32 protein-coding genes (1 of these 32 only partly in view) are annotated in these 43,639 nt (G+C 45.0%); 21 read left to right on the top strand and 11 right to left on the bottom strand.

The annotated features are described in order from the left end of the window. Nucleotides 1-451 (bottom strand): hypothetical protein (locus tag B0H50_RS05910; protein WP_146193693.1); only part of this gene is annotated, 451 nt, incomplete at its 3' end. 447 nt (nucleotides 452-898) lie between these two features. On the opposite strand from B0H50_RS05910, the gene B0H50_RS05905 reads away from it, so the two are divergent. Genes B0H50_RS05905 through trmFO form a run of 3 tightly spaced genes read left to right on the top strand, consistent with a single transcriptional unit; the run spans nucleotide 899 to nucleotide 3,742 of the window. Continuing rightward, complete coding sequence (locus B0H50_RS05905; RefSeq protein WP_106197778.1) at nucleotides 899-1,951, top strand: IMP cyclohydrolase; 1,053 nt, start codon at nucleotides 899-901, stop codon at nucleotides 1,949-1,951. A gap of 13 nt (nucleotides 1,952-1,964) precedes the next feature. Then, nucleotides 1,965-2,411 carry a hypothetical protein gene (locus tag B0H50_RS05900; RefSeq protein WP_106197777.1) on the top strand — a complete coding sequence of 149 codons (447 nt, stop codon included), beginning with the start codon at nucleotides 1,965-1,967 and terminating at the stop codon, nucleotides 2,409-2,411. Beyond that, complete coding sequence (gene trmFO / locus B0H50_RS05895; RefSeq protein ID WP_109587411.1) at nucleotides 2,411-3,742, top strand: methylenetetrahydrofolate--tRNA-(uracil(54)-C(5))-methyltransferase (FADH(2)-oxidizing) TrmFO; 1,332 nt, start codon at nucleotides 2,411-2,413, stop codon at nucleotides 3,740-3,742. The genes B0H50_RS05900 and trmFO overlap by 1 nt, the downstream gene beginning before the upstream one ends. Here trmFO and tgt read toward each other — a convergent pair. The 7 genes from tgt to B0H50_RS05860 form a co-directional block, all read right to left on the bottom strand. Then, nucleotides 3,717-4,859: a tRNA guanosine(34) transglycosylase Tgt gene (gene tgt, locus B0H50_RS05890; protein WP_106197775.1), complete on the bottom strand. Its 1,143-nt coding sequence runs from the start codon at nucleotides 4,857-4,859 to the stop codon at nucleotides 3,717-3,719. The genes trmFO and tgt overlap by 26 nt on opposite strands. Nucleotides 4,860-4,928: 69 nt before the next feature. Next, a complete protein-coding gene (locus B0H50_RS05885; protein WP_233244539.1) occupies nucleotides 4,929-6,023 on the bottom strand; it encodes a polyamine ABC transporter substrate-binding protein in 1,095 nt (364 codons plus the stop codon). 3 nt (nucleotides 6,024-6,026) lie between these two features. Continuing rightward, on the bottom strand, nucleotides 6,027-6,857 hold the full coding sequence (locus B0H50_RS05880; protein WP_199191851.1) for an ABC transporter permease: 831 nt from the start codon (nucleotides 6,855-6,857) through the stop codon (nucleotides 6,027-6,029). Further along, on the bottom strand, nucleotides 6,850-7,752 hold the full coding sequence (locus tag B0H50_RS05875) for an ABC transporter permease (RefSeq protein WP_109587410.1): 903 nt from the start codon (nucleotides 7,750-7,752) through the stop codon (nucleotides 6,850-6,852). The genes B0H50_RS05880 and B0H50_RS05875 overlap by 8 nt, the downstream gene beginning before the upstream one ends. 1 nt (nucleotide 7,753) lies before the next feature. After that, nucleotides 7,754-8,851 carry an ABC transporter ATP-binding protein gene (locus B0H50_RS05870; RefSeq protein ID WP_109587409.1) on the bottom strand — a complete coding sequence of 366 codons (1,098 nt, stop codon included), beginning with the start codon at nucleotides 8,849-8,851 and terminating at the stop codon, nucleotides 7,754-7,756. Nucleotides 8,852-8,890: 39 nt separating this feature from the next. After that, a complete protein-coding gene (locus B0H50_RS05865; RefSeq protein ID WP_106197772.1) occupies nucleotides 8,891-9,598 on the bottom strand; it encodes an acyl-[acyl-carrier-protein] thioesterase in 708 nt (235 codons plus the stop codon). Between the two features lie 68 nt (nucleotides 9,599-9,666). Continuing rightward, complete coding sequence (locus B0H50_RS05860) at nucleotides 9,667-9,915, bottom strand: DUF1653 domain-containing protein (RefSeq protein WP_146193692.1); 249 nt, start codon at nucleotides 9,913-9,915, stop codon at nucleotides 9,667-9,669. Between the two features lie 240 nt (nucleotides 9,916-10,155). Here B0H50_RS05860 and B0H50_RS05855 point away from each other — a divergent pair, with 240 nt between their 5' ends. Further along, nucleotides 10,156-10,884: a hypothetical protein gene (locus B0H50_RS05855; protein ID WP_106197770.1), complete on the top strand. Its 729-nt coding sequence runs from the start codon at nucleotides 10,156-10,158 to the stop codon at nucleotides 10,882-10,884. Nucleotides 10,885-11,027: 143 nt separating this feature from the next. On the opposite strand, the gene B0H50_RS05850 is transcribed toward B0H50_RS05855, so the two are convergent. After that, on the bottom strand, nucleotides 11,028-11,987 hold the full coding sequence (locus B0H50_RS05850; RefSeq protein ID WP_158256425.1) for an HsdM family class I SAM-dependent methyltransferase: 960 nt from the start codon (nucleotides 11,985-11,987) through the stop codon (nucleotides 11,028-11,030). A 459-nt stretch (nucleotides 11,988-12,446) separates the two neighbouring features. On the opposite strand from B0H50_RS05850, the gene B0H50_RS05845 reads away from it, so the two are divergent. From B0H50_RS05845 to B0H50_RS05820, 6 genes are all read left to right on the top strand, one after another. Continuing rightward, nucleotides 12,447-13,109 carry a JAB domain-containing protein gene (locus B0H50_RS05845; protein ID WP_106197768.1) on the top strand — a complete coding sequence of 221 codons (663 nt, stop codon included), beginning with the start codon at nucleotides 12,447-12,449 and terminating at the stop codon, nucleotides 13,107-13,109. 74 nt (nucleotides 13,110-13,183) lie between these two features. After that, a complete protein-coding gene (gene uvrA, locus B0H50_RS05840; protein ID WP_106197767.1) occupies nucleotides 13,184-18,502 on the top strand; it encodes an excinuclease ABC subunit UvrA in 5,319 nt (1,772 codons plus the stop codon). Nucleotides 18,503-18,563: 61 nt separating this feature from the next. Next, entirely contained in the window at nucleotides 18,564-20,660 is a 2,097-nt protein-coding gene (locus B0H50_RS05835) for an SUMF1/EgtB/PvdO family nonheme iron enzyme (protein WP_109587407.1), read from the top strand. Then, nucleotides 20,657-21,190: a hypothetical protein gene (locus B0H50_RS05830; RefSeq protein WP_106197765.1), complete on the top strand. Its 534-nt coding sequence runs from the start codon at nucleotides 20,657-20,659 to the stop codon at nucleotides 21,188-21,190. The genes B0H50_RS05835 and B0H50_RS05830 overlap by 4 nt, the downstream gene beginning before the upstream one ends. A gap of 66 nt (nucleotides 21,191-21,256) precedes the next feature. Continuing rightward, nucleotides 21,257-22,936, top strand: coding sequence for an energy-dependent translational throttle protein EttA (ettA, locus tag B0H50_RS05825; RefSeq protein WP_106197764.1), 1,680 nt, complete (start codon nucleotides 21,257-21,259; stop codon nucleotides 22,934-22,936). 260 nt (nucleotides 22,937-23,196) lie between these two features. After that, nucleotides 23,197-24,852 carry an alpha-glucosidase gene (locus B0H50_RS05820; RefSeq protein ID WP_109587414.1) on the top strand — a complete coding sequence of 552 codons (1,656 nt, stop codon included), beginning with the start codon at nucleotides 23,197-23,199 and terminating at the stop codon, nucleotides 24,850-24,852. Here B0H50_RS05820 and B0H50_RS05815 read toward each other — a convergent pair. Both B0H50_RS05815 and B0H50_RS05810 read right to left on the bottom strand, forming a co-directional pair. Further along, nucleotides 24,849-26,756 carry a BamA/TamA family outer membrane protein gene (locus B0H50_RS05815; RefSeq protein WP_158275887.1) on the bottom strand — a complete coding sequence of 636 codons (1,908 nt, stop codon included), beginning with the start codon at nucleotides 26,754-26,756 and terminating at the stop codon, nucleotides 24,849-24,851. The genes B0H50_RS05820 and B0H50_RS05815 overlap by 4 nt on opposite strands. Beyond that, a complete protein-coding gene (locus tag B0H50_RS05810) occupies nucleotides 26,756-30,619 on the bottom strand; it encodes a translocation/assembly module TamB domain-containing protein (protein ID WP_106197762.1) in 3,864 nt (1,287 codons plus the stop codon). Before B0H50_RS05810 ends, B0H50_RS05815 begins: the two co-directional genes overlap by 1 nt. A gap of 39 nt (nucleotides 30,620-30,658) precedes the next feature. On the opposite strand from B0H50_RS05810, the gene B0H50_RS05805 reads away from it, so the two are divergent. From B0H50_RS05805 to B0H50_RS05755, 11 genes are all read left to right on the top strand, one after another. After that, a complete protein-coding gene (locus B0H50_RS05805) occupies nucleotides 30,659-30,895 on the top strand; it encodes a hypothetical protein (RefSeq protein WP_106197761.1) in 237 nt (78 codons plus the stop codon). Further along, nucleotides 30,892-31,677 carry an ATP-binding protein gene (locus tag B0H50_RS05800; RefSeq protein WP_106197760.1) on the top strand — a complete coding sequence of 262 codons (786 nt, stop codon included), beginning with the start codon at nucleotides 30,892-30,894 and terminating at the stop codon, nucleotides 31,675-31,677. Before B0H50_RS05805 ends, B0H50_RS05800 begins: the two co-directional genes overlap by 4 nt. Continuing rightward, nucleotides 31,674-32,030: an STAS domain-containing protein gene (locus tag B0H50_RS05795; protein WP_106197759.1), complete on the top strand. Its 357-nt coding sequence runs from the start codon at nucleotides 31,674-31,676 to the stop codon at nucleotides 32,028-32,030. The genes B0H50_RS05800 and B0H50_RS05795 overlap by 4 nt, the downstream gene beginning before the upstream one ends. A gap of 16 nt (nucleotides 32,031-32,046) precedes the next feature. Further along, nucleotides 32,047-34,095 carry a tetratricopeptide repeat protein gene (locus B0H50_RS05790; protein ID WP_106197758.1) on the top strand — a complete coding sequence of 683 codons (2,049 nt, stop codon included), beginning with the start codon at nucleotides 32,047-32,049 and terminating at the stop codon, nucleotides 34,093-34,095. Nucleotides 34,096-34,219: 124 nt separating this feature from the next. After that, nucleotides 34,220-36,436 (top strand): NADP-dependent isocitrate dehydrogenase, encoded by a 2,217-nt coding sequence (locus B0H50_RS05785; RefSeq protein WP_109587405.1) that lies wholly within the window; start codon nucleotides 34,220-34,222, stop codon nucleotides 36,434-36,436. Between the two features lie 47 nt (nucleotides 36,437-36,483). Then, nucleotides 36,484-37,185, top strand: coding sequence for an SMC-Scp complex subunit ScpB (gene scpB, locus B0H50_RS05780; RefSeq protein ID WP_106197756.1), 702 nt, complete (start codon nucleotides 36,484-36,486; stop codon nucleotides 37,183-37,185). Next, on the top strand, nucleotides 37,182-39,782 hold the full coding sequence (mutS, locus tag B0H50_RS05775) for a DNA mismatch repair protein MutS (protein WP_109587404.1): 2,601 nt from the start codon (nucleotides 37,182-37,184) through the stop codon (nucleotides 39,780-39,782). The genes scpB and mutS overlap by 4 nt, the downstream gene beginning before the upstream one ends. A 6-nt stretch (nucleotides 39,783-39,788) precedes the next feature. Beyond that, on the top strand, nucleotides 39,789-40,316 hold the full coding sequence (locus B0H50_RS05770; RefSeq protein WP_173315534.1) for an HD domain-containing protein: 528 nt from the start codon (nucleotides 39,789-39,791) through the stop codon (nucleotides 40,314-40,316). Between the two features lie 16 nt (nucleotides 40,317-40,332). Beyond that, nucleotides 40,333-42,234: a PP2C family protein-serine/threonine phosphatase gene (locus B0H50_RS05765; RefSeq protein ID WP_109587403.1), complete on the top strand. Its 1,902-nt coding sequence runs from the start codon at nucleotides 40,333-40,335 to the stop codon at nucleotides 42,232-42,234. A 5-nt stretch (nucleotides 42,235-42,239) separates the two neighbouring features. Continuing rightward, a complete protein-coding gene (locus B0H50_RS05760; protein WP_269843926.1) occupies nucleotides 42,240-43,319 on the top strand; it encodes a family 16 glycosylhydrolase in 1,080 nt (359 codons plus the stop codon). Continuing rightward, nucleotides 43,316-43,639, top strand: partial view of a GntR family transcriptional regulator gene (locus B0H50_RS05755; RefSeq protein ID WP_106197752.1) — the 5' portion only. It continues 1,026 nt past the right edge of the window; the window shows 324 of its 1,350 coding nt (coding positions 1-324); it begins with the start codon at nucleotides 43,316-43,318; its stop codon lies beyond the right edge, outside the window. Before B0H50_RS05760 ends, B0H50_RS05755 begins: the two co-directional genes overlap by 4 nt.

The following is a 43,639-nucleotide window of genomic DNA, read 5'->3' as shown; positions in this document are numbered from 1 at the left end:
ACATATTTCCCCTGGGAAATGTCATTTCCAAAAATCCGGTGAACATATTTCCCCTGGGAAATGTCATTTCCAAAAATCCGGTGAACATATTTCCCCTGGGAAATTTCATCTCCAGAAATCCGGCGAACAAATTTCCCTGGGGATATCTCATCTCCAGAAATTCAGCGGACATATTTCCCCTGGGAAATGTCATTTCCAAAAATCCGGCGAACATATTTCCCCTGGGAATTGTCATATCCAGAAATTCGGCGAACTTATTTCCCCCGGGAAATGTCATTTCCCGAAATCCGGTGAACATATTTCCCCTGGGAAATGTCATTTCCAAAAATCCGGCGAACATATTTCCCCGGGGAAGTGTCATTTCCCGAAATCCGGTGAACATATTTCCCCTGGGAAATGTCATTTCCAGAAATCCAGCGAACATATTTCCCCCGGGAAATGTCATTGCCAAATTCTAGCGGACAAATTTCCTCCAGGAAATGTTATCACTGAAATCCCAGCGGGTTCATCGCCTGGGGGAAATGTTAGCACTGGAAATCTAGTAGTGTCATTCTGAGCGTAATGTAATGGAGCGAAGAATCTAGCACTTGGTTTGTGAATTAGAAGAAGTCCTTTTTTGGACTCAATAGAAAATGCTAGATCCTATCCCAAAGGGCTTAATTCAACTAAGGAACTAAAGTTCCAAGTTTCATATATCGCTTCGCCTACGGCTCCACTCAGGATGACACGCAGTTTCCAACAACTGACAACTAATCACTGATCACTATTTCGCGCTCCCCCGCGCGGCGAAGCCGCGCCATTCCATTCCTAACTCGCCGAAGGCGGAGCACCGCTTTGCGGTGCGCACTCACTTCTCATTCCTAATTTTCTAAATTTGCATTACCATTTAGAGGTATTTATGTCTGAAGAATTGAATCTTAAATTTGTGGATCCGCAGCCTCTTCGCTACGGTGAAAATTCTCACCAGTCTGCGGTTTTCTATCGCGACCCGACCTGCAATGAAGCAAGCCTTGCAACAGCAAAGCAACTTCATGGGAAGGAACTTTCGTATAACAACATCGTCGATGCGGATGCTGCGCTCGAAATGGCTCGCGAATTTAGCGATTCAAATGCAATCGTCATCGTGAAGCACATGAATCCGTGCGGACTTGCGACAGGCGAAACTCTTTTAGAAGCGATGGAAGCGGCTTGGGCGGGCGATCCGGTCTCGGCTTTCGGTTCGGTTATCGCTTCGACTCGCAAAGTGGATTTGAAGACGGCAGAATTTTTGAAGGGAAAATTTGTCGAAATTCTTCTCGCTCCGGCTTTTGACGATGACGCTTTGGAATTTTTGAAGAACAAGTCCAAAGATATTCGTTTGCTCGAAGTCGGCAAAATTGAAAAGGCGAAGACTTGCAAAGTTTATAAGCACGTCATCGGCGGAATGCTCGTTCAAGACCGCGATGTGGGCACTTACGAAAAATTCGAATGCGTTACCAAGGCGCAATTCCCGAAGAACAAAGAAGAATTGGCTCGCTTTACTTGGCTCGTGACAAAGCACACCAAGTCGAACGCTATCGTGATGGGTTACGAATACAAGCCGGGATATTTCCAAGTTCTCGGTCTTGGACCGGGACAGCCGAACCGCATCGATAGTAACTTGCGCCTTTGCCAGCCGCGCGTTCGCGATAACGTTGCCCGCATGCCCGAAGCCAAGAAGTTCTTTGACGAAAACGGCAAACTCGTGGATGCAAACGGTTTGAAGGCTCTCGAAACGAAAATTTTCGGCGAAGTCGTCATGGGTTCCGATGCATTCTTCCCGTTCCCCGATAACGTCGAAGCGGCTCACGATGCTGGCGTTCGCTATATCGTTCAACCGGGCGGTTCGAAGAAAGATGATCTTTCGATTGAATCCGCAGATAAATTCGGCATTGCGATGGTCTTCACCGGAATGCGTCACTTCCGTCACTAAAAAAGAAAATTCCATGCGCGCACAAGAATCCACAAATCGCGAAGCTTATTTGGCTGTTTTGAATTTTTTAAAACTGGCTTATCATAAAGGCTGCGAAAATTTAAAGCCTCAAGAATGGGAAGATTTCTGCGGGAAACTGAAAGAAATTTCCCTTTCCGAGGACGATGTGAAAACGGTGAGTTTTTGGACGATGGACAATTTAGCGAGCCATGAACCATCTCGCGTTCAACCTCGTGCGTTGCAGGAATTTGAAGCGCAGATTTTTCCGGGAGAATCTCACAGCGAATTTGTGGAAGCAGTTCTCTTCGGAATGATCAGCGAAATTCAAGGCGAATGCATTTTGGATGAATTTATGGATACTCCTGTCCCGACGACAGTGGAACCCGACAGAATGCTTTCGTCTCTTACTCGGGTATGGGGAAAAAATATCAACGGTTACCAAGTGAGTAAGGTGAACTAATGCAAGTGCGTGTGATTGGCGGCGGTCTTGCGGGCTGTGAAGCAGCTTTGCAATTAGCATCCCGCGGGTTTGAAGTCGAACTTTACGAGATGCGTCCGAATCGCATGACGCCAGCGCACCGCGACGGAAGCCTTGCGCAGTTGGTTTGCTCGAATAGTTTAAAAGGCATGGAACCGACATCGGCTCACGGCCTTTTGAAACGGGAACTTCGGATGCTCGGCAGTTTTCTTTTGCAATCTGCAGACGAAGCCCGCGTCCCGGCAGGCGAATCGCTGACGGTAAACCGTGAAATTTTTAGCCGTTCTGTGGAAAAAGCAATCGCGTCCGCAGAACGTATTCATTTACATCGCGAAGAAGTCACTTCTTTAGACGGAGATTTGCCGACGATAGTTGCGGCGGGTCCACTCGCAAGTGATGCTTTAGCCGATGATATTTTTGCAAAGCTCGGCGGCGAACGTCTCCATTTTTTTGATGCAATTGCTCCGGTCATCGAAACCGATTCCATCGATATGGATCACGCGTTTTACATGAACCGTTGGGAAAAGGGCGATTCCGCAGACTTTATTAACTGCCCGCTCGACAAAGAAACTTACGATGAATTTGTGTGTCGCCTTCGCGAAGCGGAATCGGTAGAACCGCGTCCGTTCGAAAAGAAGGAATTATTCGAAGGCTGCCTTCCCGTCGAAGAGATGGCGCGCCGCGGCGAAAATACGCTGCGTTTCGGGCCGATGCGTCCGGTGGGACTCGGACTCGGGAACAATGGGCACAAATGGTATGCGGTCATTCAACTGCGCGCAGAAAACAAAGAAAAGACTTTGTTCAATATGGTCGGATTCCAGACGCGTTTGCATTACGGCACCCAAAAAGAAATTTTCACACTCGTTCCTGCGTTGAAGAATGCGCGCTTTGCGCGGTTGGGAGCAATGCACCGCAACACTTTCATCGAAAGCCCAAAACTTTTGGACGAAACTCTCCGGCTCAAATCCGAAGTGGAAACGGCGCATCATTTGCCGCCGACTTGGTTTGCGGGGCAAATTACCGGTGCCGAGGGCTATACCGAAGCGATTGCGACCGGATGGTATGCGGCGTGGAATTTGGCGAATACGCTTTTACACGGAAAGACCGACGAACTTCCGCCCGAAAGCTGTATCCGTTCTTTGCTTCATCAGTTGGTGAGCCCGAACGAAGATTTTCAGCCGATGAATTTTAACTTCGGCCTTTTGCCGCATAAACAAGATTACAAGAAGAAAGAAAAGAAAAAGCTCCTCGCAGAACAGGAGGAGCTTGCCGTTAGGGAATGGATTGCTAGTCGCAGACCTTTTGCAACTTAACGATTTGTTCCGTTGCCCAATCTTCGAAGGTATCGTCTGCGATGTGCGCTTTGGCGTCGCGCATGAGCTTTAAGTAAAAGTGCACATTGTGAATGCTCGCAAGAGTCATCGCAAGAATTTCGCCCGAATGGAAAAGGTGACGCAAATAAGCGCGGCTAAAATTGCGACAGCAATAACAATCGCAATTCGGATCGGGAGCCATATCTAAGCATTTCGCATAACGGCCCGCTTTATAATGAAGCACGCCTTCGCTGGTGAATAGCATTCCGTTGCGAGCGTTTCGCGTCGGCATCACGCAATCGCACATATCGACACCGCGGAAAATCAGTTCTAACAAATTCCAAGGCGTGCCGACTCCCATCACATAACGCGGCTTGTCTACGGGCATTAAATTGGTGCAGAAATCAGCGATTTCATACATCGTTTCGGCGGGTTCACCGACAGAAAGTCCGCCGAGAGCGTAGCCGTCGGGGTCGATTTTTTTGATTTCTTCAATCGCTTTGGCGCGGAGTTCTTTGTGCATGCCGCCTTGAATAATTCCGAAGAAACTTTGATCGTAGCCGAAGAGCGGGGGATTTTTTTCGAGATATTCTTTGGCGAGGCGCGTCCAATGCAATGTGTAATTGAGGGATTTGAGCGCTTCTGCTTCGGTGCTCGGATACGGCGTACATTCATCCAAAGCCATGATGATGTCGGCGCCGATATTGCGTTCGGCAATCATAACGCTTTCGGGAGAAAAGAAATGTTTTGAACCATCTAAATTGCTTCGAAATTCAATGCCGTCTTTGCGAATTTTCCGCAAATCTTTTAAGCTCCAAACTTGGAATCCGCCGCTGTCTGTTAAAATCGGTCCGTGCCAATGCATAAATTTGTGCAGGCCGCCGGCATCGCGAATGAGTTCGGTTCCCGGACGCAGATAAAGATGATAAGTGTTTCCGAGAATAATTTCCGCTTTGGCTTCGTCGAGATCGCGGGGCGTTAAACCTTTGACAGTTGCTTGGGTGCCGACGGGCATAAAAATCGGCGTGGTAATTTCGCCGTGGCCGGTTATAATTTTCCCTAAGCGGGCTTTTGACCGCGAAGATGTTTTGAGAAGTTCAAAGCGATTTTTTTGCATAAAATAAAGGGGATAAATTTGAAAAGGAAACCCATCACGCGTGCGTGATGGGTTAACAAAATGAAAAGGTTAACGCGTTTTGACGATGGTCCACGCTTCGTCGAAAAGACGTGCAGCGTCGCCCGGATCTTTGAGGAATACCATCCGCTTAATTTCGTCTGCGGTCGGATTGATGACGCGGTTTCCGGTAAATTCTTTATCCAACGCTTCAAGAGATGCGTTGTTCGGCGTAGCATAATTGATATACTTCGCAAGTTGTGCGCCGATGTTTGCATCCAAAATGTAATTCATAAATTGGTAAGCGCCATCGACATTCGGAGCTTTGCTGCTGAGGGTCATCGCATCGACCCACATAAACGAACCTTCTTCAGGAATTGCAAATTGCAAACTCGGATCTTCGTCGATTGCGGCCATCGCTTCGCCGTTAAAGACGATAGCTGCCCAATCCATTTTTGAAAGCACTTTGTCTTTGCCGCCGACGGAACCGTCGAAGCCTAAGAAATGAGGATCTTTCTTCGCTTGCAAAATATATTCGACCGCTTGATTGATTTCGTCTTTGTTGGTGCTGTTTGCGTCAAAGCCTTTTGCTTGAAGCGCCATCGAAAGCATCGAACGGCTTTCTTCTAAGAGACTGAATTTTCCCTTTGTCTGCTTGGCATCGAAGAGCATGCTGTAACTTACGTGCAGCGGATCAATTGTCGAATCGCGGTAAAGAATTCCGGTCGTTCCCCAGAGATACGGAATCGTGTATTCGTTCGTCGGATCGTAACTCGGATTGCGGAATTGATCAGCGATGTTTACGCGGTTCGGAATTTTATTCATATCAATTTTTCCGATGAGTCCGAGATGAATCATTTGCTGAATCACGACATCGCTTGCGATAATCACATCGTATTGTGCGGTGCCGACGGTTTGCAATTTGCTAATCATTTCTTCTTGCGCTTCGTAAAGTTCGAGCTGCAATTTGTAACCGGTCTTGCTTTCGAAATCGGTAAGCATTGCCGGATCAATGTATTCGCTGTAAATCATCACCGTGACTTTTGTCGGCTTTTCTGCGGATTTATCTTTCCCTTTGCAGCCCGCCAAAAATGCGACGGCTAAAACCAAAAGAGCGAGAAGAAGTTTTTTCAATTTGTTTCCTTTGAAGAGGGTGAACTTTTTCAAAATTTAGGAAATTACTTTTTTCTTTTCGGCTTTGCGTTCGCTTCGAATTCCTTTGAGAACGCCGAGAAGCATAAGGAAAAGAGTTAAGCTAAAAATGATTGTCGAAAGCGCATGAATCTGCGGGGAAATTCCGCGTTTTAATGAACCGTAAATGTAGAGCGGTAAAGTCTGCGATTCGGGACCGCTTGTGAAAAAACTCAAAATAAAATCGTCGAGAGAAAGGGTGAATGCGAGAAGCGCACCCGAAATAATCGCCGTCGAAAGTTGCGGCAAAATGACGCGAATCCAAGCGCCGGCAGTTGTCGCATAAAGATCGCGGGCGGCTTCGATTTGTTCTTTTCCGATGTTCACCAGGCGACTTTGCACTACCAAAACGACGAAGCTGATTTCGAGAGTGACGTGGGCGATAATCATCGTGAGCATTCCCGGTTCAAAAATCGTTGTCCAAGAACGGAAAAGCGCAAAGACAACTGCAAGAGCGATCGCCATCAAAATATCCGGAGTGACGACGGGAACATTGATGGACAGTTCAAAAAAGGTCTGCATTTTTTTGCCCCAAGGCGTGCGATGCAAACCGATGGCGAGAAGAGTTCCCAAAATGGTTGCGACGAGTGTACTTACAACGGCGAGAATAATCGTGTTGAAAGTTGTCGTTTGTACCATCGCATTTTCAAAAAGTCCGAAATACCAATCGAGAGTAAAACCGCTCCAACTAAATCCGTGTTTGCTCGCGTTAAAACTTTGTTCGACGACGAGAAACATCGGCAGATAAAGCAGAATAAAACCGATGATAGTAATGATGGTAACGATGAACGGAAGTTTGCGCTTAGACAAAATTTTTCCCTCCGACTCGTTGGAAGATGATAAGGCTAATGACGCTTGTCAAAATGAGAACGACACCGAGCATAGCTCCGAAAGGCCAATCGCTTGCTGAACCGAATTGCTGCTGAATCAAGTTGCCGATGAGCATATACTTGCCGCCGCCGAGAAGATCGCTAATCACATACATGCCGAGACTCGGAACGAGAGTGAGAATTACGCTAGCGATAATTCCGGGCATCATCTGCGAAAGAATGCCGTGATAAAATGTGCGGACTGGACCCGCATACAAATCGCGGGAAGCTTCGACGATTCCCCAATCCAAACGTTCGACGCTCGTGTAAAGTGGGAGCACCGAAAACGGAAGCATCGAACTCACCATTCCGATGTAAACCGCAAAACTTCCGGGATAAAGCGATTCCCCTTCGGCGATAACGCCGAGGATGCGGGCAATGCTTGCAGGGAACATATCGGGTCCAAGGAGAATCATCCACGCCGAAGTGCGAATTACCAAATTGGTGCAACTCGGAACCATAATTAGCGCAAACCAAAAAGCGCGTAGACTTTTCCCATGATTTGCAATCCAGAACGCCATCGGCAGCCCAAAAACCAAACAGAGAAATGTGGTGAAAACCGCAATCTTTAAACTGCGCCACAAGATGAGCAAATTATCGGGCGACCATCCGAAAGAACTGAATCCGAAAAGTCGCGTTAAATTGGCGAAAGAAAAATTCCAGTTAATGCTTCCGTAACTGCCGCGTTCTGCAAAAGCTAAAACCATTAAAAAAATAGTCGGCAAAAGCAGAAAAATGAGAAGCCATAAAATTCCTGGGCCCGTTAAAAGAGCGCCGAATTTTCGCATGCGGCTGCGGGTTGTGAGTTTCCCTTCAAAGACTTCGGTCGCTTGCATCTTAATCGCTCAACACTTGCAAATATTGCGGTTCCATGTACAATTTCACTTGATCGCCCGGATTGTAAATTTCATCGGGGTCGGTCATCACGCGGAGTTTTAAACTTTCGAAATTAGAAACTCCCGGAAGTTCCGCAATCAGTTCCCAGTAATCGCCGCGGAAAATGCGCTGCAAAATTTTTGCCGGAAAAACATTTTCGGAAAAATTTTCATCGGGAGTGCAAACGTGAATATCTTCCATGCGAATTGCGATGCCGCCGTGGCATTTGCCGCTTTCGTTTATTTTCCACGCCGGATCTTTTTCCAATTTCAAATTGCCAAAATTCGTCTGCGCTAAATTTTCGGCAACGCGGTCGCATTCGAGAATATTCGCTTCGCCGATGAATGTTGCGACAAAACGATTTGCGGGATGTTCGTAAACATCTTCGGGAGAACCGTCTTGAATAATTTGACCTTGATACATGACCAAAATGCGGTCGCTCACCGCAATCGCTTCATCTTGGTCGTGAGTGACTAAAATAAAAGTAGTATCGGTTTTCTTTTGCAGTTCGCGAAGTTCCACTTGGAGTTTTTTGCGGAGGTTTGCATCGAGAGCAGAAAGCGGTTCATCGAGCAAAAGAATTTCGGGCTCGTTGACGAGAGCGCGGGCGAGGGCAACGCGTTGCTTTTGGCCGCCAGAAAGTGTCGCGGGCATTTCTCGTGCGAGGTCGGTAATGTTTACGAGTTCGAGCATCTCGTTTACGCGGCGTTCAATTTCTTCTTTCGGACGCTTTTGACTTTTGAGTCCGAAGGCGACATTGTTGAAAATATTCAAATGCGGAAAGAGCGCGTAATTTTGAAAAACCGTATTGATCGGACGCTTTGCCGGAGAACGATTCGAAATGACATTGCCGTTTAACAAAACTTCGCCAGAATCTGCTTTTTCAAAACCGCCGATAATGCGAAGCAAAGTTGTTTTGCCGCATCCCGAAGGCCCGAGAAGAGTGACAAATTCACCGTGACGAATGTCAACGTCAATTCCTTTGAGAACGGCTTTGCTGCCAAAATTTTTGAAAACGTTTCGGATTTGCAAATCCGTACTGGGCGAAGGCTTGTCCATCGGTTTCTCCAAAAAATGTTAACCGAAAAATAGAAATCGTTAAACGGTGATAAATTCAATGAGAGTGAAAACATCGCCGTCAGGAGCACGCAAACGGAAAAATTCTCCGTTTTCTGTTTTGGCGGATTCGACAAGAATTGTATCGCCAAATTGTGCGCTTTTCTTGTACGAAACCCGCAGCCGCTTCACTTGATTTTCGTCGATAAATTCAAGCGCCTTTTCCATGTAGCGGCTATTGTTCATATGACCGTAAAAATCGATGTCGCTTTTTTTCACGAGAATCGTATCGCGCAATTCAAACGGAACTTTCGGAATTCGCAATTTTCGATCGGAGTAATCCATTTCTTCTTTTTCAGTGAATTGCACTTTTGCCGCAACATCGTCGGGAATCACCGTGAGTTCGCCATTTTGCATATTCACGAAAGCGCCGATGCTCCACGTTTTTACAATCGCATTTCCTTCGGCGTCATAGATGAAAGTATTGCGGTAACCAAAAGTTTTTTTGCAATCAAAAACTCCCGTGACCACGCGCAAATCTTCTTTGTATTTCGGAAAGCGGATGATGTCCACTTGCCGATAAGCGAGAAGCATTCCGAGTCCATTTTTATTCAAAAATTCATGAAACGCGGGGAAGGTATCGAGCCACAAAAGCGATGTGTCTTGTAACGCATCCAAAATTCCCGTAATGCGCATCACGCGGTTTGCGTTCACGTGACTCGGGAGCACTTTTAAAGGAAGAGTAAACATGCGTTAAAAGTAGAAAAATAACGAAAAATTTAATGAGCAAAAATTTTGATTTTCAAAAAACGGGCGCATTATTTTTCAAAATCTTCGACGACTTCAAATCGATAAAATTGCTTCGCCGTTGGATATTTTATTTTATCCACTTCGGTTAAAAAATTATTCACCGTTCGCACATACAATTTGCCTTCGCCATAAAGCGCTTTGTAAAGCTCCATCGGCTCATCGTTTTCGGCATTCACAATCAGCGCAAGCGTCGCATAATATTTTCCTTTAAAGTGTCGATAAATCCGATGAAGTTGAACGCTTCGATTATTTTCCATAAAAACTCCGAATTGAATTTTCAAAAAGAATAGAAAATTTTTTCGGTAAATTGCTCGGAAAATTTTTTGTTTTTTGAAAAAGAAAAGTCTGAACGTGTCAAAAAATGGCAAAATTTCTTTGCATTAAGTGAGTAAAAATAGACAAAAATTGACTAAGTTTTAGAAAAAGTTTTGGTGTATTTTGGTGATTTCTTTATGTATCACGGGATGCCGGGAACAGATTTTCAATGCCGTTGTTCTATGGTGATGTGGGATCCAGAAATCGACGGCAAGTATGAAGTCAAAGAAGCGGAAACACAAAAGCAGATAGAGAATTCTGGAAACGGCGGGAAAGAACCGCCGAAGAATAAGCCTACGGCGCAAGGTGGCGAAGATGATGCGAACCGAAAGCGAATAAATGCGAAAGTCGAACGATTAAAGCAAAGTTACACGGAACCAAGCAAGAAGCGAAACCGACTTGACGAAACTCTTTGTGCTGCACGTATTTTGACAACATTGAACGCAGCCAAACAACGGCAACCAAACGAAGATTTTGTAGAAATAAACAAGCAGTTATACGTCGCACGGAATCGAATTGTTGAAAGCGAGAAAAGTTCAAACGCCCGTGAAATTTTCGAAAAGGAACTTAAAACGGCGCAAGCTTTGGTAAATGCGAATAATGCGGTTGCTATGTTATCGGAAGCTTGGAATGGAAATGGAAATAAAAGACCAGATGCTTATGTAAATGGAATTTCTTGTGATTTCAAAAAAGTAGAAAGTTTAAAAAAATTGGGACGTAATTTTAGAAACGGGCTTAAACAAGCTGACTCAGTTGCAATAGATTTTTATAACAAAGAATATAGATTGATTGATGTTTTGAAAGAGTTTAGATTGTCGATCAAAAGAATTGATAAGAATTTAAACAAAACTAATCTTTATTTGATATTTAATGGAGTTTATTATTGCTTTGCGCTAAGCGAAATAAAATAAAAAATAGACACTCGCTAACGCAAATGCCTATTTTTCATCTTTCTGGCAGCAGATGTAACCCAACTTGCCTATGGCGCAAGGGCGAACCTTGTAAACGACTTAGGCTTTAATAATATACAAAATTTTTCCCAAAATTCCAAATCCTATCCGAACAAATCCACTTGATTTAATTCCACTTTTTGAAATTTATTTTCATCCGTCAAAAATTCTTTTTCAAATTTTTTGATTTCATCTTTGATTTTTTCAACGAAACTTTTCACATCAATCGGATTCAATCCGCTTGAATTTGCAAAATATGTAAATCTAAGTTCTGCTCTCAATTTTTTCAAGAAACCATTTTCCGCCGAAAGCTCCAAATCAACGATGTCTATTTTTTCTTTTCTATCTTCGATTGGAAAATACATTGACGGACTAAGCGACGACTCTAAATTTCCTTTTTCGACTTCAATTTCTTTTCCGTTTCGCTCAAAAATGATAGACGTTTTTTGACGATTCTTTTTTAGAATGATTAAAACGGTTGAAATGTTCGTGTCTTCGAAATATCCGCCTGGAATTTCAATAATTCTTTCGATGAAATTATTTTCAACGAACCATTTCCGAATTTTTTCTTCGGAGTTTCCACGATACAAAATTCCGGGGAATTCAAGGACGAAAGCCATTCCATCATCCGAAAGATGATGCAAAATGTGGAGCATAAACGCCCAATCCGCTTTTGATTTCGGAGCAATCGCCGGAGCAATTTTAAAACGCTCGTCGTCTTTCAATTCTTCTGGAGTCCATTCAATCGAAAATGGCGGATTTGCGACGATGCAATCAAACTTTTCGTCTTTGAATTTATCATCTTTAAGAGTATCGCCGGAATATCCCGTAAAATTTGGAATGTCAATTTTTGCCAATTCATTTTTGTCTAGTTCTTGACCGAATTTTAACACATCATCGTCAAAAACTCGCAGCAATTTTCCGCATCCACAAGTCGGGTCGTAAACTTTTTTCGGTTTGAATGGAACTCTCGATTTAATCATTTCAGCAAGCTTGGAACTTGTATAAAAAACTCCAAGCTTCCGAAATTCTTTGCGAATGTTTTTGATGCTCTTTTCAGCCATTGACAAAAATTCCAAATCTATCCGAACAGTTCCATTTGTCCGAATTTCTTTTCGGCGAATCGCTCGTGGACAAAGACGCATTCGTGGATTAAATTATTTTTCGTTGAAGATAAAATCGAGCGATGATTTTTACGAGAAAAATTTTTTCAAAAATTCCAGATAAAACCGAAAAGGGCGATTCCCGTAAAAATCGTGATGTACGCAGAAAGAATGGCGATTAAAAGTTTTCAGTCGCTTTCAGAATTGATGCACAGGATAATCTCCTTGTTTCGAATGGAATAGAATCAAAAGATTTGACAAAAATTGAGAATTGAAATTTTCATCTCGCGGGCAAAAATGCGTTGAAAAATGCGATGAATTGTAAAATTTTAAAAATATTTCGCAAAAAGGAAACATTTTTCGGCTGAAATCCGTCTTTAAAGGAGAACGTTTTCGAAAAAATGAAAAAGGAATAAAAAAATGGATGTGAATGAAAAGAAAAATCTTCCGCGTGAACGGTTAGAAAAAAACGGGCCCGAAGCGCTTTCGACGGCGGATTTGCTTGCGCTTGTGCTCGGGCGAGGAACGGCGGCGAAAAATGTTTTTGATTTGGCGGCAGAATTGACGACATTTTTATCGGCGGCGGCGAGGCGGCCTACGTTAGAAGAATTGGAAGAAATTCGCGGGCTCGGGAGAGCGAAGGCGGCGCAAATTCTCGCATGCTTAGAACTTTCGAGTCGATTCTTTATCGGAACGCAGATGACGCGCGTTTCAACGCCGCGGGCATTGGTTGCGCATTTGGCTTTTCTCAAATTTAAAAGGCAAGAATGTTTTGTCGAAATTTCGCTCAGCAGTTGCAACGGCATTTTGGGAATTCATCCGATTACGGAAGGACTTGCGGATCGCACACCGATTCATGCCCGAGAAATTTTTGTGGAAGCGATTCGCGATCGGGCGAGCGGAATTATCATTGCGCACAATCATCCTTCGGGCTCGTTAATTCCGAGCGAAGAAGACAAGAATGCAACGCGGATTTTATATCAAGCGGGAAAATTATTAGAAATTCCCGTGTATGATCATCTCATCATTTCATTTCAAGGTTATGTGAGTTTGAATGCAAAATTTCCCGAATTATTTCAATAAATGCGAAAAGAATTTGCGGGAAAATCGGAGGCTTTCATAAACTAAACTGCACAAGTGTTTACTATATTTAACGCATGACACGTTCTCTTGTCGTTCGTGATGCTTGCGAACATAATTTAAAGCATGTGGATGTTACGATTCCCCGCGATTCTATCGTCGTTGTGACGGGAGTTTCGGGATCTGGAAAATCGAGCCTTGCCTTTGATACGATTTTTGAAGAAGGGCAGCGCCGTTATGTGGATTCGCTTTCGGCGTATGCGCGGCAATTTATCGGGGTGATGAAACGTCCCGATGTGCAATCGGTGACAGGAATTTCGCCGACGATTTCCATTGATCAAAAAACGGTGAATCGAAATCCGCGTTCGACGGTGGGAACGACGGTTGAAATTTTGGACTTTTTCCGATTGCTTTTTGCGCGGTTGGGAACGCCGCATTGTCCGAAATGCGGCAAGGTAATTCAAGCGCAAACGGTGGATCAAATCGTCGATAATTTGTACGCAGAAAATGCGGGAAGAAGCTTTTCGGTTTTGGCGCCGATTGTGCAAGAACGTAAAGGCGAATACCGCAAAGAACTTGCGGATTTAGCGGAAAAAGGTTTTAGCCGCGTCCGCGTAGACGGAAAAATTTTACGCACAAATGAAGTTCCGCTGCTCGTGCGCTATGAGAAGCATTCGATTGAAGCGGTCGTCGATCGATTGGTCATCGAGAACAAAAATATTTCGCGAATTCGAGAAGCGTTAGAAGAAGCGTTGCGTTTAACCGATGGAAAACTCGTCGCCTTTTTGTTTGACGATGGCGAATATCGTTTGCAGGGAACAGAGCTCGCTTGCGTAGACTGCGGCATTTCTATTCCCGAATTAGAACCGCGTCTGTTTTCGTTTAACGATCCGCACGGACAATGTCCGCATTGTAAAGGACTTGGCCGCGATTTTGCGTTTGCGCCCGAGTTAATTGTTCCCGACGAAAATCTTTCGATTAAAGAAGGCGCGCTCAAATGCCAAAAAGCCGACGGAAAAATCATCTTTACCGATTTCGGTTGGCGCGATTTTGAGCGGTTGGCGAAAGCCGAAGGATTTTTGTTAACGACGCCGTGGAATCAACTGCCCGAAAATGCAAAACAAGCGATTTTCTTTGGCAGCGAAAAGGCGGGAATAGCGGGCATTATTCCGCAGATGCAAGAATTGTGGGAACGTTGGCACATTGCGCATTTCCGAAAATTTATGCACGAAAGCGATTGCCCCGTTTGTCATGGGACGAGGCTTTCTCCGGTGGCGAATGCCGTGACTTTCCGCGGACTTTCCATCGATCAAATGTGTCGGATGCCGGTGAACAAACTCGAAAAATTCTTTTCGGATTTGACGCTTACCGCAAAAGAAGAACATATCGGCCACGAACTGTTCAAAGAAATTCGCAGTCGTCTTGGTTTTTTGGTGCATGTCGGGCTCGGTTACCTAACCCTTTCTCGCGGGGCGAAAACTCTTTCGGGCGGCGAAGCGCAGCGGATTCGTTTAGCGAGTGCGGTCGGCGCAGGACTTCAAGGTGTGCTTTATGTTCTCGATGAACCGAGCATTGGATTGCATGCCCGCGATAATGAAATGCTTCTCGGCATTTTGGAACGTTTGCGTTCGCAAGGGAACAGTTTAATCGTCGTAGAGCACGATGAAGAAACGATGCGTTATGCGGATTACGTCATCGATGTCGGTCCCGATGCCGGCGTGAATGGCGGTCGCATTGTCGCCGCAGGCACTGTCGAAGATTTGGAAAAAAATCCGAATTCTCTCACGGGAAAATATTTGTCGGGAAAATTGAAAATTGAAATTCCCGCAAAGCGAAAACCCGTTACCGCAGAAACGCATTTCCTTGAAATTTTTGGCGCCGCAGAAAATAATCTGAAGCAAGTGCATGCAAAAATTCCGCTCGATGGAATTCTCACCGTCGTCACCGGCGTTTCGGGTTCTGGAAAAAGTTCCCTCATCAATACGATTCTCAAAAAAGAACTCGCCCGCATTTTTCACGGTGCAACGGAAGCGCCCGGAAAATTTGAAAAAATTACCGGCACCGAATTTATCGACAAAGTCATCGAAATTGATCAGACGCCGATCGGACGCACGCCGCGTTCAAATCCTGCGACTTATACGGGAGTTTTTGACGACATTCGCGATTTGTTTGCAAAACTTCCCGAAAGTAAAGTCCGCGGTTATACGAAGAGCCGCTTCAGTTTTAATGTTCCCGGCGGACGCTGCGAAGCGTGTGAAGGCGCAGGCGTTAAAATGGTGCAAATGCAAATTCTCCCCGATGTGGCGGTGCCTTGCGATGTCTGTGGCGGAAAGCGTTTTAACGATCCCACTTTAGAGGTGCATTACAAAGGCAAAACGATTACGGATGTGCTCGAAATGAGCGTCGACGACGCTGTAAAATTTTTTGCGGGTCTTCCGAAAATTGCGGAACCGTTAAAACTTTTACAAGAAGTCGGGCTCGGTTATTTGACTCTCGGGCAGCCTTCGACAACCCTTTCGGGCGGCGAAGCGCAGCGGGTGAAAATCGCCACGGAATTGCGTCGACCGGGAACGGGAAAAACTCTTTATCTTTTGGATGAACCGACGACGGGTTTACACTTCGAAGATATTCGCCGTTTGTTGGATTGCTTAAAACGCTTACGCGATCTCGGCAATAGCATGGTCATCATCGAACACAATATGGATGTGATAAAATGCGCCGATTGGATTATCGATTTAGGACCTGACGCCGGTGAATTTGGCGGAGAAATTATTGCGACGGGAACTCCGGAAGAAGTGGCGAAAAATACAGCATCGCTCACGGGAAAATTTCTGGCAAAAGTTTTGGAAAATGTGCATGCGCCGACTGCGATTTTGAAACGCAAAAAAGATGCCGTCGATAGTTTAGATATTCAAGTTGTCGGTGCGCGAAAACACAATCTCAAAAATTTCTCGGTGACAATTCCGCGACATCAATTGACTGTCATCTCGGGAGTTTCGGGCTCAGGAAAATCGAGTCTCGCATTTCACACTTTATTTGCCGAAGGCCAACGCCGATTTGTTGAAACTCTCAGCACTTATGCGCGGCGTTTTCTCGGGCGCCCTGACCGCGGAAGCGTTGACCTTATCCGCGGACTTTCTCCGGCGATTGCAATCGATCAAGGTTCTGCATCGAAGAGCCCGCGAAGCACTGTCGCAACTCTCACGGAAATTTACGATTACTTCCGAATCCTTTGGGCGCGTGCGGGTGAAGCGCATTGCCCGCATTGCGGACGTCCGCTCGAATTTTCTCCGGTCTCGCAAATTATCGATTCGCTCATTCTCAAAAATGAAAAGAAAATGGCGACGATTTTAACGCCGATTTTTATCGCCGATTCGAATAAAGAATGGATGGCGAGCGACATTTCAAAAATTCCTAATCTCTCGGATCGTTTGCAAGAACTCGGTTACCGCAAACTTTTCATCGATGGCAAAGAAAAAGATTTGCCGATTTCGAACATCGCAAAAACGGCGAAAGAAATTTATGCGGTGACGGATCGCATTCCGATTTCGGACGGAAATGCTTTGCGTTTAGCCAACGCTTTGGAACGCGCTTATCACGACGGTTCAAATGCGCTTGCCGTCCGCGTCGAAACGGGAAAATTAGAATCGCATTCGCTTTTCCCGAGTTGTCCGCATTGCCATTATTATTTAAGTCAAGCTTTTGATCCGAAGCAATTCAGCTTTAACACGCATTGGGGCGCTTGCGAACGCTGCTCGGGACTTGGCATTTTAGAATCGGGAGAAGTTTGTCCGGATTGTCATGGGATGCGTTTAAAACCCGAAATTTTATCGGTGACAATTCAAGAAAAAAATATCAGCGAAGCGTCGGCGATGACCGTTCATGATGCCCGCAGTTGGTTCCAAAAAATTCACTTGGAAAAATCTCGCGAAAAAGTGGCGCGTCCGATTTTCCGCGAAATCCTCGGACGCTTAGCGTTCCTCGAAGATGTCGGTCTCGGCTATTTGAATTTGAACCGCACCGGCGACAGCCTTTCGGGCGGCGAATCGCAGCGCATTCGTTTGGCAAGTCAAATCGGCAGCGGACTCGAAGGAGTTATGTATGTTCTCGATGAACCGACGATTGGACTGCATCAAAGCGATACGAAAAAATTGTTGGAGTCGCTTTATAAACTCCGCGATTTAGGAAATACGCTCATCGTCGTCGAACACGATTTAGAGATGATTCGTGGCGCGGATCATTTAATCGATATGGGACCCGCAGCCGGTGAATACGGCGGTGAAGTTGTCGCCGAAGGAAGCCCGAAAGAACTTTCCAAAAAAGCAGCGCTCAAAAAATTCCCGCAGAGCGAAACCGTAAAATATCTCACCGGTTCTGTGCCGATGCTCAATTTAGCCGTTTCGCCGATTGAAAAAAATACCGCATTCTTGGAATTCAAAAATTTGAAAACGCACAATTTGAAAAATGTTTCGGTGCGCTTTCCCGAGAATTGTATTTCGACCGTTTGCGGCGTTTCGGGTTCTGGAAAAAGTTCTCTTGTGATGGATGAAATTTTGCCGCTAATGACCGATGCTTTTGGCTGTGGCGAAAAACGGCGTAAAGCGCGATTGCAAGCGATTTTCCCTGAGACGGTAAAAGAAATTTTAGCGGTGGATCAAAGTCCGATTTCGGGAACTCCACGCAGTACGCCGGCGAGTTTCACGAATGTTTTAAATCCGATTCGCGAACTTTTTGCGAAGATGGAACTTTCCAAAATGAAAGGCTTTACGCCGAATCGTTTTAGCTATAACTGCGGCGTGGGTCGCTGCGAAGCGTGCGAAGGCCGCGGCGTCATTTCTGTGGAAATGCATTTCCTTTCGGATGTTTGGGAAGTCTGTGATGTGTGTCACGGGAAACGCTACAATCAAGAAACGCTAGCGGTTGAATTCAAAGGAAAAAATATCGCCGATGTTTTGGAAATGCGAATCGATGAAGCGATGGAATTTTTCAAAGACATTCCGAAGATAGTGAAAAAACTCCAAGTCTTATTGGACGTTGGACTCGGCTATTTGCGTCTCGGCCAATCGGTGACGACACTTTCGGGTGGTGAAGCGCAACGGATGAAACTCGCCGCAGAACTTTCTCGCGGGGCTGGGCGCAAAGGCGTGCTGTATCTTTTGGATGAACCGACGACGGGACTTCATTTGAAAGATATTCAAATTCTTTGGAATCTTTTGCGTAGGCTTTCGGCACAAGGCAATACGATTATTATCATCGAACATCAGCCCGATGTCATTCGCCTTTCGGATTGGATTGTGGAACTCGGACCTTCGGGCGGAAATGAAGGCGGAAAAATTATGTATATGGGAACGCCTTCGGATTATGCGGCGAAGCAAAAAAACAAGAAGGAAAAGTAAAATTCTGAAATAAAAATGAAATTTTTACTTAAATTGAGAGAAAGGCCCGGCTGGAGGACTTATGCTTAGAATTTGGTTAACGATTTTTTCTGTCGCAGCGATCGCTTTTGCTGGCGGTAATCGCGATTACCGTTTCTCGGTTCCCGATGAACAATTCCGCGAAGATGCAAAAATTGTCGATGCAGAAAATATGTGCCTCGAAGCGGCAGATGATTCTGCGTATTTGCATTCTGAAAAAATCAAATTTCCGCTGGAACAAGGCAATCTTTATTTGCGCGCAAAAATTAAAGGCAATCGTTACGGTTGGTATTCGGGAAAAATCAAAGCGGACTGTTACAAACAACTGCATGCATTTAATTTGCAGACGAATCATTTGACCGCATTCGAAGCGGCGCATTTGCGTTTTTATGCGGGAACATCGCTTCGCCCATTCCAAGATGAAGGGGAAGTTTACTTCGACAAAAAATATCTGTATTCTTCGCGCGTCGCTAATCTTTACTTCGTCCAAAACGGAAAATGGCAAAAGTTAATCCCGACATCGCTTACGGGAATTGTCGTCGTGGATTCTCTTCCGAAAGAGGCGTTTTTGTTAATGGGTGCAGACAAAATTTATGCGCCCGCAACGATTGCGCCCGTGGACACGGGACTTTTTTACGCAACAGTTTTCGTCCCCGGTTATTATCCTTATACCGCAGGCCTTCATGTGACAAGCGGAAAAACTTCTCGCTTAAAAACGAAGTTAATCCCGGTGGATACTGTCGTCTATCAAATTGAATCCGAAGTCACGACAGAGCGCATCGCGAAAACGAAAAATTTGGAAGAAACCGAAGTGCTTTACGATCAATTCATCGCAGACTTGAGCCGTGCGAATATCGATCGCGGAACGGCTGCGTTTGATTCGATTTATCCGCAAGTCAAGCGTCCGCCGCAAGGAATGGATTCGACGAATGCGCAATATGTGGCGTATACGGTGACCTTTGAAGGTTCGCGTTCGCGCTCGCGGGCGCAGTGGCTTTCGGGACGCCTTTCCGGAATTTTGGAAACGAATAATGCGCTTCTCGCGCGCTTAGATACTTTGCAAAAAGACACGATGCGTGTGCAGATTCCGCTCAAATCCATCGATTGGAATGATTCGCTTTTTACATTTCAATTTGCGGATTCCACAGGACGAATTGCCGTCGGCTTTGAAGGCAATTTAACGCCTGCATTATCCGTTCCAGAAAGCGTTTTTGTTGCGGCTGCGGATTCTTCTCTCGCGCAATTTACGCTGACTTTTGAAAATAAACCGGTTTGGAAATACGATGGCGCAAAAGTCAAAAGTCGTCATCATTACCGCTTTACAAAACTTCAAGTTTCGTATTTGAATGAAACTTATACGGGAAAAGGCAAATTCATTTTGCCCGCAGAAATTCTTTTAGAGCCCGAAGTACAAGAATGGTTGAATCCGGTTAAGGATACGGTCGTAGCGAAGCCGGATTCCATCGCAAAGAATGATTCTGCAGAAGCGAAAAAAGATACCGTCGAAGAAAATATCAGCCGCGCCGTTGCCGAAATTGATTCGGGCAGTTTCCGTTTCAAAAACAAAATCGTCCACATGAGTCCGTTCCGCATTCGCAAAACCGAAGTCACCGTGGGCGAATATCGCGATGTAATGAAAGATTCGACGACGAAATTCACGTTTAATGATAGTCTTATGCCGGTGCACAATGTAAATTGGGAAAAGGCGCGCGCATTCTGCAAAGCAATCGGAGGCGATCTCCCCACCGAAGCGCAATGGGAATATGCCGCCCGAGCGGGAAAAAATGAAGGCTCGATTTGGCGCAATCGAAACGGTGCTTTACCGTTTGAATATGCGGTTTACAATGTCGATGGCCCGCGTCCAGTTGCTTCGGCAAAGCCCAATGCTTGGGGACTTTATGATGTCTCGGGCAATGTGGCAGAATGGACTCGCGATAAATATTCTTGGTTCTCGTTCTATGTCGAAAGCGAAGATCCAACTGGTTCATTCTTCGGCGATAACCGCATCTTTAAAGGTGGTTCGTGGAAGAGTAAAACCAGCAACGCTTTGGATTTAACTGACCGCGATGATGAAGATCCGCGTTATTGGTCAAATTATCTCGGTTTCCGTTGTGTGTTTCCTTCACAGGTGAAAAAATGAAACCCGATTTGAAACTCTTTCAAAAACTTTGCTCCTTTCCGTTTCTCTTGATTTTACTCGCCTTCCTTTTTCCGTTGGTGAATGTTTCTTGCTCCGAAAAAGTAGTCGCCGATCCGAATTTGTATCAGCTCGTCGCCGGAGTCACTCCAGAATCATTCTTAGAAGGCAAAGAAAAAAGTGCCGTCGAAGAAATGAAGAAAAAAGAACCGCGCGTTCAAGAATTTTTTGAACAGCCGATTCAAACTTCGCAAGCGGTTATTCCGATTCTCGGCGCCGTGATTCTCGGAGCGATTTTCGCATTTGTTACGCCGTTAGGATCGCTTGCGATGGCGCTCGCTGCGTTCGTTTCGCTGTGGGTTTTCATTCACAATTTCACATTGATTGTGATTTCGCAACATTACGATTTTTTAACGGTAGAGCCCGCTGTCGGTGCTTACTGCATTTCGTTTTTGCTCGCGATTGCGATTGCGATGAATTTAACCGTTATCATCAAATCGAGAAAGCAGAAAAAATTAAAAATGGATAATTGAGAATTGTTACATTTCTAACTTTTCATAAAACTACATTTACTGAAAACTTTTGAAAAAGGAATCCGCATGGTCGAAAAATTCGTCTTTTACATGAATCGAATGACCAAATCTTATGCTCCGGGGAAAACTGTTCTCAAAGACATTTCTCTCAGCTTTTTTTATGGAGCAAAAATTGGAATTATCGGTACGAACGGCAGCGGTAAATCGACACTTCTCCGCATCATGGCGGGAATAGATAAAGAATTTCAAGGCGAAGCTTGGATTGAACCCGGCCGCACCGCGGGCTATTTGCCGCAAGAACCGCAGCTCGATCCGAATTTAACGGTGAAAGAAAATGTGATGCAAGCCGTTTCCAAAAAGCAAGCGATTCTCGATCGTTACAATGAAATTTCGATGAAATTTGCAGAACCGATGGACGACGATGAGATGAACAAGCTCATGGAAGAACAAGGAAAATTGCAAGATGTCATCGATGCAGAAGATTTGTGGAGCTTGGATCGCAAAATTGAAATTGCGATGGATGCGCTCAACTGTCCGCCGGGCGATTGGGGCGTCACCAAATTGAGCGGTGGCGAAAAACGCCGCGTTGCCCTTTGTCGTTTGCTTTTGGAAGAACCGGATTTGCTTTTGCTCGACGAACCGACGAATCATTTGGATGCAGAATCGGTTGCGTGGCTCGAACGTCATCTGCGAGAATATAAAGGCTCGGTCATTCTCGTGACCCATGACCGTTACTTCCTCGACAATGTCACCGGTTGGATTTTGGAAATCGATCGCGGACGCGGAATTCCTTGGCAGGGAAATTATGCGGAATGGCTCGACCAAAAATTGGAACGGATGAAGAATGAAGAAAAGGGCGAATCCGATCGGCAAAAGCGCCTTGCCCGCGAACAAGAATGGGTGAAGCAAAGTCCGAAGGCGCGTCAAGCGAAAAATAAAGCGCGTCTTAAAGCTTACGAAGATTTGCTCGCCGAAGATTCAAAAGAACAAATTAAAGTGGCGCAGATTTATATTCCGAACGGCAAGCGTCTCGGCAATGTCGTCATCCAAGCGGAACATTTGCGCAAAGCATATAACGATAAACTCTTGTTCGAAGATTTGTCGTTCACTCTTCCGCGCTCGGGAATCGTGGGAATCATCGGCCCGAACGGTGCTGGTAAATCAACGCTTTTCAAAATTATCACCGGCCAAGAAAAACCGGATGCGGGCACGATTAAAATCGGCGATACCGTGGAAATGATTACCATGGAACAAGGCCGTGAAAGTTTGGATGATTCGAAAACGGTTTTTGAAACGATTACCGGTGGCAAAGATGAAATTGAACTCGGCGATCGCAAAATGAATGCGCGCGCGTATTGCGGACTTTTCAATTTTACGGGTGCCGATCAGCAGAAAAAACTCGCCGTTCTTTCGGGCGGTGAACGCAATCGCGTGTTGATGGCAAAAAATTTGCAGCATCCGGGCAATTTGCTCTTCCTCGATGAACCGACGAATGATTTGGACATCGAAACGTTGCAAGCTTTGGAACAAGCGATTCTTCGCTTTGCCGGTTGCGCTGTGATTATTTCGCACGACCGCTGGTTCTTAGACCGCGTTGCCACTCACATCCTCGCTTACGAAGGCGATTCGAAAGTCGTTTGGTTCGAAGGCAACTGGAGCGAATACGAAGCGGATTACCGCAAACGTATGGGCGATGATGCTGACACGCCGAAGCGCTTTAAGTATAAAACGCTCACGCGGGAATAGACTCGTTCAAACATGTTCTTCATGAGGAAGATGAAATGTGCAGGCATATTTGCTTGCACATACAGAACCGCAGAAGAATAAAAGGATTTTTAGACAAATCGATTTTTCGGCTAATTGAAAAAGTTCACAATATTGTGGATCACAAACTTGTGAACTTTTTAGTTCATTATGTTGTGAATCAAAAGATGTTGAAAAAAATAATTTCTTGTGCAGTAGTATCTTGTGTGTTCTTCGGCTGCGCACAAAAAGAAGAAGTATCTATGCAAAAGTCCCAAAAATTAGAAGATTGGAAAAAAACGATTTGCTACGAAATTTATCCGAGTAGTTTTCAAGATTCCGATGGCGATGGCGTTGGCGATTTGAAAGGAATTACGCAGCGGCTCGATTATTTGGAGTCTTTAAATGTCGGATGCATTTGGCTCACGCCGGTTTATGCTTCGCCGATGCGCGACAACGGTTATGACGTTTCGGATTTTTATCAAATCAATCCGCTTTACGGTACGATGGCGGATATGGATGAATTGTTGCAGCAAGCGAAAAAGCATCACATTCAAGTGATGATGGATCTTGTTTTCAATCATGTTTCCAACGAAAGCGCTTGGTTTTTAGAATCGAAAAAAAATCGTACAAATCCGAAAAGCGATTGGTTCATTTGGAAAGATCCGAAGCCCGATGGAAGCGCTCCGAATAATTGGCGCGGCATTTTCGGCGGGTCCGCTTGGACATTTAGCGAAGAACGCAGACAATATTATCTGCACACATTTGCTGATTTTCAACCGGATTTAAATTGGGAAAATCCCGAAGTGCGACAAGCGCTTTACGACATTGCGAATTTTTGGATTCAAAAAGGAGTCGGCGCATTTCGCATGGATGCAATCGTTTACATTAAAAAGCCTACGGATTTTCGCAACGGCGCCCCCGATGCGGCAGATGGGCTCACTCTCATTCATACGATGACAGCAAATTCTGCGGGCATTTTAGATTTCTTGCACGAAATGAAACGCGAAGTTTTCGATGGAAAAAATGTGTTCACGGTGGCGGAAGCTAATGGCATTTTACCTGAAGATTTAAAATTTTGGGTTGGCGATTCGGGCGTTTTCGATATGCTTTTTGAATTTGAACATTTGCAAGGAAGCGATATTTGGTTTAGCACGAAAACGCGTTCGACGAAAGAAATTAAGCAGGCGATTTTTAAAAGCGAAAAAGAAACTGCAAAAAATGGATGGTATCCTGTCTTCTTTGAAAATCACGATAAGCCGCGATCGGTGAATGCGTATTTTCCAGAAACCGCAGACAAAACGCTTGCGGCAAAAGCAATTCTCACATTGCTCTTTACATTGCGTGGTACTCCGTTTTTGTATCAAGGCGAAGAACTCGGCATGGAAAATGTGACGTGGAATTCAATCGATTGCTTTAAAGAATTAAATTCCAAAAGTCAATATGCGATGGCGTTAAAAGAAGGATTTTTACCACAAGAAGCGCTGCGATTTGTGCAGAAATATAGCCGCGATAATGCGCGGACGCCGATGCAGTGGAACGCCGAAAAGAATGCGGGATTTTCTAGTGGAAAATCTTGGATTCCCGTTCACGAAAATTACAAACAAATTAACGTTGCAACGGAAAATGTAAATGAAAATTCCGTTCTCGCGTGGACGAAAAAGCTTTTGGATTTTCGAAAAAATTCCGAAATTCTTTTGCAAGGAAATTGGGAACCGATTTTAGAAAACGACGAAAATATTTTTGCATACAAACGAACTTTCGGCGGAAAATCCATTTTTGTTTTTGTGAATTTTTCGGAAAAAGAAATTGCGCTTGAAGAAAATTTTATGCAAAAGGCAAAGCAAATTTTTTCTAGCTACGGCGATGAAAAGAAAAATGCAATTCGTCCGTTCGAATCCAAAATTTTTGCGGATTAGAACGCTTGTGACAAATCAAAGTTGATGCGTTGGAACGAAAAACTTTCTGCGCCCGAATTCGAGAAATCTTTCTTAAAGGTGTAATCGAGACGAAACGTTAAGAATTGCCATTTGTAACGAATTCCTGTTCCGAATGCAGCATTGGATTTGCTTGCGTAAACACCCGATTTATCGCTGACATGAGTCCAATCGTAAAATTCGACTAGCTGCCAGTTGCGAATTACATCAAACGGAGAATTGATTCTTAGTTCCACATTGGCGCGGACGTATTCGGGAGTGAGTCCCGTATTGATGACTTCTTCGCCGTCTTCGTCGACGCTTGTATAACTCGGATAAATGCTGCGGAAACGATAACCGCGGACTGTGCGGGAACCGCCTTGATAGAAAATACGCGCATCGTCTTCCATTGCTTTGTCAAAGAATTTTCCGTAGCTCACGCTAGCTGCTGAGAGGAATGGTCCGAAGAGCGGCAAGTAACCGATGGCTGTAAATTCGCTGTAAGAATACGGATTTCCTTCCATTCTCGGATCGCGAATATTTCCGGTAAAGTTTGCGCCGACGCCGAGCTTTGGCAAAAAGCGAACGCCTTTTGTCGGGTTAAAGTAATCATCGGTATAATCGAATGTGAGCGCCGTTTCGCCTTTGACTTTGAAGAATCGCGTTTCATTTTTTTGCACAAATCGCGTGTCGAGAGTTGCGCGGAATCGTACATTCTTCGTAATGCCGAAAGTTAAGTCGGCGCGGTTAATGACTTCGTAGCGTTCTTCCAAACTATCGGGATATGCAGGCGGTGAAGTTTTTTCATGATTAAAACTAATGTGATCGTCAAAGCGAATTGCCGTCGGAATAAAATTGAAACGCGTTCCGAATAAAAGCGGATTTGCATAACCGAGAGTGAGTTCTTGTTTATTTTGTGCGACGAGAATGCTCGCAGAACCTTCGTGGAATCGACCAAAAAAGTTTTTATGCTTTGCCATTGCCGAAGCGCCGAAGCCGTAAACTTCTTCGAAGAAGACGGAGTAACGCGATTCGCCGGGCATGCGTTCTACAGCGCTAAAATGCACATCGTAGAGGCTATCGCTCCGCGGAGAATCTTCCAAATGAATCGATGAAAAAATTTGCGTCGAAAGCAATTTGCTGCGGAAAGTTGTATAAGTTTTTCCGTTGATTACTTCGCCTTTGGGAATTCGCCAAAGGCTGTTCAACCAAGCGGTATCTGAAAGTCCTTTTGTATCGCTCGTGTCTAAGCGGGCGATGCGCGCGGGCTTGTAAGTGTTGCTCGAAAATTCTCCCATGCGCACTTTCGTTCCGGGCTCGATATAAATTTCCACATTGACTTGATGATGTAATGTATCCAAGTATTCGAGGTAATCTGCGCGGACATGTAAAAATCCGTGTTCGCGGTAAAGCACCTGAATTTGCTGCACATCGTCGGCGACAATAGACGGATCATAATTTGCGCCAGGCTTAAAGCGAATTCCTTTTAAGGCGACGCTATCGGCGAGAGAATCGCGCTCAATTTTCATTTCATTAAATGTGTAAGGTTCGCCTTCTTCGATGTAGAAACGATATAATGTATAAGGAATTGTATCGACTGCATCGGTTTGATTTCGCAGAATTTCCATCTTCGAAGTGAAACTGAAATAGCCATCGGAATAATAAAGCAATTCCAAATTGGTTCGGGCGACTTGCATTAAAAAGTCTTGGCGAATGGTATCGACGACTCCGAATTCTTCGGGAATGTCTAATTCGAGCGCGAGTTGTTCATCGGTATATAAACTGTTTCCGATGAAAGAAACTTTCCAAGGATTTTTAATTTGCGAAGAATCTGCGGGCGAATCATCCGCAAAAGCGGCTGCGCAGAAAAAGAAAATCGAGAAGAAAATCAGAAGCAATTTTTGCATTATTTTTGCTCCTTCGCTTTCGCTTCTCTTTCGGCACATTTTCCGAGTCCGAATAAACACGGCGACCAGAATTTATAACTGTAATTAAAACCGATATTTTTTTCCAAACGGTTTTCGTCTTCGTCGGTTGTCGTGAGGTAACTTTTCTGCACTAGGCTTGCACCAAAATCAAGTTGCGGACTGTAATGTTCCGGATTTTTCGTTTTATCTTCTTCGGAAAATGCGGGAATAATGTAGGTAATTCCAGCTTCGAGCGCGCGGTCATAAGTTGGCGTTTCACTTTGATCTTGTTTGTAACCGAAAACGAGGCTTAAATCTTTTACCCAGCGATCCAAAGAAATCGGAATTTTCAAATAACTCGAATCTTTTTCGGCGACAGATTCTTCGTCAAAAAATTTCAACTTCATATCGATATCGCCCACGTAATCGCCGCCGAGAGTTTTATTCGCCGTCGAAGTGAGAACGCTTCCGATGAGTTTTCCTGCGACTTTATTTTTGTCAATTGTCGAATTTTCGCCTTCGGAAATGCAGCCGAGAAGAACGCTGTAATAAAGCGATGCGGGCGATTCATCGACGCCGCAGTTTGCGCTCGGCATCGGTTTGGGCGCAACGATAGAACCGAGAATATCTAAATGCACCGGGCAAGTTTCGTTATCGTCGCGGTTATCGTTTGTTTGACAATACGGCAATTCTTGAACGCTCGAAACATTGATTGTGCCGCGGTTCCAAGGAACATCTTGGAATGAAATCGCGAATGATTCCAAATTGAATTGGAAAAGATCTTTGAGCCCAATTGTTCCGCTGCCCGAATTGTTGACGTCGCCGCGGAAAAGCGGATGGTCCGAAGTTCCCAAAATCCAAAGGTCCACGGTGAGCGGGAACGTGGCGAGGTTTGTAAGAATGGCGACGGTATCGCGCTGCGAATCGCTCACGTGAATAGAAATATTTAGCGGACGCGATTTTGCGGCAGTCTTTTTTACGGGCGGTTTTGTGCGACGTACTTTCGTAAAGAAGCTCGAAAGTGTCGCCGAAATTTTGCTCAAACTGCCAAATCCCAAATCGACGGAAAAATTATTCTTGTAAACGGCGCGGTCCAATCGAATATTTCCTTCGAGAGTTGGATTGGCAAAACTACCGTTTTCGGCGTGCGGTAAATGCAAAGTTGCGTCGCCGTGTGCCGAAGCATTTGCTTCGCCCCAATCGGGTTTGTTTAATTGATATGAAACGCTATCGAGTTTAAGCGAAAGCACAAATTCTTTTTCGGAATCTTCTAAACGTCCGCTGATATTGTTCAACAAAATATTGTGAATTTGATTCCAGACGATGGAAAATTTTTCGGTCGAAAGATCGATGCTTCCGAGCTTTCGATTTTTCAAATCATAACTGGCACTCGCCCGAATAAATTCGCCCAAGTGATTGGTGAGAACTGCGTTCGGAATGGTAAAAATTCCATTTTTAAAATCGCCGTTAAACGAAACCGGCAAAATGGGGAAGCCGCGCTTCGTATCAATCGCCGTCGAATCCGAATGGAATGAAAGCTGCAAACTGTCGAGAATGGAATGCAAATCGCCAGTTGCATCTGCTTTAAAATCGGTGTAAATAATTTCGCCTAATCCACTCGGCAAAAACCACGAGCCCGAAAGTTGCGCTTTGCCTTGCCACTTGTAAACCGAATCGATGTCGCCGTCAAACCAAGCGGTCCCGCCGACGGGAGTGGTGAAGTACGCAAAAATGTGCCGCTTCGGATCCAAAAGTCCGTTCACATCAATTTGCAAGTCTCCGTTCCACGCGCGTTCACCGGCTTTGATTTTTCCCGAGATTTGCATTTTTTCTTTTTCAGTAAAAACATCCAATTTTGAAATGGAGAAAAATTCGGGGTCAATTCCTTTGAGCGCTAAATCCGTAAACAAAAGCGTTCCTTGAAAACCGGTGCCTTTGCGATACGAAACATTTCCGCTAAAAATTCCCGTCGAAAGCGGCGAGCCTTTATACGCTTCGAGCAAAAGAGGAATGTCGAATTTTTCGGTCGAAGCCCACGCATCGAGAATTTCCATGCGGCTGAAGAAATTCGCCGTCGAATCAAATTCGAGCAAAGCTTGCCCTTCCATTTCAATGGAATTTGTCTTCGTCGAAATGATTGCAGAATCGAGGAATAAACTGTCGATGGTATTGTGCGTTTTAAATCTTCCGTGCAATGGAATTTGCAAAATTTCCGTTTCCACTTCGGCGTCAATGGCGCCTTCCCAACGCGCAAAATTTTGCGTATAAGAACCGCTCACAATGCCGTCAAATCCGCGGAGAAGTGCCGTGTCCGCAAAAGGAATTGTCGAAAGTCGCACACGATGCGCTTCGCTAGTTAAACTCAAATCAAAATCGATGAACGCTTTTGCGTAACCCGAATCCGATTGATGCACTTCCCATGAAGTATGCGGAATGGAATCTTTCCATTTGACATCGCCGGTAAAAGAAAATTCTTCTTTCGAAGTTTTCACAAATCCTTTGACAAAGTCAATTCCTTTTTTGTCCAAGATGAGAGTGGTGAAAAGAGAATCCGCCGCCATTTGATATGCATAGCCGACCGGTGCGATGGCGACATCGGCGCGCATTTTTCCATCGCTGAAATTTCCTTTCACTTGCGGGCGCGAGCCTAAACGCAAATGCCTTCCGCTCCAACGCGTGGACCACGCTTCGTTTTCGGCAACGTCGCCGGTAAAATCGATATTGAACTTTCCTTTTTTGAGCCCCGAAATTTCGGCGTCGACAATGGAACCCGAACCGGTGACGACATGCGCTGTCAAAGAATTTTCCGAAGACTTGACCGCGTGGACGGAACAATCGAGCGGCTGATAGCGCGGACCAAATCGCGATTCAATTCCTTTCACTTCGACATCGGCGGAACCGTTCAAATTTTTATCCACCGTTCCAATTACCGTAATTTTTTGCCCCGGTTTATTTCCCGTGAATTTTCCGTCAATTCGGAAATTCATTTTTTCGGAGCCTTGCACATTGACATCTGCTGCCAAAGCGGGAAGCGGCCAAAGTGCGCCGAGGTTTATGCGGACGCGGGCGTTATACGCATATTTTTTTGTTTCCAAGTTTGCGCTATACGAAGTATTCACTTGGAGATTTTTAACGGAAATGCTTTTTGGAATGCGCCCTTTGACGAGCTTTCGCGGGTCTTGCACGCAAACGTCCGCAGAACCGGAAAGATCTTTCGGATTGTCTTTTGGAAAATTGACTGCAACGGCGATGCTGTCTTTATCTTCGGTTTTAATTTTCACATTCGCCGAAATAAAATCGCCTTGCCACGTTGCCGAAATTTCGCCCGAAGTTTTTCTTTCGATAAATTTTCCTTCGGCATTTTGAAAAGAAAGAGTTGCAGCGCGTTCGTTTTCGGGTTTGAATTGCAGCGAATCCAATTTCCAATCGCCGATTCCTTCTACGTGAGCTTTTACATGGGTCACATGAACTTGCGCGTCTAACGGAATTCGAAAATCGGGAATTTGCAATTTTGTCGTATCCGAGTCGGACTCTGGAAATTTTTTCGGATCGATTTCTGCGCTGACGGAATCTGCGAAAATGTGCACAAAATCTTCACCGGGCGAAAACATTAAGTGTGCATCGAACCGCGGATTTTTCACCGCTACATCAAATCCTTCGCCTTTCACCGAAATCGAATCCCAACGGTGCGCAAGAAGTCCATCGGCTTCGTGACCCATCAAATTCACTTCGATATTTCCGTAAGTATGCGGCGAATCCAAATAATGATTCAGAAAATAATAGCCACACCAGGCTAAAGCCACAAGGCAGCCTACGAACACGGCGAAGATGCCGATTGCGACAGCGGGCTTTAACCGTTTCACAGGTTGCAATATAGCTAGAAATCTATATATATTGTAAGTATGGTTGAGAATCGTTCCGTCCGTTTGGATGTATCTACCGATGCGGATTTTTTTCCGGTTTTAAAAGAATCCGTCGCCGATTTTGCGCATGCGCTCAAAGCGAGCGGTGCGGTTTTGGCGGATTTAGAAGTCGAGTCTGAACGGATGCTTCAAAAGCTGAAAAATTTTAATGGTTCGGATGTGTCAATCACATTGGAATTGGGTGAAAATTGCAGCTTGGAAACTTCTGCTGTATGAAACAAGTTGCCGTTTACACATTACCCGAAGAACCGGAAGTGACGATTTTAGAACTTCGCGGTGACATCGGACTTGAATTGATTCCGCAAGTGTCTGCGGAAATTGCAAAGTTTTACGATGCGGGCGCTGTCCATTGGGCGGTGGATCTTTCGGACGTTGAATTTTTGAGTTCGCCTGCAGTCGGCGTCATTATGGGGCTGCGTTCTCGGGTGCTGCAAAAGCAAGGAAGTGTTTCGCTCTTTGCGGCGCATCCCGATTTAAAAGAAAAATTGAATTTGATGGGCGTCGATTTAGCGATTCCCGCATTTCTCAATTTGCGACATTTTCTGTCTTATTTCCGCTGGGAATTTAAAGGCGCTTCGCGTTTTTTAAAAGCGACATTTCCGGCGACAGCTGCGGTTGTGCCGCCGATGCGGCGTTTAATCGCAGGACTTTTGCAGAGCAAAGGTTACACGGGGAAAGAAACATTCGTCATGGAATCCATCGTCGATGAATTAGCGAATAATGCAATCGAACATGGAAAACCCGCAGACGGCGTTTTTCTTTTGCAGTTAAAATTTGATAAGAAAAAAATGGAACTTTCTATTTCGAATCAATGTGCAGAGCTTTCTTCGGAAGAGCAAAAAACGTTGATTGGAAAATATGAAAATCCGCAAGTGGATCCGAAATCCATTCGCGGGCGTGGGATTGCGTTAGTTAAAAAATTATCATCTCGCATGAGTTATCAAGTAGAACCGACGCGAGTTGAAGTGCATGTTGTTCGATTACGAGAGGGAAAATGAACGAAACTCCAGAACTTTTAACGATTGAAAATATCAAAAATTGTGCAAACGCAAAACTCTTGCGCTTTGTCGGCGATTTGGATTCGACGAATGCCGAAGCGACTTCCAATCGGATTATCGCTCTTTTGCAAGAAAATGTAACGATTCTCGTCGCAGACTTTTCGCGGTTGCGTTATATCAACAGTACGGGTCTCGGCGCACTTCTTTTTGTCAATAAAAAAGTCAAAGAAGTCGGTGGCGTTTTCAAAGTTGCGAATGTGAACGAAAACGTTTTGGAAATCATCGAAATCATCGGTGCGGATCAACTTTTGGAAATTCATAAAACTTTGGAAGATGCGTTAGCTTCTCTGTAAAATTTTGGAACTCAATATGAAAAAAATTTCTACGCTTTTGGCACTTTCTGCGGCTTCGCTCGTCGGCATTTTTGCGGCGTGTTCCTCATCGGAAAATTCGGATAAAATTATCGCCGAAGTCGGTGCCGAAAAAATTTATCAATCCGACCTTGAATTTTTAAAACGGACTGCGCCACATCCGTATGCGATGCCAGGGCAAGAAGGCGCAGCGCTTGAAAACATTATCGAATCGCGGGTGATTTATCAAGCGGGCAAAGAAATTTTAGGCGATGAACAAAAAATTGAAAATCGTTTGCTCGAATTAGAAGAACGCTTTTTATCGCAAATGTATCAAGAAATTTTCCTCGGCCAAAATTTGGGATTTACCGATGAAAAATTGCAAGCGTTTTTCAATCGCAACAAGAAAATTTTTGCGGCGGATTCGTGCAAAGAATTGAACGATTGCCGCGATGCTGTGGCGAAGAAAATTTATCTCAGCGAAAATGCAGAAGCTGCGAAAAATTATGTGGAAGCGCAAAAGTTAATCGTGACTGCGCCTTCTCTCAATCTCGGTTTCGTCGAAACGCAAGATTCTGCCGAAGCGAAAAATGTGGAAAAAACTTTCCGCGAAAAACTGTCTCTATTTGCGCTGCCGCATTTTCAGCAAGAAGATTTTTCGGCGAGTTCTCGCGAAGGCATTTTGAAAAATGATACCATTTTCCAGTTGCTCTTTGGCAAAGATTCCATCGCTGTGGACGATTTTCGATCTGTTCGCATCGGCGATAAATTTATCGTGATGAAAGTTTTCTTGCGTCGCGCTCCCGAATTAAAGGCAACGGATAATTTGGATTCGATTTTGCGGAATCGTTTTGCCGATGAATACGCTGAAAAATTGGTGAACAATAGCGAAAAAAATCTTCTTGAAAAATTCGCCATTCGCTTTGTCGATTTTTCAAAAGAAGAAGTGCAAAAATATTTTGAATCGCACAAAAAATCTGCCGATGAAATTTGGAATGATTCTTTAGCGGAAAAAGTGCAATGGGCGATTTGGCAAGATGCAGAATATCCGCTAGATTCGATGACGGTTCTCGTTACATCGAACGATAAACCGATTTTATTTGAAAAAGATGTGAAGCAAATGCGTAGTGAAATGCCTCCGCGTTTTCGCTTAGAATATGGGCGTCGTCGCAGTGCTTCGGTGCTTCTCAACTGGAAATTGCAAGCGACCGCAGCTCGCGAAGTCGGCTTAGACAAAAGTCCGATGACGGCGAAATTGCGCAATTCGATTAAGCTTCGTTTCTATCGCAGTGCGCTTTTGGATCATTTGGGCGACACGGGATATTTGATTTCCGAAGATACATTGAAAGCGATTTTTGATCGCATCGGTTCTAAAATTTATCCGGAGAAAAAATTCGAATCGGTCCGCGGAAAAATGGGAATTATCGCGCATACGCCGGATAATATTTTCCGCTATGAATTTTACAAGAGATATCCGAATTCGACCGTTACGGATTTGGATTCGATGAAAGTCGCCGTTTTCCTTTCGGCGATGAACGATTTGACTCGCAACTGGTTTGAAAATTTCCGCCGCGATTTGTATCAAAAATATCCGGTGAAAATTCTCGATTCGGCATTTTTACCGCGGAGAGATTTATTCTCGACATCCGATTTGATTGCTTTTGCCGATTCCATTCATCAGGCGCACAATTTAAATGGCGCTTATTTGAATTGGGTGCGCGTCATTTCTCTCGGCGAAAATAATGATTCAATTTTATCGAGAGCCGTTTACGAACTCGCTATCATCGATTTTGAAAATGCGCGTTACAAAGATTCCGACGCAGAATTGGCGGCATATTTACGCGTTTGGCCGAACGGAGAAAAGGCTGAAAAAGTTCTCTTTAGCCGTGCGTTCCAAGCCCGCGAAAATTTAAAAGAGGATTCTCTTGCGCTTGCGCTTTTCCAAGAATTCAAAACGAAATATCCGAAGAGCGATCTCATCGAATCGGTGGATTGGTTGATTAAAGACATTCAAAGCGGTGGAAAATTAAGCGAAGATTTGCTGAAAAAAATTGAAGAACAAGAATAAATTCTGCGCGTTTTATTTTTGACGCGACAGATTTGTTGCAAATCAATTCCGTTTGGGAAAAACTTTTTAGTTCCCAGCGGAATTTTTTTTTGAAAAAGAAATTTTATTTGTATCTTTAAATCGTATGAATACGAAGATCTATTACACTCTCACAGATGAATCGCCGTTCCTCGCGACTCAATCTCTTTTACCCATTGTGCGCGCATTTGCAAAAACTGCGGACATCGATGTGGAAACGAAAAACATTTCTCTCGGCGCGCGCATTTTAGCGGCTTTCGCCGATAGACTTTCTCCGGATACGAAATTTTTTGATGCGCCGATTTCCGATGATTTGGGATTTCTCGGAAAATTGACATTAGATCCGTCGGCAAATATCATTAAGCTTCCGAATATTTCTGCGTCGCTGCCGCAGCTCAAAGCCGCGATTGCGGAACTGCAAAAGAATGGTTATGCGGTGCCGAATTATCCGGATGAACCGAAAAATGATGAAGAAAAAGAAATTCGCGCTCGCTATGACAAGGTGAAAGGTTCTGCGGTGAATCCGGTTTTGCGCCAAGGCAATTCGGATAGACGCGCTCCTTTGGCGGTGAAAAATTATGCGAAGAAGCATCCGCATTCCGATGGAAATTGGAACGCTTCGATTAAGACGCATGTGGCGCACATGAATGCGGACGATTTCTACGGAAATGAAACATCGATTACTCTCCCCGCAGCGGATACTTTCCAAATTGAATTTGTTTCGGAATCGGGCGAAGTCAAAGTTTTGCGCACAGCCAAGCCTCTTCTTGCCGGTGAAATTCTCGATTCGACCGTGATGCGGATGAAGAACCTTGAAAAATTTATCGCAGAACAAATGGAAGATGCGAAGAAACAAGGCGTCCTTTTCTCGGTGCATTTGAAAGCGACGATGATGAAGGTTTCGGATCCGGTAATGTTCGGCGCTTTTGTTCGCGTTTTCTTCCGCGATGTTTTTGAAAAGTATGCGGCTCTCTTCAAAGAACTCGGCATCAATGCGAACAACGGACTCGGCGATTTGTATAAACGCTTAGCGGGAAATGCAAAAGAAGCCGAAGTGAAAGCGGCAATTGACGCAGCGCTTCAGAAGGGACCGGATTTGGCGATGGTCGATTCGACGAAGGGCATTACGAATTTGCATGTGCCGAGCGATGTGATTATCGACGCTTCGATGCCGGCGATGATTCGCAATTCGGGCTGTATGTGGAATAAAGATGGTAAATTGCAAGAAGTCAAAGCTTGCATTCCCGATCGCTCTTATGCGGGCATTTACGAAACGACAATCGATTTCTGCAAAAAGAATGGCGCATTCGATCCGAGCGTCATGGGAACTGTGCAGAATGTTGGCCTGATGGCGCAAGGCGCCGAAGAATACGGCAGTCACGATAAAACATTTATCGCAACGGACAAAGGAATTATCCGCGCTGTCAATTCGAAGGGCGAAGTTCTTCTTTCGCAAAAGGTGGAAACGGGCGATATTTTCCGCATGTGCCAAGCAAAAGATGCGCCGATTCGCGATTGGGTAAAGCTTGCTGTAAATCGTGCGCGAACTGCAAAAATGCCTGCGATTTTCTGGTTGGATCCGAATCGTGCACACGACCGCGAAATTCAAAAGAAAGTGGAATTGTATTTGAAGGAGCACGATCTTTCGGGACTTTCAATTTCCATTAAATCGCCGAAGGATGCGATTTTTGAAACGATGACTCGTGCGAAGCAAGGACTGGATACGATTTCGGTCACGGGCAATGTGATGCGCGATTATCTCACGGACTTGTTCCCAATTTTGGAAGTGGGAACTTCGGCGAAGATGCTTTCGATTGTCCCGTTGATGGCGGGCGGAGGCATGTTCGAAACCGGTGCGGGCGGAAGCGCTCCGAAGCAAGTGCAACAATTCCTCGCCGAAAATTATCTGCGTTGGGATTCTCTCGGCGAATACTTTGCGCTCGCTGCATCTTTTGAACAAGTGGGAACGCCAAAGGCAAAAGTTCTCGCAGAAGCTTTGGATAAAGCGAATGAAAAGGTTCTCGAATTTAACCGCACTCCCGAACGGAAACTCGGCGGATTGGACAATCGCGGTTCGCATTTTTATCTCGCTTTGTATTGGGCGAAGGAATTAGCTTCGCAGAAATCGAATGCAGAAATTGCACACAAATTCACTCCGATTGCAGCCGCCTTAGAAGCGAAAGAAACGGAAATTGTGCAAGCGCTTGCAAAAGCGCAAGGCGTTCCCGTGGACATTGGCGGTTATTATGTGACAAGTCCCGCACTTCTCAAAAAGTGGATGCGACCAGTCGCTGCATTTAATGCAATAATCGACGAAATGTAAAACTCGAATCGCCGCGCGCAGCGCGGCGATTTTCTAATTTTCCTTTCATGGCAGAAGATGTAAAAGATCCGAAGGCAGAAAGCGAAGAAAATCTTGACCTTCCAAAAATTGAATCGAATGAAGACTTAGCGCGGATTGTGCAAGCTCTTGTTTTTGCGTCGCCCGATGTGGTGACTCTCCGAAAATTAAAAGAAATTATCGGCGATTTTTTAGATGCAAAAACCGTGTCCGAAGCGTTGCGGATTGCGAATGATAATTTGAATAAAATTGATTCTCCGTTTGAAATTGTGGAGCAAGCGGGAGGTTTTCGTTTTCGCACACGAGCCCGCTATTATCCTTGGGTGCGTAAATTATTTCCAGATGCCAATTTGCGTCGCCTTTCGCAAGCTGCGTTAGAAACTCTTTCCATCGTCGCGTATCAGCAACCGATTACGCGTGCAGCGTTAGAACAAGTTCGCGGTGTTTCTTGTGATGGTCCGTTAAAAAGTCTTCTCGAAAAGAAACTCATCGCTCTCGGTGCGCGCGCAGAAACGGTGGGAAATCCTTATACATATGTGACGACGGATGATTTTCTCAAATACTTCGGCATTAACAAAATTCCCGAAGATTTGCCGCGTCTCCGCGAATTTCAAGATTTGCTCAACGCAAATGAAATCGTTCCGAATTATGCGCAGAACGATCGCGCTGAATCGCCGAAACAACCTGAATCGAATCCATCGCAAATTGAACTTTCTATGGGGTCATCGTGAGTTGCACTCCGTTAATGAAGCAGTATTACGAGATTAAAGCTCAAAATCCCGACTGCATTTTATTCTTCCGCATGGGCGATTTTTTTGAGCTGTTTGAACAAGACGCTGAAATCGCTTCGAAAATTCTCGGGCTAACTCTCACGAGTCGCAATAACGGTGCGTCAGGAAATACGCCGCTTTGCGGTTTTCCGCATCACGCTTCTGAACGTTATTTTCCGAAAATGGTGGCGGCAGGTTATAAAGTCGCCGTCTGCGAACAAGTCGAAGATCCGAAACTCGCCAAAGGAATTGTGAAGCGGGCAATTGTCGAAGTCATCAGCGCGGGTACTTCGATGAACGAAGGCAACCTCGAAGCGAAAGTTGCCAATTATCTTTGCGCAGTTCTCCCTGGAAAAAATTCGATTGCATTTTCTTTTGCCGATGTGACGACGGGATATTTTGCAGTTTCCGAATCGCCGGTGCAAAATTTTGAAAGTGAATTAGCGCGCCGCATGCCGAAAGAAATTTTAGTGCCGAGTGAAATGGAACTTCCGAAGACGATTGCGGAATTTGCTCGCAGCGAAAATATTTTGGTGACGCCGGTAGAAACATCGCATTATGAATTAGAAAATGCGAAAGCAGTGATTGAAAATCATTTTAAAGTTTCCAGTTTAGAATCCCTCGGGCTCGATGATGCGCCCGAAAAGACTCGCGTCGCAGGCGCTATTCTTTGGTATTTAATCGATCAGAAAAAATCAGAACTTTCGCACATTACGCATTTGGAACTTTTGGATTTGGGCGATTATATGGTGCTCGATCCGGCGACTTTGCGCAATCTCGAACTCGTGCGCCCGTTAAATGCGGACGATCCGCAGAGCACTCTGATGTATGTGCTCGATTATACGGTGACCGCGATGGGCGGGAGACATCTTCGCGAATGGATTTCGCATCCGTTGATTTCGGTAAAGCGCATTGATGAACGCTCCGAAGCGATTGCTGAATTGGTTGCAAATCCGATTTTCCTCGATGAACTTAAAAATTCTCTCCGCGAAATTCTCGATATGGAACGCTTGCTCGGACGTGTGGGCAGCGGGCGCGCAAATGCGCGCGATCTCTACGGCATGGGACGCTCGTTAGCGAAAGCTTCAAAAGTTGCTGAAGCGCTTTCGAATTTAAAATCGCCGTTATTTCATCATCTTTCCGAAGTGCTTCTCTCGGCAGAGGGACGCGGTGACGAAATTTTAAAAATGTTGAATGACGATTTGCCGATGACTGTCCGCGAAGGCGGAATGATTCGCGAAGGAGCGGATCCAGAACTCGATCGGATGAACGCAGAAATCAAAGATCGCCGCGATTGGATTGCGTCTTTAGAAGCTCGCGAAAGAGAACGCCTCGGCATCAATTCGCTGAAGGTGAGTTACAATCGCGTCTTTGGATATTACATCGAAGTTTCCAAAATTCATTCGGATAAAATTCCGCCGGAATATATTCGAAAGCAAACGACGGTCAATGCTGAGCGTTATATTACGCCCGAGATGAAAGAATGCGAAACGATTATCTCGAGCGCAGAAACGCGCATTCACGATGCCGAATATCGCATCTTTTGTCGTCTCCGCGAATCGGTTAATGCAGAACGCACTGAGTTGCAGCAAATCGCCGAAGCCGTTGCCGAAGCCGATACATTTTACAGTTTAGCAGTCGCCGCACGCAAACGCAATTATACCCGCGCCGAAGTTTTCGAAGGCACAGGCATTGAAATTCGCGGCGGTTTTCATCCGGTCATCGTCGCAGCGAATCCGGATTTATCTTTTGTGCCAAATGATGTTTCGCTTTCTCCCGAAGCGCATCGGATGATGCTCATTACGGGTCCGAATATGGCGGGTAAATCGACGTATTTGCGGCAAACGGGACTCATCGTTTTGATGGCGCAAATCGGTTCTTTTGTGCCGGCGGAATATGCAAAAATCGGCGTCGTCGATCGAATTTTTACACGCGTCGGTGCAAGCGATAGGCTTTCGCGCGGACTTTCGACATTCATGGTCGAAATGATTGAAACCGCAAATATTTTGCGCAATGCGACCGATAAAAGTTTGGTGCTCTTAGATGAAATCGGCCGCGGAACGAGTACGTTTGACGGGCTTTCCATCGCATGGGCAATTTTTGAAACTTTGCACGATAACGCAAAACGGGCTGCGATTACTTTGTTCGCAACGCATTATCACGAAATGACAACCCTTGCGGATTCGTTAGAGCATGCGGGCAATTATCAAATCGCCGTGCGCGAAGACGGAGACAAACTCATCTTTTTGCACAAAATTATTGCAGGCGCTTGCGATTCAAGCTATGGCATTCACGTTGCCGAAATGGCGGGGCTCCCCACCGAAGTGGTGCGCCGGGCTCGAAAAATTTTACTGCGATTAGAAAAATCGCATATCGATCCGAGCGATGCGAAGCAAATGGAAAAAATAAAAGCGCAGCCGCAGATGGATATTTTTGCGCCGCCTGACGAAGACACGCAACTTCTTCTCGAAGAAATTCGACGTTTAAAACCCGAAGAGATGACGCCGCTACAAGCTCTTCAAACTTTGACCGATTTGAAAGCGCATTACGGAAAGTGAGGTGGTATGGATTCGATTGATTTTTCGGCTTTGGAAGAATACATCTACGAAAATCGTTTGATGGATTCGTTTTTGCACGGTTTAGATCATTGGCGTCAAGTTGAATTCAATGGGCTCTTGCTTGCGAAAAAAACTTTCGCCGACGAAACGGTGGTGCGGCTCTTTGCGCTTTTTCATGATTCGAAACGTTGCGTTGACGGTTACGATGATACGCACGGAGAATCGGGCGCAGAATTTGCTGCAGAACTTCGCGGAAAGCTTTACGATTTAGACGATAAACGATTTGAAAAACTCATTCATGCTTGCAGCTTTCATACAACGGAAAATGCTTCGGGCGATGTGACGATTGACACTTGTTACGACGCTGACCGTTTGGATTTAGGCCGCGTTGACATTTATCCCGATCCAAAAAAAATGGCGACGAAAGCGGGAAAAAAATTAGCGGCGAAACTTCTCCAAATTTCTACAATCGATCATCGCAAATTTTTGCGCAACGTAATTCGCCAAAATCGCAGCGATTTACGTTTGGAGTGAATGAGGAAATTTGAAGATGATTGAAAAAATTTTACTTTCCTTTATTCCGCTGATTTCTGCGTTCCCCCTTTTTATGATGATCGTGGAACTCTACGGAAAACGTCCGAAAGGACGGCAATGGCTTTGGTTAATTTTTTCCATCGGATTTTTCATTTGGCACGGAATTGCTTCGCGTTTTGTGTCTCAAATTCCGTTCGGACGTCCGCTTATTCCTCTCGGCGATTTATCTCTCATTTTATTTTTCACGATTCTTTTTGTTAAAGAAGAAAATCGCAAAGCGCCAAATCCGATTCGCAAACCGTATATTTTAAAAGGTCTCATCGCACTCGGAATTTTTGCTGCGGTAATCGGCGTGTTTTCGTATTGGATGCAGCCTCCGATTTTTTTGATTCCACTTTTTGCGGGCGCTTTAATCGCAGTCTATTTTGATAGGCTTTATTCGTCGATGTCGTATTATCCGAAGCCCCGCGTGCATTTAGTTTATGCGTTTTACATTCTCTCTTCTTTTTTAGTGCTTCCCGTATTTCGTTTATTTCTTTTGCTGCAAATCGCATATGTTTTTATTCGGCGTTACCGCAACTGGATTGATCGAAAAGATCGATTGATTACCGCTCACGAAGAAGCGCGGATTACGAATCATCGCATTGTGATGAAAATGGGTGAAACGGTAAATGATTTTTCCGATTTACACGAATCGATAGCCAATTTTCTTTCGACTCTTGCCGAAGGAATTGAAGCGAAATCCGCTGCGGTTTACATTTGGGATGAAAAACAAAAACTTTTCCGCTGCTCGGATATTTACGGAATCTTTTTCCCGTTAACGCGCGGAAACGAAATGAGTTTTACTCATGCCGAAGCGCTTCGCGAAATCGCTTTTGCACAACAAATTTCCGAATCCGAAAATGTGATTTGGCAATGTGGAATTTCGCGGACGGGTGAACTCATTCGTTTTGCGAGTTCTGACGAACGCATTCTTTCTCTCGGCAGTCGCGCGGCAAATATTCGCACTCTCATTTTAGAGCCGCTGACATTTAATAAACAACTGCTCGGCGTTCTTGTCGTGGAAAATAAATTATACGAACATTATTTTGATGACAGCGATTATTATCTGGTGCAAAATTTTGCGCATTATGCAACGATGATTTTAAAAGCGAATGAAGCTCTCGTTGAACGCCAAAATCAAGCGCGGACTCAAGCGGAATTGCAATTAGGATTTCATATTCAGTCCGGACTTTTGCCGAATCGCATTCCCATTTGCGACGGCATTTCTCTTGCGGGTTCGATGACGCCGGCAAAAGAAATCGGTGGCGATTACTTTGACTTTTTGGATTTGCCAAACGGCAATTTGGGAATTGTCATCGGCGACGTTTCGGGAAAAGGCGTTCCCGCGGGAATGGTGATGACGACGCTTTACGCATTCTTGCACGCCGAATGTCATCATTTCGAAAATTCCTACAGCGCACTCGTTCACGTCAATTCCGAACTTTCGGGGCGTATCGCCGAAACGATGTTTGCTTCGTTACTTTTCTTTGAATGGAATCCAAAGAAAAAATCGCTGCATTATACGAGTTGCGGACACGAACACATTTTGCATTTTAAGAAATCTGAAAATGCCTTAGAAACGATTAAGAGCGGGGGAATTGCGCTCGGCATGATCGATGACAACAGTCGCATTATCCGCGAAAAAGAATTAGCGGTAAGCGCGGGCGATACCGTTCTCCTTTATACCGACGGTGTCACGGAATCGGTGAACGATAAAGGCGAAATGTTCGGACTTTCGCGTTTGCAAAATTTTGTTTCGGAATACGAAGCGCTTTCGGCAGAAGAAATTCGCACATCGCTTCTCGAAGTGTTAAAGAATTTTGCGAATGGCGCAGCACAAGCAGATGATATCACAATTCTCGTGATGAAATTTTAATACACTTGATACATTATTTTATATATTTAAATGGAGAGAATTTAATTCACTCTCAAGAGAAGGTATCTTTTGAAAAAAGGAAGTTCACGATGAAATTTCAAAAGGTACTTATGATTCTCTCGACTGGAATTTTCGCCGCCACTGCAATGGCGCAGAGCAAAAATTATTCGGGTGCAGAACTCTATACGAATGAAACGCAGATGTATGGCAAATACGAGGCGCGGATGATGATGGCGACGGGCTCGGGGCTCGTAAGCTCTATGTTCTTGTATCATAACGATTCGTATATGGGCGGCGCGGAGCCGTGGGTAGAAGTGGATATTGAAATTCTCGGAAAAGCTCCGCAGAAGTTCCAATCGAATATCATCACGGGCAGCGCTGAGAAAAAAGTAACGAGTGAAAAAATTCATTCGCTTCCGACTGCAGCCAATGCCGCTTATCATACTTATGGAATGGAATGGACGCCGGATTATGTCGCTTGGTTTATCGATGGTGAACTTGTACGCAAAGCGAAACGCGATTCGAGCGATAGCAAGGGTCAGGTGCAAGCGTTAGTGCGTCCGCAGGATTTGCGTTTTAATTTATGGTCTTCGGAAGATGCGGGCTGGGTTGGCGCATGGAATGATGCGATTCTTCCGGTGCATCAATTCATCAACTGGGTAAAGGTTTACAAATATACGCCGGGCGCAGGAGAAAATGGCTCGGACTTTACTCTCAGTTGGACGGATAATTTTGACACTTTTGACGCGAGCCGTTGGAATTGTGGCGAATGGACTTTTGACGGAAACCGCGTCGATTTAAAACAGGAAAATGCGACGGTTAAAGACGGCTACATGGTTCTTAGTTTAACGAAAGCGGGAAACGAAGGATTCTACGGAACAGTTCCCGTGGATACGGAATCGTCAAACACAGAAAATCCTCCGGTAGTGAATCCGCCGATTGTGAATCCTCCTGTTGTAAATCCGCCTGTCGATACGACAACTGCAATTCGTAAAAGCGCAGTGCGTTCTCATGGAAATTCACATCCCGAATATTTAAAAACCTACGACCTCATCGGGCGCAGTAAAGGAAAAAGGAAAAAATGAAAGATGCCGTTGTCGAAGCGTTGTTAATGAGTCCGCATCAAAATGGCGATAAATTGCCATCGGTGCGCGTGTTAATGCAAAAATTGCACGCCGCTTCGGGAACGATTCAAAGTGCGATTCGCACATTAAAAGAAAAAGGTCTCGTTTACACGGATCCGGGAAAAGGCGTTTTTTGGGGAAAGCGAAAAACGATTGCCATCGCTGCGGTGGCGCCGGGTCCGCAAGAAACTTTCTTTGAAAAATTTCAATCGGATATTCGCTTCGGTTATTTTCCTTTGACCGAATCGTTGCCGTCGCAAAAAGAACTCGCTGCGCGTTAT

The sequence above is a fragment of the Hallerella porci genome, assembly GCF_003148885.1.
GTDB lineage: Bacteria > Fibrobacterota > Fibrobacteria > Fibrobacterales > Fibrobacteraceae > Hallerella > Hallerella porci.
The sequence above is the reverse complement of the archived record's forward strand: the minus strand, read 5'-3'. Positions and strand labels throughout refer to the sequence as shown.

Excerpts from the sequence above, each read along its gene's own strand:
- B0H50_RS05905 (WP_106197778.1), top strand. The coding sequence starts at position 899 with ATGTCTGAAGAATTGAATCTTAAATTTGTGGATCCGCAGCCTCTTCGC.
- B0H50_RS05900 (WP_106197777.1), top strand. The coding sequence starts at position 1,965 with ATGCGCGCACAAGAATCCACAAATCGCGAAGCTTATTTGGCTGTTTTG.
- trmFO (WP_109587411.1), top strand. The coding sequence starts at position 2,411 with ATGCAAGTGCGTGTGATTGGCGGCGGTCTTGCGGGCTGTGAAGCAGCT.
- tgt (WP_106197775.1), bottom strand. The coding sequence starts at position 4,859 with ATGCAAAAAAATCGCTTTGAACTTCTCAAAACATCTTCGCGGTCAAAA.
- B0H50_RS05875 (WP_109587410.1), bottom strand. The coding sequence starts at position 7,752 with ATGCAAGCGACCGAAGTCTTTGAAGGGAAACTCACAACCCGCAGCCGC.
- B0H50_RS05870 (WP_109587409.1), bottom strand. The coding sequence starts at position 8,851 with ATGGACAAGCCTTCGCCCAGTACGGATTTGCAAATCCGAAACGTTTTC.
- B0H50_RS05865 (WP_106197772.1), bottom strand. The coding sequence starts at position 9,598 with ATGTTTACTCTTCCTTTAAAAGTGCTCCCGAGTCACGTGAACGCAAAC.
- B0H50_RS05860 (WP_146193692.1), bottom strand. The coding sequence starts at position 9,915 with ATGGAAAATAATCGAAGCGTTCAACTTCATCGGATTTATCGACACTTT.
- B0H50_RS05855 (WP_106197770.1), top strand. The coding sequence starts at position 10,156 with ATGGTGATGTGGGATCCAGAAATCGACGGCAAGTATGAAGTCAAAGAA.
- B0H50_RS05850 (WP_158256425.1), bottom strand. The coding sequence starts at position 11,987 with ATGGCTGAAAAGAGCATCAAAAACATTCGCAAAGAATTTCGGAAGCTT.
- B0H50_RS05845 (WP_106197768.1), top strand. The coding sequence starts at position 12,447 with ATGGATGTGAATGAAAAGAAAAATCTTCCGCGTGAACGGTTAGAAAAA.
- uvrA (WP_106197767.1), top strand. The coding sequence starts at position 13,184 with ATGACACGTTCTCTTGTCGTTCGTGATGCTTGCGAACATAATTTAAAG.
- B0H50_RS05835 (WP_109587407.1), top strand. The coding sequence starts at position 18,564 with ATGCTTAGAATTTGGTTAACGATTTTTTCTGTCGCAGCGATCGCTTTT.
- B0H50_RS05830 (WP_106197765.1), top strand. The coding sequence starts at position 20,657 with ATGAAACCCGATTTGAAACTCTTTCAAAAACTTTGCTCCTTTCCGTTT.
- ettA (WP_106197764.1), top strand. The coding sequence starts at position 21,257 with ATGGTCGAAAAATTCGTCTTTTACATGAATCGAATGACCAAATCTTAT.
- B0H50_RS05820 (WP_109587414.1), top strand. The coding sequence starts at position 23,197 with ATGCAAAAGTCCCAAAAATTAGAAGATTGGAAAAAAACGATTTGCTAC.
- B0H50_RS05815 (WP_158275887.1), bottom strand. The coding sequence starts at position 26,756 with ATGCAAAAATTGCTTCTGATTTTCTTCTCGATTTTCTTTTTCTGCGCA.
- B0H50_RS05805 (WP_106197761.1), top strand. The coding sequence starts at position 30,659 with ATGGTTGAGAATCGTTCCGTCCGTTTGGATGTATCTACCGATGCGGAT.
- B0H50_RS05800 (WP_106197760.1), top strand. The coding sequence starts at position 30,892 with ATGAAACAAGTTGCCGTTTACACATTACCCGAAGAACCGGAAGTGACG.
- B0H50_RS05795 (WP_106197759.1), top strand. The coding sequence starts at position 31,674 with ATGAACGAAACTCCAGAACTTTTAACGATTGAAAATATCAAAAATTGT.
- B0H50_RS05790 (WP_106197758.1), top strand. The coding sequence starts at position 32,047 with ATGAAAAAAATTTCTACGCTTTTGGCACTTTCTGCGGCTTCGCTCGTC.
- B0H50_RS05785 (WP_109587405.1), top strand. The coding sequence starts at position 34,220 with ATGAATACGAAGATCTATTACACTCTCACAGATGAATCGCCGTTCCTC.
- scpB (WP_106197756.1), top strand. The coding sequence starts at position 36,484 with ATGGCAGAAGATGTAAAAGATCCGAAGGCAGAAAGCGAAGAAAATCTT.
- B0H50_RS05770 (WP_173315534.1), top strand. The coding sequence starts at position 39,789 with ATGGATTCGATTGATTTTTCGGCTTTGGAAGAATACATCTACGAAAAT.
- B0H50_RS05765 (WP_109587403.1), top strand. The coding sequence starts at position 40,333 with ATGATTGAAAAAATTTTACTTTCCTTTATTCCGCTGATTTCTGCGTTC.